Origin of the sequence: Chryseobacterium sp. GVT01B (assembly GCF_019970045.1) — a bacterium.
Taxonomy (GTDB): Bacteria; Bacteroidota; Bacteroidia; order Flavobacteriales; family Weeksellaceae; genus Chryseobacterium.
Map to the genome: position 1 here is coordinate 461,371 of NZ_JAHXYI010000004.1, position 57,671 is coordinate 519,041.

Sequence of the window (57,671 nt, forward strand, 5' to 3'; positions counted from 1 at the left end):
AATTTGTTATTGTAATTAAATCCTGCACCAAGAGAAGAACCTCTGAAACTTTGACTAGAAGCAAGAGCTATCTTATCAAATACAGCTCCATCGTAATCAACATCTATGGAAGATGGTGAGCTGGTTCTTATGTTGAAAGCATTGATCGTGGCATTAACAAAGATTTTTGATTTATCATTCAAAAACATAGAATATCTTATTCCTACTGGAATATTAATAGAAGAATAGCTATCCATTGTAATACTATACAGATTGTCATCTGTTGGGATAGTTGTTCTTTTATTGGTATACTGTGAATACGTAGGCTCAAGAATGACAGACCATTTATTTTTGTTAAATGGTAAAATCAATTCAGCTTCCAGACCTAGTCTGAAATTAGATTTTGAAGAAAAGCCAGAGTTAGGATAAGATTCTTCTAATTTTAGCGGTGCATAAAAATTAATTCCCGGCCTGATATTAAGGTTGAATTTTACCTGTTTTTTATTTTCTGTAAAATTCTGATCATTGGTTTGATTAGTAATTGTACCATCAGAATTTTTACTATTATAAGCCTTAAATATTTTTGTTAAACTAGAGGCTGTATATTGTGTTCTGTTTACTAATGTCTGGATATCACTGTTATCAGAAAAAATATTTTTTAACTGATCAAGATATTGATCATTGGTAGCAACCTGGGAACTATTCCCATTAAAAAAATATTTTTTATAAATTAATGGATGAATGATAGAATCTGATTCAGAATAGAAATATCTTGTAATATGGCCTTTATAAGTATATAGTTTTTTACTTCCGGTAACAAGTTCTTTCAGGAATACTGAACTTTTTACAAACTTAGGCTCATTGGTATGGGAAAAGCTGGAAATATCATCTGATGAGTAGTCGATATCACCAGTATAACTAACGTATTTGGCATCATTGTATATCCCGAATTCTTTAATTGTAGATGGTATTCCCTTATCTTCAGCTGAGTTTTCATCTGTTTTAAAAACAAAATTATCAGGATTGTTTACCCATCCTTTATTTTTAATGAGAACCTCTTTTTTTACGTTATTTTGGTTTATAATATATCCTTTTTCGAATTTGACTTGAGCGTAAAATGAAGCTATACTAAAGAAAGTGACCGCTGAGAGTATTTTTTTCATGGTTAGTTAAAATTAAAATATGGGCGCAAATATAAATAAAATGGAGAGAAGAAGTATCTTTGTAGAATATGACACTCATTATTTTTATAATATTTCTGGCATCTGTTCTTTCTCTGGTTTTATTTAAGGTGAAATCGGGTAGTATGGCCAAGTGGGCGAAGCTGTTTCGTATTGTAACAGTAGTTTTTTCAATTTCTGTTTTTACGTACTGGTTTATTAAGAAAAGTGCTGTGGCATTTGTGGATAATTCTGTAGGACTGCAGGTTGTCAATAAGCTTCCTCAGGCATTAGATTTTTATCTGATTAATGTAAATAAAGCAGACCAAAATACAACTCTTGAGCCCAAACATATCGGGAAAATACGTCCGGAATACTACAGAATAGAATACCTGAAAATGGATAAGTCTGATGAATACTGGATTGTAGGATATCTTGGGAAGAAAAATCTGGTGTACTTTTCCCAGCATTCCGTACCGAATAAAAATATAGATCAGATTGTAGAGGTACAGAATTACATCAATCAAAGTATGAAACTTTCTGAATCGGCAAAAAAGCAGGTAGATGCTTACAATTATGAAAACACAAAACTGGGAATCTGGATTACACTGGATTTTCTTCTTTTGTTTCTCAATCTGGTGTTGCTTCTGAAGAAAAATAAATAGGAATAGAATAAATGGGAAATAAGTACTATAAATAGACTCATTTCCCATTGTTATTTTTGCTAAGGATAATCCAGGATCTGCATAATTTGTTCCTTAAATTCCTCCGGACAGGATCTGACAAGTTTGTCTTTGCTTTGTTTACTGATTTCTTTTTGGGTAACCCATTCCGTTTTATTGGAATTCAAACTGTGATGATCATATACTCTTTTTATGGTGTTGTTTTCATAAAAAATATATTCATCACCAAGCCAGTTATTGGCAATACTGATTTTGCAAATTTCTTTTTCCATGATTTATGTTTTTAAAGTATAATGCACCGTGAAATACATTACACTCTAATTTACGAATTTATTCGTTATGAAAAAGAAGTTTGTATCTATCTTTATCCCGTACCCGATTTATATTATCTAAAATAATGTACCTGTACTTTCCGTGGCCATTTGTGGAATATGAATATCAATTTTCCATTCTTCATTCAGCTTCTTGATAAAATATGCGGATAATAGAGGTGATGCTTTTTCAATATTCTGGTGTACGAAAAAGTAGAGATTCTGAAGACCTTCTTTCTTCCATTTAGTAAGATGTTTCAACCAGTCATCCAATCTTTCATAATCACTTTCTGCATTGGCTCCTACGTAACGGATAAAGGCATTAGGCGTAGTAAGGCGCATATGAAGCATATCTCTTCTTCCGGCAGTATCTACGATGATGTTGGTGATGTTATGAGCTTCAAAGAGTTCACAGGTTGTATTAAGGATTTCCTCATCAGTAAACCATTCTGTATTTCTGAGTTCTATGGCTAAAGGAACTTCTTTTGGCCATTCTTTTACAAATTTTTCCAGTCTGTCATAATCTTTAGGTTTAAAATTATCATGAAGCTGAAGAAAAGCCATTCCCAGTTTTTCATCAAAATTGATCACTGCCGAAGCAAAATGAGTCACCGGATCAGTCACATCAATCAGTCTTCTGAAATGAGAAACCGTATTGGTGATCTTAGGGAAAAATTTAAAATTCTCAGGAGTTTTTTCTTTCCATGTTTTTACCTGATCCGGAGTGGGCATTCCGTAGAAAGTTGCATTCAGTTCAATAGAATTAAACTGAGTCGCATAATAGGTCAGTTCATCTTTAGTTCCTTTAGGATAAAATCCCTTAAGGTCCGTTTTATTCCATTTTGCACATCCGATAGAAATATTTTCCAGTCCTTTTTTATTAAGAGCCAGCATTTCCTTGGTTTTAGGATGATCTTTTGGTAATGTGAAATCTATTTTTGATGGGTCTTCTACTTGTCCGAATTTCATATCTGTAGTTTTGGTATTAAACAATAAACACAAATATAAACCAAAAAAATCATAGAATTTTCTATGATTTTTAATGGAAATAATTGTATTGAAGATACTTATTTTTTAATGATTTTTTTGGTAACCTGAGTTTTATCAGTAGTAATTTTTATTACATAAACAGCAGTAGGATAGCTGTAAAGATCAATGTTTACAATAGTCTGATTAAAGTTTCTGTCAAAAATAATTCTCTCCTGAGAATCAATAAGTTTTATATTTTTTATAGGAGTATCTGAGCTGACCTGTAGAATATCTTTTACCGGATTAGGGAAGACTTTGATCTGTTTTGTTTTGAAGTTTGCGTTGTCACTCTTTAAGAAAGAATTGCTGCAGTTTGTGGTAAATGTAATATCAGGGTATATGGTCTGGAGTTCATTCAGTTGAGAATCATCCACACAAACGGATAAATTAGAGTTGTTATTGGTGAGATCAATCAAATCTTCTGTAGAACCGTTTCTCAGATTAGCAGAAGTAAGATTAGACATATTCCATAAAGTAGCGGATTCCAGATGTGATGATGTGGAAAGATCAAGCTGGGTAATCTGAGGACAGGTATTAAAATGTACATTCTTCAGATTAATATTAGCAGCAGTATTGATTGGGGTAAGCAAAGGTAGATTTGCTAATGTTAATGATTCTAAATTTGTATTATTTGAAGTATTCACTGAAGTAAGAAGATCATTATAGGAAAGGCTCAAAGATTGCAGAGAAGTGCAGTCCTGGGTATTCAGAGTGGATATTTTTGTGTTGCTTACCGCAATATCTTTAAACCCGGTACATTGGCTGAGGTTGATGTTTTCTAAATTAGAGAACATATACCCGATTGACAGATTCTGTAGTCCCGGACAGTTTTCTAAATCAAGTTTTCTTAAATCGTTATTATTGTCGAATGAGAAATTCGTGAGTGCAATACAGTTGTTGGTGAAAATGTTCTGAAGATTGTTTTCGCCTTGTGTACCGTTGCTTATAAAACGATCCGTTTTTAGAGTATGCAGATAAGAAAGGTTACTTGTGTTTACCGTATTCATATATCTGCAAGAATTAGTGAGATCAATGCTTTCCAGTTTTTGAGCGGCGCTGAAGTTTATAGTATTGGTGATCTTTTGATTAAATGCCTTCAGGATTTTCAGTTTTGGAAGTCCTGCAAGGTTTAAAGTATTGACATCCCCGAAATAAACTCCGGAAGTGGTAGAGTATATGTATCTGTTATAGAAAGAGCAATCTAATTCTTCAAGGTTAATCAGTCCTGCTGTACTAAAATCAATTGAGGGTGCATTCAGTCCCATTATTTTCTTTAAAGAAGAACAGCCATTAAGGTTTACATTGGAGAAATAGGATCCTGTTGATTCATAATGATCTGTATCTGCAATGATCTCCTGCAGGTTTGTGCAATTATTAGCGATCAGTTCAATATTCTGTTCTGGATTACCCGAAGAACTGAAACCTCCTGTTACTGAAATTTTGGTTAAAGTATTCAGATTAGGAACAGTAATTTTTTCCAGAAATTTACAGGAATCAAATGTAAGAGTTTGAATATTGGAATTCTCAATGTACAGTTCCTTGAGCTCGGCAGAACTAATCACTGCATTACTGTTGATTTGTTGACAGTTTTTTATTCTTAAGCTGTTTTCATCAGGGGTCCATTGATTACCAGAGATTTGATAGGCGATGATATCGGCGATATTCTGAATTCCTGAACAGTTGTCAAAAGAAAGATTAATAGGAGATGCCATATATTGACCTCCCTGTGATAAGTCATAATAAAAAGGTCTTCCCTGAACTTTTTTGATTTTAGTATTGTTTGTAAAGCTGATGTTGGCAGTCTTGGTATTCCAAAAATAAAGTTCCTCGAGATTGGAGAACAGTAACGCATCTGAAATCCCATCTGGCAGATGGCTGTTGTAGTATGTACTGTTGATGTTATTCGGATCAAATGTATCACCATTAGGATCAATATACATTTGGCCGGAATCTAACCTGATCGTCAGAACTTTAACCTGTTGCGCTTCTGAAGGCTGAATCTCTCCATCTCCGTTATTGTCTATGGCAATAGAATTTCCGTTAAAGTCTTGTGCAATCTGGTTTGTTGTGTTTGAGCTTAGAAGTAAAGCTTTAAATTTTGCATCAGAAAAATTCAGATTCTGGGAGTAAGCGATAGAAAATCCGCTTACCCATAAGGTAAATAAAAGTTTTTTCATATTTGAGTTTTAGTTATCAGATAATGTTACAAATCCCTTTGTGTACAATCGGATGCCGTAAATATAATATCTTTTTTTAAAAAAGATTCCTTTTAGTTGCTTATGTGCTGATTTCTTGATTTTAAATAAAAATGAATAATAAAAATTTATTATGATTTAAATTTATTTTAAATATTTGGGATTTTGGTGTCAATTTTTAATTTTTAAGAAAGGAATGTCTCTTAATTTTTTTGCATAAATGACCTGCAAAAGCTCTGATAAATAAAAAAGCACACTAAAAAGTGTGCTTTTTTAAATATAGTGTGTTTATTACTTGATCCTATGCCTCACAGCTTGAACATGACACGAAGTTAACCATCATTTCTTTTGAAACAGATGAGCTTCTTTGGTAGTAAAGTGTTTTCACTCCTTTTTTCCAAGCTTCAATATAAAGATAGTTAACATCTTTTACAGGCATTGTAGAAGGAATCTGAAGATTCAGTGACTGTGCCTGGTCAATGTATTGCTGTCTCTGTGCCGCCTGAGAGATGATCTCCATCGGAGAGATTTCTTTGAATGTTTTGAATACTGCCTTTTCTTCAGGGGTAAGCTCATTCAAATGCTGTACAGATCCATGGTTAAGCATGATTGTTCTCCATGTTTCCTCGTTATCCAATCCTTTTTCTTTCAATAGTTTTGCAAGGTATTTGTTCTTACGCATAAAGTTTCCTTTTGCAAGACCCGCCTTATAATAGTTAGAAGAGAAAGGCTCAATTCCCGGGGAAGTCTGCCCTAAGATTGCAGAACTTGAAGTGGTAGGAGCAATAGCCATTGTGGTGGTATTTCTTAATCCGTATCCTTTCAATACTTCAGGCTCTCCATAGATGTTGGCAAGCTCTCTTGACGCCTGCTCAGCCTGATCTTTGATATGTCTGAATGCTCTTGCGTTGAACTGAGTCGCCTCAAAGCTTTCAAACGGAATCATATTTTTCTGTAAATAAGAATGGTATCCTAAAACTCCTAATCCAAGAGCTCTGTGACGCATCGCAAAGTTTCTTGCACCCTGTAAGTAATAGTTACCTTCAGTTTTATCAATAAATTCAGATAGAACTGCATCCAGGAAGTATACTGCTAATTTTACAGCATCCGTATCTTTCCACTCATCATACAGTTCAAGGTTCATAGAAGACAGACAGCAGATGAAAGACTCTTCCATAGTAGATGGAAGCATGATTTCAGAACAAAGGTTACTTGCGTTCACCGTCATTCCCAAATCTTTATAAACCTGAGGTTTATTTCTGTTTACGTTGTCTGTGAAGAAAATATACGGAAGACCTTTTTGTTGACGGCTTTCTAATACTCTTGCCCAAACTTTACGTTTCTCCATATCACCGTCTATCATATCCTGCATCCAGTAATCTGGTACACATACTCCGGTAAACAGGTTCTGAATCGGGCTACCGATATCTTTAATGGATAAAAATTCTTCAATATCTCCGTGGTCAATATCTAAGTAAGCAGCAAAAGCACCTCTTCTTACCCCTCCCTGAGAAACCACATCCATAGCCGTATCAAAAAGCTTCATGAATGAAACTGCTCCTGAAGACTTTCCGTTGTCAGTTACAGCTGTTCCTCTGTTTCTTAATTCTCCGAAATATCCTGAAGTACCTCCTCCGATTTTAGTCTGCATGATTACTTCACCCATTTTGTGAGTAATCCCTTCAATGCTGTCCGGAATGTGAGCGTTGAAACATGAGATAGGAAGACCTCTTTCAGTTCCCATATTTGCCCATACAGGAGAAGAGAAACTGATCCATCCTTTTGTGATCATTTCTTTGAATGCCGGTTGAAGTTCAGGTTTGTATAACCTTTTTGCAGCGGCAGTGGTAATTCTGTCGATAGCTCCGTCTACCGTTTCACCTTTCAACAGATATCCTCTGTTCAGCATCTGCTCAGACTCTTCATTGAGCCACCATATATTTGAATTTTGCTCTTCCATAGATGTTATATTTTCGAATTCCGGAATGAGAGAATCACTCCGGAATTTTGTTTTTTATAGTATTGATTGTAAAATTTCTACTTTGTGGGAACCGTTCAGCCCGCTTTCGTCTCTTAATCTCTGAAACTCTTTAAAAGACGGAACATTCAAAACTTCATGCTGAACTTCTTCATTAATGTAGTTTGAATAATGTACAAAAGTAACACCATCTTCCTTTACAAAAACTTTGTATTCAAATGTGGAAGAATCTAAATTCTTGAAATCTTCCAGAAACTTTTGGATATTAGTTTTGTTGTTTGGAACAAATTCCGGGTTTACCGTATAGCTTACTATTACATTGATCATCTCTTCTGTATTTGTGCTTTATTAATGAACTGATTTCCGTTAACTGATCAGAAAGGAATAAATCCTGATACTGACTGCTTTGACGCTCGCTTCGCTCGCGCCTCAATATTAAAACAAATCGTTTGCTGTAATACTCTTATCGTGCTTCGTATAGTCTACAGGTCTTTTTGCAAAGAAATCATCTAATGAATTGGCGAAAACTTCTTCTTCGAACCATACCATTGGTTTGTACTGTTCCGGAGTGATGTTGTATCTTGTTTTCATATTGATTTTTTTCAAGCTGTCATCCACACGGTATTTCATGAAGTTTAAAAGATCTTCTTTAGAAACATTGTCTATTTCTCCCAATTCAAAAATCCAGCTAAGGATATCACCTTCTCTTGCAATAGACTCGTCTACTAAAGTGTAGATGTCTTCGATATCGCTGTCTGTTAATAAATCAGGTTGCTCCTCACGGATTTTATTGATCAGGTAGATTCCTGCATTAGCGTGAATTTGCTCATCTACTGAGGTCCATGCGATGATATTGGAAACATTTTTCATGAATCCTTTGAATCTTGTGAAAGAAAGGATAATAGCAAACTGTGAGAAAAGAGAAACGTTTTCCACTAAAATACTGAATAATAGTAAAGCGGAAACATATTCTTTCGGAGTCGCAGAATTAGCATGCTTTAAAGCATTTCCTAAAAATTCGATTCTTCCTTTTACGGCAGGAATTTCAATAACGTTAAGGAATTCATCATTATATCCTAATACCTCTAATAAACGGGAATATGCTTCAGAATGACGAAACTCGCATTCTGCAAAAGTAGATCCTAATCCATTGAATTCCGGCTTTGGAAGGTGGTTGTATAAATTTCCCCAGAATGTCTTTACAGACACCTCGATCTGTGCAATGGCTAACAGCGCATTTTTCACAGCGTGCTTTTCATGTGGTTCCAACTGCGAATGAAAATCCTGAACATCTGCAGTAAAGTCCACTTCCGAATGCACCCAGAACGATTTGTTGATTGCCTCTACAAATTGAAGAACCTCCGGGTATTCAAATGGCTTATAGCTTACTCTTTTATCAAAAATTCCCATATTAAATATCTTTATAATTAAATAATTTAGATCCTTGTGGATAACGTTCCGGAAATACTTAACTTTTTGTTTGTCTGCGTGTTGTGAAATAAAGTTATTCACTTCCGCAAAATCATATTTCTTGTAAAGAACTAATAGCAAAGTTCGAAAAAAAGAACTGATTTTGAAAGGGGTAAATACTAATCGGCTGACTTTTAGCCGGAAAAGTTTTCCACATTTACATGAAACTGGCTAGAATAATAGGCTAGACCACTATATTGAGGATAAATACATGGAAATCCAGAGTTACAGTTAAACAAAAATATGCAAAGTATTATTAATAAAGGTTTAAGGCGTTAAACAAAAAAATATTTGAATAAATTTTTATTCTTGTAACAATTTGAAAATATCATCTACTTATTGGGTATAAAACATACATCACTTAATGTTAGTAATTCAGGATTTAAATAAGTCATACGATACAGGGAAAAGCAAACTTCATGTTCTCAAAGGAATTAATCTGAATATTTCTGAGGGCGAGTTTGTTTCTATTATGGGAAGTTCCGGTTCCGGAAAATCTACACTTCTTAATATTATTGGGATTCTGGATGAAAAAGATTCAGGAACCTATGAATTGGATGGAGTTCCTATTGAGCATTTATCAGAAGTAAAAGCTGCAGAATACAGAAGTAAATTTTTGGGGTTTATTTTTCAGTCTTTTAATCTTATTAATTATAAAACAGCTTTGGAAAACGTAGCACTTCCTCTGTACTATCAGAATGTACCGAGAAGAGAGCGTAACCAGAAAGCTATGGAATATCTTGAAAAAGTAGGATTAGCACAATGGGCAAACCACCTTCCGAGTGAACTTTCCGGAGGACAGAAACAGAGAGTGGCTATTGCAAGAGCATTGATAACAAATCCAAAAGTGGTATTGGCAGATGAGCCTACCGGAGCATTGGACTCTAAAACTACTCATGATATTATGAAACTTCTTCAGGATATCAACAATGAAGGAAAAACAATCATCGTTGTAACCCACGAACCGGACGTAGCCGCACAAACCAAAAGAAACGTAGTACTGAAGGATGGGGTTATTGAAAGTGATGAATTTATTAAGCAGATTGTACTATAAGTAAATAGTGAATGGTCAATTTTGCTTCGCAAGTGAATTTTATAATGAGGAAGATAAATAATTTATAACACACACAAATGAATATGAAAAAAAATAAAAATGTTTTTAAATCTGAACCATTATAGACTTGACATTTATCAGTCAGCCAGAGAATTAAGAATAGGATGTTATAAAGTTTTATCTAAAATTCCTGATTATGAAAAGTTTAATATAATTGACCAGATACGAAGAGCTTCTACTTCAGTGGTATTAAATATTACCGAAGGGTGTTCAAGAAAATCTGAACTGAAAAGGAAAAGATATTTTGAAATTGCCAGAGGCTCAGTTATTGAGTTGGATTCTTGTTTTGATATCGTTATGGAATGTAATTATATTGAAATAGAAGAATTAACAAAAATTGGAAATTTAATAAAAACAGCATTTATCTTATTAAGTAAAATGTTGAAAAAAGATTAGAAATGTGAAAAGTAATTAGGTCGTAATTAAAGTCTGGTGAAGAATAAATTGACAACAAAGTTAATTGACTTCGAAGAAAATTGAGAGCGCAGCTAATTGACTTTTTTACAAAGTAAAAAAATAAAAACTATGTTTGACCTAGATCGTTGGCAGGAAATATTCAGTTCTATCCGTAGTAATGTACTTCGGACGGTGCTTTCAGGGTTTACTGTAGCTTTGGGACTGTTTATTTTCATTGTGCTTTTTGGAATTGGAAAAGGACTTCAGAATGCATTTTCTGAAGGGTTTTCGGGAGATGCCAAAAATCTTATTATTTTTTCTACAGGAAAAGCTTCTTTAGCTTATAAAGGACTTCAGTCTGATCGGAATATAACAATGAATAATTCAGATTATGACTTTTTAATTAATACAGATAAGGAAAAAGCCGGCCCTTCCAGTCCCAGATATACTGCCAATTTAATGGTGAAATATGGAAAAGAAAGTGGTCTTTATCAGATTAATGGGGCTCAGCCAGGGGAGCAAGTCATTGAAAACAGAAAAATTATTGATGGCAGGTATGTGACAGCGATGGATTTGGAAAGGAAATTAAACGTTGCTGTTATTGGGAGAATGGTTCAGCGGGATTTGATCAAAAATGGGAGCCCGATAGGAAAAGAGCTCGATATTAATGGAACAATGTATAAGGTTATTGGAGTTTTTTCAGATGATGGAGGAGATAGAGATGAAAGACATATTACCGTTCCGATTACTACTTTACAGCAGATGAAGAAAGGATCTGATACTGTAAATATAGCCTATATAACATACAATGATAAACTGACTCCTGATCAGGCTATTAAGTATGGTGATGAGCTTAAAGATAAATTAAAAGCGAGAAAAAGTGTTTCTCCTGATGATGAAAATGGGGTGCGTGTCTGGAATAATGCGAAAAACATGAATGATACATTTGCATTTATGGCAGTTCTTACAGCCATTGTCGGGTTTATTGGGATGGGTACATTGCTTGCGGGAATCATTGGGATCAGTAATATTATGGTGTATATCGTAAAAGAAAGAACCAAGGAAATCGGAGTACGAAAAGCCATTGGTGCAAAACCAAGCGGAATTGTAGGACTGATCGTTCAGGAAAGTGTTGTGATTACAGTGGTTTCCGGACTTGTTGGAGTAGGAATAGGCGTTTTGACTTTAAGTCTTATCGGAAACAGCCTTGAAGAGTTCTTTATTAAAAGCCCGAGTGTAGGATGGGGAGCCATCATTATGGCATTTATCGCTTTGATTTTTTCAGGATTGATCGCAGGATTTGTGCCAGCGTACAGAGCTTCAAGAATTAAACCGATCGAAGCTTTGAGAACAGAGTAATTTGCGGAAAAAGATAAACGGATTAATGAAATTCATAACTCATAATTTATAACTTATAATTCAACAAGGTGAATATCATATTTAAAAAAGATACTTGGCAGGAGATTTATTACTCATTGAGGAATAATAAACTCCGAACATTTCTTACCATGATCGGCGTAGGATGGGGCATGTTTTTGTATGTGAGCCTTCTTGGAGCAGCAAAAGGAATGGAGAATGGTTTTGATAAATTATTTTCAGGTTTTGCCACCAATTCAATCTTCCTGTGGGCACAGAAAACTTCTATTCCCTATGAAGGATTTCCCAAAGGAAGAGAAGTTCATCTGAACTTAAATGATATGGAAATGCTTAAAAGAAAAGTAACTGCCATTGATTATATCTCGCCGCAAAATGCAAGAGGAAGCTTTACCGGAACGCCTGGGGAAGCCATGTCAAGAAACGGGAAAAACGGAACCTATTCGCTTACGGGAGATTACTCTGTAGGAAATAAAATTTCAGAAAAGAAGCTGATCTTCGGACGTTACATCAATGATGCCGATGTTTCAGGGAACAAAAATGTAGTGGTCATTGGAGAAGAGATTTATAAAAACTTCTTTGATGCCAAGAAAAAAGAAAACCCAATTGGGAAATCAATCAATATTAAAGGACTATTCTTTAATGTAATCGGAGTTTTCCGTGTGAAAAAAGGAGGCGGATTTGAAAATGACCAAACAGCTTTCATCCCGCTTTCTACCTATACAAAAATGTATAATGCCGGAGATCAGATTGACATGTTTGCGATTGTAAGTAAACCTAATGCCAATGTGAATTCGGTAGAAGAAGATGTAAAGCAGGTTTTAAAGTCAAAAAATAAAGTATCCCCTGAAGATACCAATGCTTTTGGAAGTTTCAACCTTGGAAAAGAATTTAAAAAGCTGACTGGTTTTCTTACGGGAATGCAGCTGCTAACAATCATTGTAGGTACACTTACAATCCTTGCCGGAGTTATTGCAATTTCAAATATCCTTTTGATTACAGTAAAAGAGAGAACCAAAGAAATCGGGATCAGAAGAGCATTGGGTGCAAAACCGGCAGAAGTAAGAAATCAGATTTTGCTGGAAAGTGTGGTGATTACACTCTCCTCGGGATTATTAGGTTTTATGTTTGGAATTTTTGTATTGATGATTCTGAATGCTGTTACCCAGGGTCAGGATTCATTTCCTTTCTATAATCCAACGGTCAACTACGGAAACGTATTTGCTGCTATGGCTGTCATGGTTATTTTAGGATTAATAATCGGAATGATTCCGGCGCAAAGAGCGGTTAAGATCAGACCTATTGAAGCCTTAAGAACAGAGTAATTAATTTGAAAATGAAACCATTTTAAGATTTAAAAGCAAAAATTAATATAGATAATCAATCTTTGAATTTTAAATCTTTCAATCTATTTAATAAAAAATAAACTATACATATGAAAAAGAAATTCACCTGGAAAAAAGCCATTTATATTGTGTTGGGGCTTTTATTTGCAGTGGCATTGTTCTCAGGGCTTGGCTATCTTATCAAATCTAATTCTCAAGAAGGAGAAGCTTTCCTTACCCGTAAGCCTACAATCCAGAATATGGATGATAAGGTAATGGCTACAGGAAAAATTGTTCCCAAAGAAGAAATTGAAATTAAACCCAATATTGCGGGGATCATAGATAAAATCTTAGTAAAAGAAGGAGATAAGGTAGAGGTAGGACAGCTGATTGCTACCGTGAAGATTGTTCCCAGTATCTCTGAAGTAAACGCTGCTCAGCAGGAAGTTCAGAATGCACAAATTCAGATTAGCAATGCTCAGATGAATGTAGGAAATATGCAGAAGCAATTTGAAATGCAGGATAAACTGTACAAGCAGGGAGTAGCTTCTAAACAGGAGTATTTGAATTCTCAGCAGCAATTGTATTCTCAGCAGCAGACGTTGAAAAATGCTCAACAACAATTAAATACCGCTCAAAAAAGATTACAGATTGCTAAGACAGGAGCAACTCCTGAATTGAAAGGACAAGGTTTAGCTACTACAGAAATCCGTTCAAAAGCTTCAGGAACCGTACTTGAGGTGCCTGTAAAAGCAGGAAGTCAGGTGATTGAAGCCAATAACTTTAACGCTGGAACCACAATCTGTTCAGTGGCAGATTTGAATGTCCTGATCTTTAAAGGTGAAATTGATGAAGCTCAGGCTGGAAAACTAAGCGAGGGTATGGATATGAACATCGTAATCGGTGCACTACAAAACAAAACTTTCCCTGGAAAACTAACGATGATCGCACCTAAAGGAAAAGATAATGCAGGAACCATTAAATTTCCGGTAGAAGGTAACGTAAGTAATCCTAATAATGAGTATATTAGAGCAGGTTTTTCTGCAAACGGTGAAATTGTTTTAAGTTCTCAGAAAAATGCATTATTATTGGATGAGTCTTTAGTTCAGTATGAAAAGAAACAAGGAAAAGATGTACCTTTCGTAGAAGTGAAACAAAAAGACGGGAAATTCAAAAAAGTATATTTGAAACTGGGAGCTAGTGACGGTATCAACGTTCAGGTTCTTCCGGGATCAGAGATTACAAAAGATACTGAGATTAAAGTTTGGAATCCGTCTGATAAAGACAAAGAAGAACTGAAGGAAAAGTCTAAGAAGAAATAATAAACTACACTATACACTTTTAAACTGTAATCCTGGAGGGAATTTTTTTCTCCGGGATTTTTTATATCAAAATCTTTACAAGAGTAAATTCCTATATTTGAGTCAGATAAATCCATGAAAAATGTGTCGATACGCCAGGAAAACTTATAAATCACATTATGTCTGTTTTAAATGCCGGAAATCATTTAAACAGCCGGATGCTTATGACATTATAAAAAGGATCGAAAAAGAAAAGGTATACCACGAACCTGGTGGGAAAACAATTCGTAAAGTAGGATATGTTTTCACGAAAGCAGAAACAAAGGAATTGGAAAAAATTGTTTCAGATCTTGAAAACAGAATTATAAAATGCCCGGAATGCAGCAGTGTGATGGCTGATCTGGGGAAAGACTTCAAAGCTCCTAAAAAAACAGCAGTCAAAGAATGGAAGATTGTAGAAAGCCTTTTTAAAACAGGAAAATGCTTTCATTCCTGCGGTTGTGATGGAATAGGATATATTCCCAAAAATCCTAAAGACTATGAAGTATACCTGAATAATATACTGAAAACGTATCAGGAATATTTGGCCGCCTGTCAGGATACTCCCATAGAAGAATGTCCTGAGAAGACTGAAGAAATTAAGTATTGGTCCGGCAATATTCAGAAGATAAAAACTGAAATCATAGATAATAAATTTGAAATCATGTAACAATAGAAAGAGTTGTACTGTCTTAACTTTAAATTCTAACTATATCCCATGAAAAAAGACTATTGGATTCTGTTTCTTTTTGTCATTGCAAAGTTTGCCCTTCAATACTCGCTGATAAGTCCTGAGTATGAACTCCACCGGGATGAATATCTGCATCTCGATCAGGCGAATCATTTGGCGTGGGGATATCTTTCAGTTCCTCCCGTCAACTCATGGATTGCCTGGGTAATTAAAATGTTAGGAAATTCTATATTTTGGGTTAAATTTTTCCCGGCTTTGTTTGGAGCACTAACGATAGTACTGGTATGGAAAATTGTTGAAGAACTTAATGGGAGTCTCTTTGCTAAAATACTGGCTTCTTTAGGCATTCTGCTCTCAGTACTTCTCCGGGTAAATATGCTGTTTCAGCCTACCTCTTTAGAAATTTTTCTGTGGCTATTCCTTTATTATGCTTTGATTAAATATTTTAATTCAAAAAAAGTAAAATGGATTTACATTGGAGCTGTCATTTTTGGAATAGGAATATTAAATAAATACAATATTGCTTTTTCATTATTGGGGCTTATTCCTGCATTATTGTTAACAGAGCAAAGAAGGATTTTTATGCAGTCTCATGTGTATTGGGCCGCTCTTTTAGCCTTAATTATTGTTTTTCCCAATCTTCTCTGGCAGTATCAGAATCATTTTCCGGTGATCCATCATATGAAAGAACTTTCTGAAAAACAGCTTGTGCATGTGGATAGAATGGGTTTTATGAAATCTCAGATTCTCTTTTTCATAGGAGTTGTTTTTGTTATTATAGCAGGCTGGGGAGCATTACTGTTGTATAAACCTTTTGAGAAATTCAGATTTTTCTTTTGGAGTTATATCATTACAATCACTCTGTTTTTATTTTTTAAAGCAAAAGATTACTATGCAATAGGGCTTTATCCTGTGTATATTGCCTTTGGTTCAGTTTTTCTGGGCCATTTATTTGAAAAAGGATGGATGAGGTTTTTGAAACCTGTCAGCATACTTATCCCTATACTTTTATTTCTTCCCTTATATAATGTAGCCTTCCCCAATAAGAGTCTTAAATATATTGAGTCCCATCAGGATCAATACAAAAAGTTCGGATTGCTTCGCTGGGAAGATGGGAAAGATCATCCGTTACCTCAGGACTTTGCCGATATGCAAGGCTGGAAAGAATTAGCTCAAAAAGTAGATAAAGAATATTCCCGACTGTCAAAATCCGGAAATACCATGGTATTGTGTGATAATTACGGACAGACTGGGGCTATTAATTATTACTCAAAGGCGGGTGTTGTGGCAATGTCTTTTCATGCAGATTATATCAACTGGATAGATTTAAGCAAAAAATATAGAAATGTGATCAGGGTTAAAGATGCCCCTGAAGCAGGAAAGGAACTTAAAGAATCAGGTTCTTTTTTTGAAGTTGCAAAATTATATGATTCCATTACCAATCCGTACGCAAGAGAAAGAGGAACGGCAATCTTCAGTTTACAGGGTGCAAAAATTGATATCAATAAAAGAATTCAGGACGAGATTGATGAAACTAAAAATGAATGGAAATGATAGAATAGAAGAAGGATAATTAGTTTAAGATATAAAGATAATAGATAAAAAACATTATCGCAACAATATTGCATTAGTGGGATTTGTTTTACCTTTGTACTATCAACTATCAACTATCAACTATCAACTATCAACTATCAACTATCAACTATCAACTGAACTATGGAAAACAAAAACTTTGATGTCATCATAATAGGAGGAAGCTATTCGGGATTATCTGCTGGTATGTCATTAGGAAGATCTTTAAGAAATGTCCTGATTATTGACAATGAAAAACCTTGCAACAGACAAACACCACATTCCCATAATTTTGTTACTCACGATGGAAAAACACCGTCAGAAATTACTCAACTTGCCAAAAATGATGTCGAAAAATACAACACCGTTCATTTTTATAATGGAACGGTTGTAAAAACGGTAAAAACAACTGAAGTTTTCGGGATTGAAACTTCATCCGGCGAAAAATTCCAGGCTAAAAAACTCATTTTAGCTTCCGGAGTGAAGGATAAGATGCCGGATATTCCAGGATTTGCAGAATGCTGGGGCGTTTCTGTTATCCATTGCCCATACTGTCATGGCTATGAAGTGAAAAATGAAGTTACCGGGATTCTTTCCAATGGAGATATGGCTTATGAATTTTCAAAACTGATTTTTAATCTGACTAAAAATCTTACCCTGTTTACCAATGGGAAAGCTGTTCTTACTAATGAGCAGCTCGAAAAACTGAAACAGAATAAAATCCTCCTTAACGAAGATGAAATTGAAAGTATAGAGCATACAAAAGGTTCCATTCAAAAAATTGTTTTCAAAAACGGAAAAGAAGTTGCTTTGCAGGCTTTATATGCTAAAATTCCTTTTGAACAAAACCTAAATGTGTCCGATGATCTGGGATGTGAACTGACAGAACAGGGATTTATTAAAGTAGACATGATGCAGAAAACAAATGTTCCCGGAGTTTTTGCCTGTGGAGACAATGTGACTATGATGCGTTCTGTGGCTAATGCTGTTGCACAGGGAAATTTTGCAGGTGCTGTGGTTAATAAAGAACTTGCAGACGAAGAATTTTAAAGAATTTTTGATCAGATTAAAACGATCATAATATTTGATTTATTGATGAGGTTTTTCAATTTTTAGTGTTTAAAATCATTTTTTCAATAGAGAAATCTCAATGAAAAATCCGTACATTTGGGGTGGAAATTTCAAAAACTAAAAGTAAAATGGATATTATTTTCGACCTGATTGAAAAGGAAAGACAAAGACAAACTCACGGATTAGAGCTTATCGCATCAGAAAACTTTGTTTCTGAAAACGTGATGAAAGCAATGGGAAGTGTACTGACAAATAAATATGCTGAAGGATATCCCGGAAAAAGATATTACGGAGGATGTGAAGTTGTAGATGAGGTTGAAACATTGGCTATCAACAGAGCAAAAGAACTTTTCGGAGTAGACTATGTGAATGTTCAGCCACATTCCGGTTCTCAGGCGAATGCAGCCATTTATCTTGCAGTTTTGAAACCTGGTGATAAAATCATGGGGATGGATCTTTCAATGGGAGGACACCTTACTCACGGTTCTGCAGTGAACTTTTCTGGTATTCAATATAATGTAGTTTCTTACGGAGTACAGCAGGAAACAGGTCTTATTGATTATGACCAGATGAGAGAAGTTGCTCTAAGAGAAAAACCAAAAATGCTTATTGCCGGTTTCTCAGCATATTCAAGAGATTTAGATTATGCTAAATTCAGAGAAGTAGCAGACGAAGTGGGAGCAACGCTTTGGGCAGATATCGCTCACCCGGCTGGTTTAGTAGCAAAAGGATTATTAAACTCACCGTTCGAACACTGTCACGTAGTAACTACCACTACTCACAAAACCCTTAGAGGTCCAAGAGGAGGGATGATCATGATGGGGAAAGATTTTGAAAATACCTATGGACACAAAACTCCAAAAGGAGAAATCAAAATGATGAGCCAGGTATTGGACGGAGCTGTATTCCCAGGTATTCAGGGAGGACCGTTAGAGCATGTAATCGCTGGTAAAGCAGTAGCTTTTGGTGAAGCTTTGGACGGACAGTTCGAAACCTATGCAAAACAAGTTAAATCCAATGCTCAGGCGTTATCAAAAGCGATGATCGACAGAGGATTTGATATCGTAAGCGGAGGTACAGATAATCACTTGATGCTGGTAGACCTTAGAAATAAAGGAGTAAACGGTAAAGAAACAGAAAAAGCATTAGTACTTGCTGATATTACCTGCAACAAAAACATGGTTCCTTTTGATGATAAATCTCCATTCACAACATCTGGTATCAGATTAGGAACGGCAGCAATTACAACAAGAGGGCTGAAAGAAAATGATATGGATACGATTGCAGGATTAATTTCTGAAGTGGTAGACAACATCAAAAATGAAGAAGTTCTTATATCCGTAAGAAAGAAAGTTAACGAATTAATGGAAGGAAAAGCTCTGTTCAATTACTAACAGGCATTCCGATATCATATAAAGAATGGGCAGACTGCTCATTCTTTTTTTATTCAATGGAAAAGAAATCTTATACTTTCGAGGAAATCAAGCAGAAGCTGGTTAACTACTGTGTTTACCAGGACCGCTGCCATGCAGAAGTGGAACAGAAGATGAGAGAATTTCTACTTATTGATGAAGCCAAAGAAGAAATCATTTTATTTCTCCTGAAAGAAAACTACCTGAATGAAGAAAGATTTACACGAAGTTATATCAGAGGCAAATTTTACATCAAACACTGGGGGAAGACCAAAATTAAAATGAATCTGAAACAAAAACAGATTTCAGAAAGGTTGATCAGTTCATGTTTTGATGAGATAGATGATTCTGATTATGAGAAGACTATTAGGAAAATTTTTGAAGGGTATTATTCTAAACAAAATGGTTTGAAAGAATATCAAAAAAAAACCAAAACTATAAAATATTTGATGAGTAAAGGTTTTGAATATGAGAAAATAATTGATATTTTTGAATAATATATTAATAAATTACAAAAAACTTGACATATGACTTTTAACAAAAAAACAATCAGTTCAGTGAAAGAGATTGATACATAAATATTTAATAATTATTTTAAAGATAAAACAGCTGAAATAAAGAATTATTATAGATAAATATCGCCTTTATAAGACTTTATATGGTATGATTTTTGTCTGTGAGTTTTAGCTATATCGTAATGAAATTGCGAGATTTCATAAATATAACATCAAATTTATTTTTGATTTCAACATATTGAAATAAATTTATTTTATTTTTGCATGATTGTATCGGAATTATCTTTGATCAGATGATCAGATATTACACATTAATTAAATATGAACACCAATATAGACAATGTACGATTCTCTTAGAAAAACAATATTTGGAGGGGATAATGTTGTCAATCTCTCAGACGTAAGATATCTTCCTAGATGGATAATTCTTGTAATAGACATTATTATTCTGGTTATATCTTTATTTCTTTCTACTTACATTATCGAAAGAATTACCAAGCAGGAATTTATATACCATGAAGATAAAAGCTTAATCTTTGCTTTTATTATTATGGCGAATACTGCTTTTATGTACCTCTTCAAGACGTATGCCGGAATTATCCGCCATTCAACATTTATAGATTTATTTAAGCTTCTGATATCCTGCTTTTGCACAATGCTGACTATCGGAACGATCAATATTCTTTATTTCTGGACCACAGGAGCTAAGTTTATTCTTACTCCTTACCTGATCCTTTATTTTGTAATTTCATTTATGGGATTATTCCTTTTCAGATTATATGTGAAAGAGTTTTTCCATATTGTAAGGGAATACAGAAGAAGTGCACTGAAAAAAAGAATTCTAGTGTTAGGAATTGATGAACAATCAATTGCAATTGCACGTGCTATTCTGGATAATCCAAGCCTGCCTTATCAGGTAGTAGGTTTTTTAACGCAAAGAACAGATTCTAAAAGGGCATCTCTACTAGGAAAACCCATTTACGGAAAACAAAAAATAGAAGAAAACACGAAAGAAGATCTTATTATTGATGGTATTCTCATTGTTAAAGAAATGATGGCCAGAGATGAGATGAACACGTGGGTGAATTTATTTTTAGAGAAGGATCTTAACGTCTTTAAAGCGCCGTCAGTACAAAAGCTGAGAGACAGCGATTTAGGTGGATCTATCAGAAATCTTCAAATTGAAGACTTATTAAATAGAAAGCCTATCAAAATTCAGAATGAAAAAGTAAAGAGCAGACATTTTGATAAAACCGTATTAGTAACTGGTGGAGCAGGATCTATAGGAAGTGAAATTGTAAGACAGGTTGCCAACTTTAATCCTTCTTTAATCGTAATACTGGATCAGGCAGAGACACCGCTTTACGAAATTGAACTTGAAATGAGAGAGAAATATCCTCATATTGCTTTCAAATTTGTTTTAGGAGATGTTTCTAATCATCACAGAATGGAATCCTTATTCCAGACGTATAGATTTTCGATGGTGTACCATGCTGCTGCTTATAAGCATGTACCTTTGGTAGAAGAAAATCCGCATGAAGCAATTTTTGTTAATATATTAGGTTCAAAGATTGTCGCAAAATTATCAAGCAAGTATAAAGTAAACAGATTCGTAATGGTATCTACAGATAAAGCTGTAAATCCTACCAACGTTATGGGAGCTTCAAAACGGGCTGCAGAACTTTTTGTACAATCACTTCAAAATGTAGAGGGTAATGTTACCAAGTTTATTACAACAAGATTTGGAAACGTATTAGGATCCAACGGTTCTGTAATTCCCCATTTTAAAAAACAGATTGAAGCCGGAGGTCCGGTAACCATCACTCACCCGGAAATTGTAAGATATTTCATGACTATTCCTGAGGCTTGTGAATTGGTACTTCAGGCCGGAACAATGGGAGAAGGTGGTGAAATTTTTGTCTTTGATATGGGTGAACCTGTTAAAATTCTTGACCTTGCGAAAAGAATGATCAAATTATCAGGATTCGAGCCTAATATTGATATTAAGATCATTTATACAGGATTAAGGCCCGGGGAAAAGCTTTATGAAGAACTTTTAAGTGATGATGCGAAAACTCTTCCTACGCATAATGATAAGATTATGATTTCTAAAGACCCTTCTACGGGATTTGAAGAAATAGAGGCGCTTACCACACAAATTACTAAAGCTTCCCTTAGAAGAGATAAAGTAGAAGTAGTAAGGATTCTTAAAACAATCGTGCCGGAATTTCGAAGCAATAATTCAATCTATGAGGCCTTAGATAAATAGGAAAAAAATAAATGTATATTTGTACAATTTAACAAGATAATGAAAGGAAAAATATTAGCAGTAATCTTAGTGTCCTCTTTAGTGATTTCCTGTAAAGTTAATCCCAATGCAAAGAATGATTTAAATTATATGCAGAATATAGAACAGGTTGCAATCAATGCTTCTGCTAAAAATTCTGCAAATACAATTCAAGCAGGGGATCAGCTGGTTATTCTGATCACGGCAAAGGATATGGATGTTGTAAAACCTTTTAATCAAAACTATTCTTCATCAGAACTTGTTCAAACCAATGCTGCTGCTGGAGGAAATACTCCTAATCAGGGAGCAACAATACTGTCAGGTCCAACATATATTGTAGATTCGAATGGTGATATTGACTTTCCAATATTGGGAAAACTGAATACTTTAGATAAAAGTTTGACAACATTTAAAGATGAACTAAGGGAAAAAATGACGAAATATGTCATTAACCCAACAGTTAATATGAGACTCTCGAACTTTAAAGTTACGGTATTAGGGGAAGTAAATAGACAAGGCGACTATACTATTGCAAACGGACAGGCAACGATCTGGAATGCATTAGGGATGGCTGGCGATTTGACTCAGTATGGAAAAAGGAATGATATATTGGTGGTAAGAACAGAAAACGGGGTTGTTTCTCACGGCCGCATTAATCTTCACGATGCTAATTTAATTAATTCTCCATATTATAATCTGAAACAAGGGGATGCCATTATTGTTTCTTCAAACAATACAAAAGATGTTATGGCAAAACAAAACCCAAATACAGGTCTTTACCTGACAGCAATTTCTATCGGTATTACAGCCATAGCAGTAGTGGTAAGTTTATTTAATAAGAAATAAAAATTGATGGATAACCAGCGAACTTCACAATTTTCAGAAGACGAAAACGACACAAAGAGAATTAATGTTAGTGAAATTTTAAAACCATATATCCGAAAATGGCCTTGGTTTATTATAAGTGCATTTATTGCTTTGGTAATAGGCTATATTTCATTGAAATTTATGGTTCCTGTATATGGTGTACAGTCTACAATTCTTATCAAAGATGCTAAAAATTCTTCTTCATCAGTAATGGCAAACGATTTGGGGGTCTTACCTGATTTATCAGGTATTGGAGGTCTTAAAACCAATAGTATAGCCAATGAAATAGAAGTTTTGAAGTCAAAAAAAATGATGAGTGAAGTCATCAGCAGTTTAAGTCTTCAAACTAATATTACAGCAAAAGGAAAGATCAGAACCTTAGAGTTATATAAAGAAACTTCCCCTGTAGAAGTGAGGGTAATTGGAGAGAAAAAGGATAAAGGTGCTATAAATACAATTCTACTTGCAATCAATGGAGAGAAGTTAACTTTGAGTGGTGAAAGCCTTAAAAAAGATATTGTAACAACTTATGGTAAGACAATAAGTTTACCATTTGCAAACATTATAATAACAAAAAACCCAAAATTTAACGCTGCAGAAGTTAAAGGCATAAACATAAACAATCTGGTACTTCAGATATCTTCTCTGGAAGCTGCTGTAAATAGCCTTCAAGGGCCGCTTAATGTTGATCTTGTTAATAGAGAAACAACCGTACTAAAACTTGCATATCAATATCCTCAGATAGCAAAAGCAAAAGATATTATCAATAGCCTGGTAATAGCTTATAACAACGATGCTATTGTAGATAAAAATTCAGAATCAAAAAAGACTTTAGATTTTATTGAAGATAGAATAAAAAAATTATCAGGTGAGCTGGGAGAAGTTGAAAATCAGAAAGAAAGTTTTAAATCGAAAAATAACCTTACTGATTTAGAAACGGAAGCTAAAATTAATTTAGAAAGTTCTGCTGCAGCCAGAGCCAAACAACTGGATGTGGATGCTCAGCTGGAACTTACAACAGCACTTATAGGCTATGTTTCTAAACAAGGACAATATCAGGTTCTGCCTGCAAATGTAGGATTGAATAATCCTGAAGCAATATCAGGAATATCAGGATATAACCAACTTGTTTTACAGAGAAACAGATTACTTGAATCTGCTACACCAGAAAACCCTACTGTGGTAGATGTTACAAAACAAATTAATGCAATGCGTAGTTCCATTATGCAGACTCTCCAAAGAAATAAAGTAGGGCTGGAACTTGCAAAAAATGAATATTTAGGAGAGCAAAATAAAGTTTCTGGAAAAATATCCAAACTTCCTTCTATCGAAAAAATGTTCAGAAGTATAGAAAGACAGCAGCAGATTAAAGAAAATCTGTACTTACTTTTACTTCAAAAGAGGGAAGAGACCGCTATTGCACAATCTATCTTAGCTCCAAAAGCAAAAGTTCTGGATGCTGCATATGCTTCACCAGCAGCGATTTCTCCAAAGACTAATGTTATTTTGACGATTTATTTAGTAGCAGGTCTGTTAATTCCATTTATTATTATTTATTTAACAATGCTTTTCAATAATAAAATTGTTACAAAACATGATCTTGAGAAGCTTGTACATGCACCTATTATTGCGGAATTACCAAGTCTTGAAAAAGGAGATTCTGAGATCGTAAAAACGAATGACATTACTCCTATGGCGGAAGCATTTAGAATTCTTATTACCAATATGAATTTCATGCTTTCAAAAGATGGAAAAGGAAAAGTTGTATTTGTTACTTCTACAGTAAAAGGAGAAGGGAAAACCTTTACTTCTGTCAATTTAGCTTTAACATTAGCTAATCCTAAGAAAAAAGCAATTATCATAGGATCTGATATCAGGAATCCTCAGCTTCAAAGATATAACCCTGCCAGAAAAGGGCTTACCGGACTTACGGAATATCTTTATAATGACGATACAAAACTGCAAGATATCATTCATGTATCATCTTTTAATCCTCATCTGGATGTAATTTATTCAGGAATGATTCCTCCGAATCCGACAGAATTATTATCCAACGGTCGCTATGAGACTCTTTTAAGTGAATTGAAAGATAAATATGAGTATATTATCCTGGATACTGCACCATTGCTTCTCGTTACAGACACATTCCTTATTGCTGAACTTTCTGATATTACTATTTATGTATCCAGATCGAAATACACTGAAAAGGCATTGTTAGAATTTGCAAATAGCAATATCGATCAGAAAAAAATCAAAAATGTTGGTTTCGTACTTAATGATGTGAATAGGGAAGATTTAGGATATAGTAACAAATATGGTTATGGGTATAACCAACATACAGAACAATCTTGGTTTCAAAAAATAAAAAATAAACTTAGTTAATGATAACAACATATAAAATAGCGGTTATAGGCCAGGGTTATGTAGGTCTACCTTTATCTCTTGAATTTGCAGATCACTATCCTGTCTTTGGATTTGATATCAATACACAGCGTGTTGAGCAACTTAACAACGGAAAAGATATAACGCTTGAAGCAGATGTTGATAAATTAAATAACGGACTGAAAAAATATAATGAATCTAATGGTTCTTTAGGATACAAAGCAACAAGTCTGTTGTCTGATATTTCTGAAGCTAATGTATTCATTGTGACAGTTCCTACCCCTATTGATAAATATAATGCTCCGGATCTGAATCCATTGATTTCTGCCTCAAAAATGTTGGGAGAAATTATCAAAAAAGGAGATATTGTTATTTATGAATCTACAGTCTTTCCAGGATGTACAGAAGAAGAATGCGTACCGGTTCTTGAAAAATATTCAGGACTTCAGTTTAACGAAGACTTTTTTGTAGGATATTCGCCGGAAAGAATTAATCCGGGAGATAAGGTAAATACGCTTACAAGTGTTAAAAAAGTAACTTCAGGTTCTACGGAAAAGATTGCCGAAGAAGTTGATAATCTATATAAGAAAATCATTACTGCTGGAACTCACAAGGCACCCAGCATTAAAGTAGCAGAAGCTTCTAAAGCTATTGAAAATGCACAAAGAGACGTTAATATTTCTTTTGTGAACGAATTGGCTTTAATTTTTGATAGAGTAGGAATCGATACCAATGATGTATTGGAAGCTGCAGGTACAAAATATAATTTCCTTAAATATAAACCTGGATTAGTAGGAGGACATTGTATCTCCGTAGATCCTTATTATCTTGCACACAAGGCAGAGCAGTTAGGATACCACCCTGATGTTATCTTATCCGGAAGACGTGTAAACGATTCTATTGCTAAGTTTGTTGCTGCTAAAGTAGTGAAACTTCTTATTGCAAAAGGTGGAGTGATCAAAAATTCTAATGCCTTGATTTTAGGAGTTACATTCAAAGAAAACTGTCCGGATGTCAGAAATACCAAAGTTGTTGATATTTACAGAGAACTTGCTGATTATGGAGTAAATGTAGACATTTATGATCCGTGGGCAAGCAAAGAGGAAGTAAAACACGAATATGGAATTGATATTCTGGATACTTTACAGGAAGGGAAAAAGTATGATTCTTTAGTTATTGCAGTATCTCATAACGAGTTTCTGGAAATGGATATGGATCAGCTTAAAAAAGAAAATGCTGTGGTTTTTGATACCAAAGCATGTTTAGACAGAAATCTGGTGGATGCAAGACTGTAACAGATAATGAACTATGATATTATAATCATTGGTGCGGGTTTGGTAGGTTTGGCTACAGCCTATCAGACTAAGCTGAAAAATCCTGATTCTAAGATTTTAATTTTAGAAAAAGAAAACGATGTTGCATTGCACCAATCGGGACACAACAGCGGCGTAATCCATAGTGGGATTTATTATAAACCAGGCAGCCTTAAAGCAAAAAACTGTATCGAAGGATATAATTCAGTCATTAATTTTGCCGAGAAACACGGGATTAAATACGATCTCTGCGGAAAAATAATTGTAGCTACCTCACAGGAAGAATTACCCCTTTTAGATAATATTTATAAAAGAGGTATTGAAAACGGTCTGCAAAACTTAAAATACCTTTCAAGAGAAGAATTCCGTGAAATTGAACCTCACTGTGAAGGTATAAGAGCAATAAAAGTGCCACAAACCGGAATTATTGATTATCCGGGAATAGCAAAAAAAATAAAAGAGCTTTTTGAAGAATTAGGAGGCGAAGTAAGATTCAGCAATGAAGTAAAAAACATCATTGATAAAGGATCTGAAATTATTGTAAACACCAATATTTCCGAATTTAAAACCAAAAAGCTGATTTCCTGTGCAGGACTCTATTCTGATAAGATCACCAAAATGACCAACGAAAAAAACGATGTGGTCATTATTCCGTTCAGAGGAGAATATTATAAAATTAAGGATGAAAAAAAATATTTGGTAAAACATCTTATTTACCCGGTTCCTGACCCTAGTTTTCCGTTCCTTGGAGTACACTTTACCAGAATGATTGATGGTAATATCGAAGCTGGTCCTAATGCAGTGCTGGCTTTCAAAAAGGAAGGATATCATTTTTTCGATTTCAATTTCAACGAAACAATGCAGACCATGCTATGGCCTGGATTTAGAAAAATTGTTGCGAAATATGGGAAAACTGGAATGGGAGAAATGCACCGTTCACTTTCCAAATCCGCATTTACAAAAGCTTTACAGAAACTTTTACCGGAAATCCAGGAAAATGACCTCGTAGCAGGAGGCTCAGGTGTAAGAGCACAGGCTTGTGACAGAAATGGAGGACTAATTGATGATTTTGATATCGTAAAAAACGGAAACATCATTCACGTTAGAAATGCACCCTCTCCGGCAGCCACTTCCTGTCTTTCTATAGGAAATAAGATCAGTGAGCTTATCGTGAATTAAAATGCACCTCTACGTGCACTCAAAAAACTAAAGATATGAAAATTCAAATGGTTGACCTTAAAGGTCAATACCTGAAAATAAAAGAAGACGTAGATGCCGGTATCCAGGAATGTATAAACAATACAGCATTTATTAACGGTCCTGCTGTAAAAGAATTTCAACAGGATTTTGAAAAATATTTGGGCGTAAAACATGTTATTCCATGTGCTAACGGAACAGACGCCCTTCAAATTGCCATGATGGCACTTGATCTGCAACCCGGTGACGAAATTATCTGCCCGGCTTTCACTTACGTAGCTACAGCTGAAGTTATTGGTCTTTTAGGATTAAAACCGGTAATGGTGGATGTAAACGAAGATACTTTTGATATTGAGCTGGAAGATTTACAAAAATATCTGACACCCAATACCAAAGCAATTGTTCCCGTTCATTTATATGGCCAAAGTGCCAACATGCAAAAGATTCTTGAATTTGCAGAAAAACACAATCTTTTTGTTATAGAAGATAATGCTCAGGCAATTGGTTCTGATTATACTTTTTCTGATGGAACTGTCAAAAAGACAGGAACTATCGGCCATATAGGATGTACCTCATTTTTTCCGTCAAAAAACCTTGGTTGCTATGGTGATGGGGGTGCGTTAATGACGAATGATGATGATCTGGCTTTAAAAATAAGAATGATTGCCAACCATGGTCAGGAAAAGAAATATTATCATAAAGTTTTAGGTTGTAATTCCAGATTGGATACAATTCAGGCAGCTGTTTTAAAAGTTAAGTTAAAACATTTGGACAAATATTCAGCAGCCAGAAACAGGATGGCTGATTATTATGATAAAAATCTTGCAGATATTGCCGAAATTCAAACTCCCAAAAGAGCTGAAAACTCTACTCATGTATTCCATCAGTATACCCTTAGAGTAAAAAATGGGAAAAGAGATGAACTACAAAAATACTTGGCAGAAAAGAATATTCCAAGTATGATATATTATCCTTTGCCCCTTTATAAGCAAGAAGCTTTTCTTCAATATGTAGAAGAAGGCTTTAGCCTTCCTGTTACGGAACAACTTTGCACCGAAGTGATTTCCCTTCCCGTACATACAGAATTTGATCAGGAAGTATTAGATGTTATTGTTACAGAAATTAAGAATTATTTTAATTAATATAAAGCAGATATGTCAGATTTTTTTGCACACGAAACAGCTGTTATTGATGAAGGTTGCCAGATAGGGACCGGAACGAAAGTTTGGCATTTTTCACACCTTATGACCGGCTGTGTTTTAGGAGAAAAATGTAATATAGGACAAAACGTTGTTATTTCTCCAAAAGTAGTGTTAGGAAAGAATGTAAAAGTTCAGAATAATGTTTCTATTTATGAAGGAGTAACATGTGACGATGATGTCTTTTTAGGCCCTTCAATGGTTTTTACCAACGTAATAAATCCTAGAAGTGCTGTAAACAGAAAGAATGAATATCTGAAAACACATGTTGGAAAAGGTGCATCTATAGGAGCGAATGCAACTATTGTCTGTGGACATAATATAGGTCAGTATGCTTTTATTGGAGCAGGAGCAGTAGTCACAAAAGAAGTGCCGGATTATGCTTTGGTGGTAGGAAACCCGGCCAGACAAATGGGGTGGATGAGTGAATTTGGGCAAAGACTTCATTTTGATGTAGAAAATATTGCCGTTTGTGAAGAAAGTGGAGAAAAATACAAATTAGAAAATAACAAAGTTTCTAAAATTTAAAAACAAACAAATGAGTGAAAAAATCAAATTTGCAGTAGTTGGCTGCGGGCATATCGGAAAAAGACATGCCGAAATGATCTCAAGAAATGAGGAATGTGAATTGGTTGGATTAATCGATATTAAAGATAAATCTGTACTGGGCATTGAAAATTATGAAGTTCCCTTTTTTGCTTCATTGGATGAATTTCTGGCTTCCGGGATTGAAGTGGATGTTATTAACATTGCATCACCAAACGGATTCCATTTTGAACAGTCTTATAAAGTGATAGATTCAGGAAAGCACGTTGTGGTAGAAAAACCAATGGCTCTGAAAAAACAGCATGCCGAAAAACTTATTTTTCAGGCATTGCACAAGCATAAGCAAGTTTTTGCAGTAATGCAAAACAGATACTCTCCACCTTCGGCGTGGGTAAAAGAAATGGTAGAGAGCGGAAAACTTGGTAAAATATATATGGTTCAGCTTAATTGCTACTGGAATCGTGATGACCGATATTATAAACCGGAATCATGGCATGGAAAGAAAGAACTGGATGGGGGAACCTTATTTACACAGTTTTCTCACTTTATAGATATTATGTATTGGTTATTCGGTGATATTACCAATATTCAGGCAAAATTTGCAGATTTTAATCATGAGACTCTTACTGATTTTGAAGACTCAGGTTTCGTTAGCTTTGATTTCGTAGACGGAGGAATGGGATCATTAAATTATTCTACTTCAGTGTGGAATCAGAATCTTGAAAGTTCTATGACAATCATTGCAGAGCATGGAGCCGTGAAAATCGGAGGACAATACATGGATAAGGTAGAAGTTTGTAATATAAAAGACTATGTAATGCCGGAATTAGCTCCAACGAATCCTGGAAATGATTATGGTGCTTACAAAGGATCTGCGGCTAATCATCACTACATCATTGAAAATGTTGTGGATGTACTGAAAGGAAGAAATACCATTACAACCAATGCTCTGGAAGGATTGAAAGTGGTGGATATTATTGAGAGAATATATGATAAAAAGTAGACAATTTTCATAATAGCTTAAATTTTGGTAACAAGTAATTATTTCCTGGAAATACTTTCAGATAATCTGTTGCAGGATTGGGTAGGTAACATTTTTAGAGAGAGATTTGATGTAGATGTCCAGGTTGAATTTTCAGAGGGTCATTTTTGTTTGATTTTTTCTCAAAACAGCCATTTTGTAACTATTAACTTTACAGATAATGGAAGACAAGCATTTTTCAATAAAGAAAAAGTCTTCAGTTATGTGTCTGGAGAATCTATTTCAAAAACAACAGGGCTGGGAATCCCAAATGAAAATTTAGTTTTATTTGGAGTTTCGGAAATAGACTGGTTTATCAGGAAAGAAAACAATGTTTTTACAATAAATTATGACTTCGTATCATATATGATATGGTCCCTCAATAGATTAGAGGAATATGGAGTGAATTCTGAAGATAAACATTCCAGATTTGAGTTGAAAAATTCTCATTTATTTAAGGATGAATTATACCTGCGCCCAATAGTTGATGAGTGGATCTATTTTATTGGAAGTATTCTTTTAGCCTCTGATATTGACTGCAAACAAAATATGTTTTCTTATGAAGTGAGCCACGATGTAGATAAAATATCAAGATATATTAGTGTCCCAAAAACTAAACTTATCACACTTTTTCTGATAGATTTGGTAAAAAGACCCCAAATGGTTGTTTCTTATTTTACAAATAGGAAATTTTTTTTTGATAAGGAGGCTTCCAATACATTTGACTGGATTATGGATGTTTCAGATAAACATGGTATAACCAGTAAATTTTATTTTATTCCCGACAATACCTCTTTTAAATTTGATTTCAGATATAATTATACCAATTTTGTAAAACGTCTTATTACTAAAATTGACAATAGAGGTCACGAAGTAGGTATTCATTATAGTTACAGTGCTTCATCAAAATTCAATATTAAGACTGAATGGATGAAGCTTAGAACAATTTTGTCTGAATTGAACATTCCTACAGAAATGGGGGGAAGAATGCATTATTTGAGAATTAATTTTCTCGAAACGCTAAGACAAATTTCTACGGTTGGACAGAAGTATGACAATACCTTAACCTTCCATGAAACAGGTGGTTTTAGATGTGGAACATGTTTTCCTTATAAACCATTTGACATCTATAACAAATCAATTCTAAATGTAGAAATAAGACCTTTAATTATAATGGAAGGAAGTGTTCTGGATTATTCTAAAATAAGAATAGAAGATGATAAAGCTCTTAATTATGTCAAAAAAATAGTTCTTCAGTGTTATAAAGTAGGAGGTAGATTCTCATTACTTTGGCATAATGATGAATTTGAAAATGAAAAAAAGAAAGAACTATACTGTCAGATCCTCGAATTTTGTTCAACCCTGAATAACACAAAGCAAGTATGAGAATTTTGATAACGGATGCAAATTACAAAAACTCTATAGCAATACAGCGGGAATTGTACAGAGACAATATGCATGAGGTTTTTGCTACAGATAAAGAAGCTGTTTTTTTTACTAAAAGGTTGGGATATTGTAAAGATTATATTGTAGGGGATTTGGAAGAATCAGTCAGACAGATTAGTCCCGAATTTATAATTCCTGTAGGGAGTGAAGCCGTAAAGATATGCTCTGAAAAATATAGAGAATTATGTTTAATACCTACAAAAGAGAGTCTTGAAATAGCATTAAATAAAGATAAAATGGTAATTTTGAACTCTCTTAGAGATGTAAATTATCCTGAATGCAGGTTATTTTCAAATCTGGAAGAGTTAAAGCTATATAGTAGAGATAAGAATTGTGTTGTTAAATCAAGCAATGAAAGCCTAGCTAAATTTGATCCGTTATATGTAAAATTAGGTTCTGAATCCGAATTCGAAAAAATAGAAAAATACTTGTCAGGGGGAGTAAAACTATTAATGCAGGAGCAGGTATCAGGAGTAGGCAGAGGCTTTTTTTGTATTGCCAAAGAAGGTAAAATTATTAGCTATTACATGCACCAACGTATTAGAGAAATACCAATTACCGGGGGATCTAGTACAGCTGCCAAGTCTATTTTTTGTGAAAAAATGTTTAATATATCTAAACAAATTATAGAATATTTAAATTGGTCTGGCCCATTAATGATTGAGTATAAATATGATGAGACGAAACAGCAATATTATTTAATAGAGTTGAATCCCAAATTTTGGGGTTCATTAGATTTATCTTATGCAGTAGGACTCAATTTTGGAAAAACCTTGATTGAAGCTTATTCAAATAAGGTGGAAGAACAAATTGAGAAAAAATATGAAGTGGGAAAAAAGTTCTTCTGGGTTTTAGACGGAGATCTTTTGGTTTTGCTTAAAACAGGAAAACTACATAAAATAAAAGAATATTTTTATAAAGACTCTTATACGAACTTGTTTGAAAACTTTTTCGTTGATTCAATCAAATTAATATGGACCATAAAGAAAATTTTCTCAAAGTAAATAAAATGAAAAAGGGAATTTTTCATTTTCACAGTACCTATTCCTATGATGGAATAAATACGATTGAAAAAATAGTTAAAACAATAAAAGATAAAAAACTTGATTTTGTTGTTTTAACTGATCATGAGACCATAAAAGGAAGCTTAGAGCTTCAAAGAAAAATAAAAGAACAAAATCTGAATGTAGAGATACCTACTGCTGCAGAATATAAAACGGATCGGGGAGATGTAATTGCATTAAATGTAAAGAATGAAATTACAGATATGAAATGGGAAGAGTTTTATAAAAATGCAAAAGAACAAAATGCAATACTAATTTTACCTCATCCATATGACGGGCACACCCAAATAGAAGAACTGGCACAAGCAGTTGATGTTATAGAAGTATTTAACGCCAGATCATCAGTTATTAATAACTACAAGTCTTATCTATTGGCTCTAAAATATAAAAAATCTGTAATTTGGAGCTCTGATTCTCATATTCCTCAATCTCTCTTAAATGTCGTGGTAGGATATGAAAAAAATGATTTAATGTTTCATGAAGCATTAACAAACGGCGAAATTGCTCCATTATTTCTTAAAAAAAGTTCAGTGTTAGATATTTTTTTATCACAACTCAAAAAAGCATATGTAAACAAAAATTTTAAATTGTTTATATATATTGTATATAAAACTCTTTTTAAGAGAACTAAAGAAGATTATTTAAATTTATGAAAAGAAAAATAATATCTTTTTTAGGGAGCAATATATTATCTCAATTAATATTACTGATTGCAGTTCCATTAACCGGAAGAATTTATTCTGATTACGAAATTGGAGTTCTGTCCTTTATTTTATCAATTTCTGCTCCATTAGCATATTTTTATACTTTGTCTTACAACAAAGCAATTATGCTACCAGCAAAGAGCGAGGAATATAGTATGCTGTATGCTGTTTCCATTTTTTTAAGTATAACCATCTCATTAATTTCCTTTTTCGTTATACTTATTTCAATGCTATTTTTTGATATAGATTACTATTTTTTAATTGTACCATTGGTTGCATTTAGCCAATCTTTATATAGTGCATCAAAAGATATTCTTATAAAAAAAGGGTTGTTGAATGTTGTAAGTAAATCAATGATATTAAACTCTGTGTTTGCAGTTATCATTATACTTTCTGGTTATTATATAAAACTATCATACTGGGTTTTGATATTATCTTATGTGATACCGAATTTTTTAGCAACTATATTTATCTTGTTTTATCTCAAAATACAAAGAAGAAATTTTGTTTACAGAGAGTTTTATAACATTATAATAAAATATAAATCCTTTCCATTGCATCAGATGCCAGCTTATTTTATTAATACTTTTAATGCAGAGCTGCCTAGTTTTTTTATAAAGCATTATTTTGGAGAAGCTATTTTGGGGAATTATTTCATGGCTTCTAAAATTGTAAATAAACCATTAAGTTTAATATCTGAAAGTTTAAATGGGTTAATCTACAAGGATTTATCAGAAACCAATAAAGCTAAACTTAATAAGAAAATGAATACTTATGTTGGATTATTATTTTTGGTTTCCCTGTTATTTGCTATAGTATATTTAATTTTTGGTGAATATTTTTTCTCTTTAATTTTTGACATCAATAAATGGAGGAAAGCTTTTGATATGAGTAAAATAATAATTTTCACCACTATTATTTCTGCATCTTTTTCTCATTACTCAAGCGGTGTATTGGTTAAGCGGAAAAATAAAATTTTTCTCGTTTGGGAGGTAATTACTACTTTAGTTTTGCTTGTTTCATTTTTTTTAGGAAAGAGTTCCACAATAGATTTATTTATTTGGATTTATGTAGGAGTAATTCTATTTAGATATTTATTACTTTCTTTACTATTTAATAAGTCTTGATTTTTTGTTGCTATGAAGTATTTTACACTACTAATATTTTTTATTATATATAAATTATCTTTAGATTATCTCTATGTTAATTCAATATCTGTGCATTACGGATATCTTGGTTATGAAAGAGAATTTAGTCATACAATTAATAATCTTTCTTACGTTGCTATATTATTTTATACTTATTTTTTTAAAAAGATTTTAGAGAAAGATACTCCTGCAAGTTTAATTCTTATGGTGATATATCTCTTATACTTTTTACCGAATTTAACTTTTTGCGTATATACCAATAATTTGGAGTTCTTCTTATATAGTGTTATATATTGTGCTATGCTCTTTTTGTTTTATATAAGATATGGAAAGGTAGCATATTATAAAATTTTTGACAATTCTCAATCGATGATTTTATTTAAAATTTTGCTATATACGGTGGTGCTGATGATGATCGTTTTCTCCGTTATATATAATGGTTTTAGTATTAAATTTGATTTTGAAGAAGTATATGAAATACGAGCGAAAGTCAGTGAATTAAATATGCCGTCGTTTATCAATTATCTCCGCCCAATAGCAAGTATGTTCATTACCATTTCTTTTATGTATTATCTGATACAAAAAAATGTTTTTTTGAGCTGTGTATTTTTCTTCTTTGGCTTAATGATGTATTCTTTTGGTGCACATAAAACGGATTTTGTATTATTGATATTGACCATACTTATTTATTTTTTTTATAAGAAAGAATATAATAAGTATCTTCTGCATGCATTTATTGGCTTCAACCTTATTTTGATATTTTTTGTCGAATTTGGAAGTGAGAGTGTTCAGATCAGTATTGCCGGCCTTTATTCAAGAACCTATTTTACACCTACACTATTAGCCTATTTTCATTATGATTACTTTTCAACTCATGAATTACTTTATCTCAGAGAGCATTTCGGACATTGGTTTGAAAGCACTGTAAATCATAAGAATAATTCTCCTTATATAATAGCAGCAACCTATTTTAATGACCCGGATATGTCTTCCAATACAGGTTTGATTGGAAGTGATTATGCACAATTTGGATGGATTTCCCTATTGGTATTTCCATTTTTGAGAGCTTTTTTCTTTAGAGTATTTGATATGTCAAGCTTTAAATTAGATGCAAGAATATATTTGATTTCTAGTTTTTCTTTCGGAGCCCTATTTATCAATGGAGCTTTTTTTACAGCACTTATTTCAGGTGGGTTTTTAGCCGTTTGCTTTTTACTTTATTTAATGCCTAGATATAAAAAAAATGAATAAAAAAATACTTCATCTTTCACCTACAGATATCCGATATGACAGTAGGATATTAAAAGAGCTGAAGGCTGTCCAGAAAATTGAAAATACAACCTTGGTTGCTTATGGTATTGATGATTCTGAGGGACATAAATATGAAACAGAACATATGCCTTTTATTAAGGTGTTCAATATCGCTACAAAAAACCTGAAATTTTTACCAAGGCCTGTCAGATATTTTCTTAATCTTATAGAGGCATTTATTAGAATGGTTTTTCCTGGGATCAAATATAAACCGGATGTCATTCATTGTCATGATACCCTGTATTTGCCCATAGCTAAAATGATCAAATTATTTTGTGGATCAAAACTGATCTATGATGCCCATGAACTTGAATCAGATAAGGCAGGGCAATCAAAAATACTTTCAAAGTATACTCTTTTCATTGAAAAAATGTTGTGGAAAGATATTGATATCCTGATTAGTGTGAGCCCCTCAATTATTGATTGGTATGATAAGCATCTTGGGAAAAAGGAAAGTGTATTAATATTAAATTCTCCTTTGCTTGATCCTTCTCAGAAAGAAAATGTTAAAAATAATTATCTCAGAGAAAAATTTAATATTCCTGAAGGGAAAAAAATATTTTTATACCTGGGAATAATAAGTGAAGTAGGAAGAGGCGTAAATTTGTATCTGGATGTTTTCCAAAGAAAAGAAGTAGATTCTCATATTGTTTTTATTGGTTATGGTGAATATGTTGATGAAATTAAAAAAATAGCACTCAATAATGATAATATTCATTACCATCCGGCGGTTCCGCATCATCAGGTAGTAGAAGTGTCTACATCCGCTGATGTAGGGCTTTGTCTGGTGGAAGCAGTCTCTTTAAGTGATTATTATTGCTTACCGAATAAATTATTTGAATATGCCTTTTCAGAATTATATATTTTAGCATCAGATTTTCCTGATATCAAAAAAATTGTTGCTGAATATAATTTAGGAAAATGTAGTAGCTTGGATGCTGAAAATTTATTTGAAATCGTAAAAGATGTTGAGCATTTAGATTTGAATAATAGGGTGAAAAAAGACCTTTACCCGCTTAGTTGGAACTTTCAGGAAAGTGAGTTACTAAAAATGTATAATAATATTTTAAAAAATAAAGAATAAATAATAAAGACAAATGTGTGGAATTTTTGGAGTCGTATCAAAGACTCATATCAACAAACAGAAGTTTCAAACTCTGGTAAAACATTCTGAACAAAGAGGAGTGGACTCCAGTGGTTTGATCTATTATCAAAATAATCACTATAAGGTAAACAGAGCAGATTATAGTATTGAAAAACTACTGAACAAAGTACAGCCGTATAATAATAATATTGTACTGGGGCATAGTAGATTAATTACCAATGGTCTCGGGGACAATCAGCCAGTGGTGAGAGGAAATATATGTGCTATACACAACGGTATCATTGTAAATGAAGATGAAGTTTGGAGTAAATTATCGGTAAGCAGACAACTGAAGATTGATTCTGAGGCTATTGTAGCCATTGCAGAAGAATTTCTTAGCAACAAGGAGAACAAAATTGAAGACCTTTCTAAAGAAATACTTTCTCTATGTAGGGGAGTTATTGCATGTGCTCTTGTGTTACCGGAAATAGGAAAGTTGGTTCTTTTCTCCAATAACGGAAGTTTATACGTGGGGTACAATGAAGATAAAACTTATTTTGCTTCAGAAAATTATGGGCTTAAAATCATTGGCTGTGAGAATATCAGTCAGATAAAAGATGAAGCTATGATTATTGACATCCCTGTTTCAGTGGAAAATCTGAATATTGTAGATGAGAAAAGCAGAGTAGAAAATTTGATTCCTGAATTTAAATTTAATACAATTGAAGAAGGCTTACTGGAATACAAAAAGATAGACATCAAGAGATGTACAAAATGTATACTGCCGGAAACAATGCCTTTTATAAAATTTGATGAAGCAGGAGTATGCAATTACTGTAAAAATTATAAGCCGAGAAATAATCCCAAACCGAAAGAAGAATTATTTAAACTGGTTGAACCTTACAGAAGAAAAGGAAAAGAATTAGACTGTATCGTTCCTTTCTCAGGAGGTAGAGACAGCTGTTACGGATTACACCTTATTGTAAAAGAACTGGAAATGAAACCCGTTACATATACCTATGATTGGGGAATGGTAACAGATCTTGGCCGAAGAAATATCAGCCGTATGTGTGCAGATCTTGGGGTAGAAAATATTATTGTAGCTGCCGATATTTCACTCAAAAGAAAAAATATCAGAATGAACCTTGAAGCATGGCTTAAAGCTCCGCATTTAGGGATGATGGCAATGCTTACAGCAGGAGATAAACATTTCTTCAGATATGTAGAAGATATCAAGAAACAAACAGGAATCAACCTAAATCTTTGGGGGGTGAATCCATTGGAAGTAACCCACTTTAAAACAGGATTTTTAGATATTGAACCTGATTTTGAAGAAAAAAGAGTATACAGCCATGGTGCTATGAAACAGTTGAGATACCATTCTAAAAGATTCAGAGCGATGATGCAGAGTCCGGGGTATTTCAACAGCTCACTTTGGGATACTCTTTCAGGAGAATATTATCGTAGCTTTACTGATAAGCAGGATTATTACCATATTTTTGATTACTGGAGATGGGATGAAGAACAGGTAGATGATACCCTTTTAAATCATTATGATTGGGAAAAAGCAATAGACACCACTACTACCTGGAGAATTGGAGATGGTACAGCAGCTTTTTATAATTATGTATATTATACCGTGGCCGGCTTTACAGAACATGATACATTCAGAAGTAATCAGATCAGAGAAGGACAAATGACAAGAGAAAGAGCTTTAGAGCTTGTTGAAATAGAGAACGCTCCACGTTATCAGAACATCAGATGGTATCTTGATACTTTAGGACTGGATTTTGAACGTGTGATAAAAATCGTTAACAATATTCCAAAATTGTATAAGCAATAATTGATACTAATTATTAAATGCCTATTTATAGATGAAAAATTTATTAATTTATAAACTGAGGTTTATTTTTATTTATTTGTTTTGTACCATCAGCATTTGTCCGGTGGTACAAGCATCTGTAAATAAAACTTCATTAATATCGGTTGAGCCCGTATTCAGACAGCAAAATCTGAAAACGACAGAAATAGTTAATCTGATCAACCATTACAATGATATTTTTGCTTCCGAAACAAAAATGGCAAATTGGCCCAATGCAGCTTATGATTGTGCCGCTTTTTTATATATTCCTATACAATATGGTTATGATACGAAAAATCAGGAAATTATAAAAAGACTGCAGGTGCTTTTTACTTATGAAAGACTGCTTACCATAAAGAATAGAGCAGATATAGATGATTTAAGTAAAAGAACGTTCTATTTTACAGTTTCCGAATATCTTAGAAAAAGTGGAATACGTGGCGATGCCGAAAAGACCAAAATGTTTAATTTCATCAAAAAAGAGATATTAAACTATTGGAACAATACCTATGCAAATATTTGGGAAGCAGAATCCAGGAAATTCTATGGAGTAAAACAGAGAGTAGAGTTTTTGCTGACAGGTGAGTATAATGGAGATATGAGCTATTATAGTGCATTTACTGATCTTGAGCTTTATATTATGGGAACAGGAGTTAGTCTTTCACTTATAGAAAAAGATGCCTCGCTTACCGCTACAAGGGATTTGATAAACATTAGAAACTCTTTTTATCAGGTAATGCAGAAAAAAGTAGTATTCCAGGATAATGTATGGTATCTGCAGCCCAATGTCTGGAAAGATCACCCCAATTTTCAGGATGTGGTCTTAAAAAAGAACCAAAATGTTAATTGGGATGCATCTCATTTTTCAAGAATGCCGGCTTATCTCCATATTCTGAAATTATCATTTCAGTCTGATACTACAAAATTTCAATATTTAGATAAACTCAATACACTGCTTTCAAAACAATTACTGAATAATATTGCAATGTATAACACTAAAGACGGGATTTACACCTTCAATAATTTTGTCGATGGGAATAACAGTAATTTTAGAAGTAATCTTAAAAAAGGAGATAAGGGATTATCACCTTCTGAGGATTATACACATATTTTTTATGGATGGTGGAAGATGCTCAATACAAATGAGGTAAATATGATGTATGATAAAATTTCACTTAAATATTCATACTATTCTAATCAAAATCCTTTTATCAACGATAATAAAGGGTACTTTCAAGAAATTGTAAACTTAAAATAAACACATACATACTGATGAATATCTGGCTGATTTCCAAATATGCCTCACCACCACAATACGCAAAAGTTCCGTCACGTTTGTTTTATTTGGCAAGAGAATTTAAAAGACAGGGGAATAATACCCTCATGATAACTTCAGATTCTAATCATTTTACCAACTGTCCTGAAACTGACAAAATCTATAATGATGAAGAGCAGGATGGGGTAGCCATAAGATGGATCAAAACAAAAAAATATACTAAAACAGCATCTATAGACAGGATTTTATCATGGTTTGATTTTGAAAGAAAGCTATTTTCTATGAAACTTTCCGGGATGACAAAGCCAGATGTGGTGATTGTTTCGTCACTTTCTATTTTTACTATTATTTATGGTTATTATCTGAAAAAGAAATTTGGCAGTTTTCTGGTTTTTGAAATCCGAGATATCTGGCCTTTAACGATGACAGAAGAAGCCGGTTTTTCCAAATCACATCCTCTTGTTTTACTGATAGGATTTATAGAAAAGTTTGGATACAAGAAAGCTGATCTGGTTGCGGGCACAATGCCAAGGCTGGATTTACATGTGGAACAATTACTGGGATATAAGAAACCTTTCCATTGTTCACCATTAGGATTTGATCCTGAAAATTATTCTGAAGAATTCCTGAAAGAGAAAAATCCGTTTTTAGAGATAATACCATCAGGTAAAGTAATTGTTGGCTATGCCGGAAGTATGGGGGTTACCAATGCGTTGGAACCTTTTATTGAAACCATACAGATGATGAAGGAAGATCATAATATCCATTTTGTACTTGTTGGAAGTGGTGATCTCAGAGAATCTTACGAAGAACAGTTAAAAGATTGTTCCAATGTTACATTTTTACAAAGAATCCAGCAAAGTGAAGTTAAATATTTTCTTGAGGCTTGCGATATTCTGTACCTATCTACTAAAGATTCAAAAGTGTGGGACTATGGGCAATCTATGAATAAAGTGGTAGAATATATGTTGGCTGCAAAACCGATTATTGCTTCCTACACCGGTTATCCTTCTATGATAAATGAGGCGGATTGTGGTAAATTTATCAATAGCACATCTGCAGAAGATATCAAAAATGCAATCTTATATTATGCCAATATGAGCTCAGAAGAAAGAATTGCGATAGGTGATAAAGGGAGAAAATGGATTTTTGAAAACAGAACGTATCCGGTATTAGGGAAACAATATATGGATGCTATTTTATTTCATTCCCTAAAGCAAAAGAAGTAGCTTTGCACTGGCTGAAATAAATAATAGGCTATTTTGAAAATTACTATTAATAATAATTTCATTGATAAACTATTCCTGTTGTCTGTTATGGTGGGAAATACTATCGCCATTTCTTTTGCAAAACCTTTGGGAATGGACCCCAGGAATTTTTCTATCCCCTATAGAATATTAATCATTCTATTTTCCTTATTGATCATCTATAGAGAAAGAAGAAATATTAACCTTAAAAATATTTCAATAATAAGCCTTGTAGGATTCTGGATTTTTTACATCATCAAGCTTATCTATTCGTTTAATAATTATTCTTTTCATCAGGATGTATTATTATCAAAGAATGAAGATATTTTCAGAATTTTATTTATGATACTTTTGCCAAGTTTTGCGTTATTATGCATTAATTACAACAAAGTAGACTTCAAGAGCATCACAAATTATTGTATCACTATTTTATGTGGTCTTCTCGTTGTCAACTATATATATGGTTTTATAACATTAGATCATATTTTTAGTACATATTATATTATGTACGGGCATATAGGAGCCTCATTGTTTATCATATCGTTATTTTTGCTTCTGTTTTGTAAAAAAGACTATAACTCATTTTTTTTATTTTTCTGTCTTTTTTTAGGTCTCTTCAATGTGATTCAGTCTATGGCAAGAAGTCCGTTATTAGCTGTTTTTGTGTGTTCTTTTTACATGGTTCTTTTAAAAGGAAATAAAAAATATCTGTTATATATAATTACATTGGTTTTGTTATTCATAGGCTTGGTTATTTTACATGAATATTATGGAAATGAGCAAATAACAAGCTTTAACAGAATATATAAATGGGTTGCACATGGAGATACATCAGGAAGAGGACCTTTATACAGCAGAGCTATTGAAATCTTTAATTCAAATCGCTTTTTAGGTGGAAGGATTTTATATGAAGATGGAGTTCATCCGCATAATATCTTTTTAGAACTTTTAATGGCTACGGGTATTTTAGGGTTAATTATTTATTTCCTAAAGTTTTTACCTGTTTTAAAAAATGCTGCCTTATTTTGGGAAATTCAAAAGGGAAATATATACTATAAACTGATTTTTGCGTTATTTTTGCAATACTTTACCTTAGTACAGACTTCCTGTAATCTTTTCAATATACCGGAATTTTTGTACTTTAGCTCAATAATTATAGGTATTGGTTATACAGTAAAAACACAGGAAATTTAAAAAAATATTTACAAAAAGTATATGATGATTGATACACTTAATTTCTAAAAATGTACAAAAATTATTTAAAGAGGATTTTCGACTTTGTAGTTGCTCTCATAGGAATTACCTTTCTGCTTCCAATTTTTCTTATCGTAATGATTGGATTGTTTATTTCCAACAATGGTAAACCCTTTTTCTTTCAAAAGAGGCCTGGTAAAAACGGTAAGATTTTTAAAATTATAAAGTTTAAAACAATGAATGATAAAAAGGATTCTAACGGAAACCTTTTATCAGATGCAGAAAGATTAACGGCAATAGGCTCTTTCGTCCGTAAAACATCTTTGGATGAAATTCCACAATTAATCAATGTCTTGAAGGGAGATATGTCACTTATTGGACCAAGACCTCTTTTGGTTCAGTATTTACCTCTATATAATGAACATCAGGCCAGAAGACATGACGTGAGACCCGGAATCACAGGTTGGGCACAGGTGAATGGTAGAAATGCAATATCATGGAATCAAAAATTTGATTACGATGTATGGTATGTAGAAAATATATCATTGATGTTAGATGTGAAAATCTTCTTTTTAACAGCTAAGAAAGTTTTTATAAGAGAAGGAGTTTCTGCTGATGGACATGTAACCATAGAACCCTTTCAGGGAAATTAATTGATCGTTATGTATTTATTTGGAGCAAGTGGACACGGAAAAGTAATTGCAGATATTGCAATGGCTAATGACATAAAGATTAAGGCATTCATAGATCAGGATATCACTAAAAATGAATGCTATGGCTTTCCTGTATTAAATAATTTACCTGACGATAAGGAAAAACTGATTATTTCAATCGGAAATAATTCTACTCGTAAAAAAATATCAGAACAAATTAAAAATGAGATAGGCATCTTAATACACCCAAAATCTATAATTTCGGGGTCTGTAAAGATTGAACCGGGAACAGTAGTAATGGGTGGCGTAGTGATTAATGCTGATACCACTGTTGGTAAACACTGTATTATCAATACCAATGCCTCTGTAGATCATGATTGTGTGGTTGAAGACTTTGTTCATATCTCACCCAATTCGGCACTTGCAGGAGGAGTGAAAATTGGAGAAGGTTCTCAGATCGGAATCGGTGCTTCGGTAATACAAGGAATTAAAATAGGAAAATGGTGTGTAATAGGTGCCGGAGCGGTAATTATTAATGACATCCCTGACTATTCAGTTGTAGTGGGAAATCCCGGTAGAATTATTAAGAAGAATATTATATAAACAAATTACAAATCAAAAATATGAATACTAAAATCTGGTTGTCCTCACCCCATATGGGAGGTAACGAACAAAAATATATCAACGAAGCATTTGAAGAAAACTGGGTAGCACCATTGGGACCTAATGTTGACGGACTTGAAAAAGATCTGGAGCAGTTTTTGGGTGAAAATGCAAAAGTTGCCGTTCTTTCTGCTGGTACTGCAGCACTGCACCTTGCACTTATTGAATGCGGAGTACAGCATGGTGATGAGGTTATTTGCCAGTCAATGACTTTCTCAGCATCAGCTAATCCTATCGCTTACTGTGGAGGAACACCTGTTTTTGTAGACAGCGAACCGGATACCTGGAATATGTGTCCGAAAGCTTTAAGAGAAGCTGTTGAAGACAGAATTCAAAAAGGAACAAAACCCAAAGCTATTATTGTAGTTCATTTGTATGGTATGCCTGCAAAAATGGACGAAATTACAGCTATTGCTCAGGAATTCCAGATTCCTGTTATAGAAGATGCTGCAGAAGCTCTTGGTTCAACTTACAAAGGACAGGCTTGTGGAACATTCGGACGTTTTGGAGTATTAAGTTTTAACGGAAACAAAATTATTACCACATCAGGAGGAGGAGCTTTGGTTTGCCACACTCAGGAAGATAAAGATAAAACGGTTTTCCTTTCTACCCAGGCAAGAGATAATGCACCTCACTATCAGCATTCACATATTGGTTTCAACTATAGAATGAGCAATATTGTTGCAGGAATAGGAAGAGGGCAGATGGAAGTGCTTAAAGACAGAGTGGAAGCCCGTAGAGCAATGCATGATTTCTATTTTGATATCTTCAAAAATATTGAAGGAGTGACAGTATTCTCTGAGCCTGGAAGTGATTTTTATTCAAACCACTGGTTATCTGCCATTATTGTTGATCCGCAGGTTACAGGAAAAAACAGAGAAGGCTTAAGACTTGCATTTTTAGAAGATAATATAGAATCAAGACCGCTTTGGAAGCCGATGCACCTACAGCCGGTTTTTGAATCTTCTCCTTATTACGGAGGAAAAATTTCCGAGAATCTTTTTGATAACGGACTGTGCCTTCCGTCAGGATCAAATTTGTCAGATGATGACAGAGAAAGAATAGCAACTGTAATCCGTAACTACTTCGGAGTTTAATATCATTGGATTTAATGAATCAGTATAAATATTGGAAAGTGGTTTTTGATTTTATCTTAGCGGTAATATTGACCCTCTTTCTTATGCCGGTACTGATTATTTTATTTGTGGTTGCAAGTCTCGATACCTCATCAAATGGTATTTTTTTTCAGACCCGGATAGGACAGTATGGAAAGCCATTTACCATATATAAATTTAAAACAATTCATGATAACAAGAGAGTATGCTCCAAAATAGGGCAGACCCTCAGGAAATTTAAATTTGATGAATTTCCCCAGTTGTTTAATATTTTAAAAGGTGATATGAGTTTTGTGGGACCCAGACCAGATATCGAAGGGTATTACGATAAACTTGCCGGAGCAGATAGAAAAGTTCTGGAATTAAAACCAGGATTAACCTGTGAAGCAAGTATTAAATACAGAGACGAAGAAAATCTCCTGAACAACCAGGAGAATCCGTTGGAGTATAATGATGAAATATTATTTCCGAACAAAGTAAAAATGAATCTTGATTATTATGAAAATATGTCTTTCAAAAATGATACAAAGATTTTATTTAAAACAATAATAACTATATTGAAATAGAGTTTTTTTACTATTATGAAAATTAAAGAAACCCCGCTTAAAGATTGTTATATCATAGAGCCTACCATATTTGAAGATGAAAGAGGCTACTTCTTTGAAAAGTTCAACGAAAAAAAATTCGAAGAACTGACAGGAATGAACGGTCACTTTGTACAGGATAATATTTCCAGATCATCTTATGGCGTACTAAGAGGACTACATCTCCAGAAAGGCGAGCACGCACAGGCAAAACTGGTATCATGTTTAGAAGGCAGTGTATGGGACGTTGCCGTAGATCTTAGAGAAGATTCTCCTACCTTCGGAAAATGGTTCGGAATAGAACTTACCGCAGAAAATAAATTACAGCTTTATGTACCGAGAGGTTTTGGACACGGGTTTGCTGTATTAAGTACCCACGCCGTATTTTCCTATAAATGTGATAACTTTTATAACAAAGAATCAGAAGGCAGCGTAAAGTTCAATGATCCGGATCTTGATATCGATTGGAAAGTTGATGAAAAAGATGCCATACTTTCGGAAAAAGACCAGAACGCCCCTGGATTTAAAGACAAAAACTTTTAAAATATATCCCTGAAAACCACTTTTATAAAGTGGTTTTTATTTTTTAATTCTTAACTCTTCAATATTTTGTATCTTTGCAGACTCAAAATCAAAACGATGCGTACAAAATCTGTAGGGAAGAAGAAAATCAATGTAGTCACTCTTGGGTGTTCCAAGAATGTATATGATTCTGAAGTATTAATGAGCCAGCTGAAAGCTAATGGCAAAGAAGTGGTTCATGAAGACCGTGGTGACATTGTTGTAATCAATACCTGCGGATTTATTGATAATGCTAAAGAAGAATCTATTAATACTATCCTTGATTATGTTGAGGCTAAAAATAGAGGAGAGGTTGAAAAAGTATTCGTTACAGGATGTTTATCAGAAAGATACAAACCGGATTTGGTAAAAGAAATTCCGGATGTAGACCAGTATTTCGGAACAAGAGACCTTCCGATGCTTCTGAAACATCTTGGAGCAGATTATAAACACGAACTGGTAGGAGAAAGACTTACAACAACTCCAAAGCATTATGCTTACCTTAAAATTTCAGAAGGTTGTGACAGACCATGTTCTTTCTGTGCGATCCCATTGATGAGAGGAGGGCATATGTCAACCCCTATTGAAAAACTGGTTTTAGAAGCTCAGAAACTGGCGAAAAAAGGAACAAAAGAATTAATTCTTATTGCACAGGATCTTACTTACTATGGTCTTGATCTTTACAAAAAAAGAGCGTTAGGAGATCTTTTAAAAGAATTGGTGAAAGTAGAAGGAGTAGAATGGATCCGTCTTCATTATGCTTTCCCAAGCGGTTTCCCTGAAGATGTTCTTGATATTATCCGTGAAGAACCTAAAGTTTGTAATTATATAGATATTCCTCTTCAGCATATCAACTCAGATTTGTTGAAATCAATGAAAAGAGGAACTACCCATGAGAAAACAGATGCTCTTTTAGGAAAGTTCAGAGAAAAAGTCCCGGATATGGCGATCAGAACAACGCTTATCGTTGGATATCCTGGTGAAACAGAAGAAAGATTCCAGGAACTTAAAGACTGGGTAAGAGAACAGAAATTTGACAGGTTGGGATGCTTTACTTATTCTCATGAAGAGAATACTACAGCTTACGTACTAGAAGATGATATTCCACAGGAAGTAAAAGAGGCAAGAGTAGAGGAAATCATGGAACTGCAGTCTCAGATTTCGTGGGAAAAGAACCAAGAAAAAGTAGGTAAAATATTCAGATGTATTTTTGACCGTAAAGAAGGGAATTATTTTATCGGAAGAACAGAGTATGATTCACCAGATGTGGACAATACAGTTTTAGTTTCTGCCGAAGATACTTATATCTCTATAGGTGAATTTGCAGAGGTTAAAATTACTTCAGCCGAGGAGTTTGACTTATATGGAGAATTAGTCTAGCTAAATGCTTACTAATCAGTTTAAAATAAGATTTGTAAAATGGAGTTATTAACGAAAATTAACATAGAATTTTCTCGGTAGCTTGTTTTTATTTTATTGATAATCAATTTGTTAATATTTTGCGTAATTAAGATTTTTCAAATTTCTATTATAAAGTATATAAATTCAAAAATTATGTCTTAAATTTGCGCAATAAGCAATATTTTTAAATAATATGCTTTCAATGAGTTAATTATTAAAATGAAGCTAAAATAGTTATTTTAACAGGGCAGCTTCAATATGATATTCACAGGTTGGGATGCATCTTCCTTTTGGAAATATTGATGAAAAAAAATGTAATTAAAAATCTTTAAAAACTTATGAAAAAATTTTTATTAACAGCAATTATGCTTGTTGGCCTTTCGGCCCTTTCTAAGGCTCAGCAGGGGCGAGTGGGGATTAACACAACCACACCTGCCGCAACGCTAGATGTAGTAGCAAATACTACTGATAACACTAGACCTGACGCCTTATTAGTCCCTCGTATGACAAGAGCTCAATTATTAGCTAAAGATGCGGCTTATACTGCAGCTCAAAATGGAGCGCTTGCTTTCGTTACAACAATTGACGGTACCGCAACTCCTAAAACAACAAACGTTACAGCAGTAGGTTTTTACTACTATGATGGCCAGACTACAAATACCTGGATTACTGTAGGTGGCGGCGGTGGTGCTGTAGCAGCTCCTTCTGTGAGAATCTCTACAACTGGATCAGATTTATCTGCAGCAGACCTAAATGGTTATGTATTTATAGATACAGCAGGTTCAGTAAACTTGGCAACTATTCCTGTAAGTGCTGCTACTAAAGGTAAAACAGTTACTATCGTAAGGATAGGAACCACCAATGTTAGTATAACGGGAATGAATGCTAGCTCTGTTAACTCTATTACTGTTCAAGGTAGAGGTATTGCTTTTGTTTATGATGGTACTGCATGGCAGTCTTACTCTGTAAACTAATCTTAAATTTACACACATTTAGTTATGAATAAAAAAATTTTATTAGCTTTTGCCTCTGTAGTGGCAATGCTTCAATATACAAATGCGCAGGTTAGAACAAATGGTTTCGCCAGCGGAAATATACAAGGACAAGGAGTTTTCTTAGATGCTTCTGGTAGTACAGGTGGTTTCACAGATAGTGTAAACAATGGAAAAGGACTTGTTTTCCCAAGAACAGACTTAACTACCTTTACATTTGCAACTCCTGTTACTGACGAAGATAACTTTCCAACTGCATATGATGGCATGATTGTTTTTAATAGCGCTTCAGGAACTACTGTTTCTGGTATTGCTACAAGTGTAACTCCGGGATATTATTATTTCTCTAATCCAACTGGTGGATCAGCAAATGGTTTTGCAACTTCTACTGGTAGATGGGTTTCACTTTCAACTTCACCTAAAGTAACTGTTGGAACAGCAGAAACAACTACAAATACTATTATAAATGTAAGTCCTGGTGTTGATAAGCAGCTTTATGCTATCAAAGGAACTTTCACTGCAAGTGGTACTTCTACAGCAGTTAATATCCCAGCTCCTACAGGAATGACTACTATGTATGGTATTACAATCTATAAAGCAGGTACAAACACTGTTTATGATAGAAGTTTATATTCTTTTAATCCGGTAACAACTCCAGGAAATGCAATTACAGGATCTCCTAGTATGTCTGTAGTGTATCCTAATGGTACATACGATTATGTATTAGAATATTTAAAATAAAACATTAATTTAATTACATATAAAAACCAATGATTTCTCATTGGTTTTTTACTTTTAAGAGATTTCGTTCATTTATTTTTTCGGGTTATACATCATCACTTATTCATTTTTTTGGATGGCTAAAGTGGATTTGGGGTTAATAATAGATCAGTCTATAAATTTTAACAAAATAAAAGGTGTTAAAAAATAGTTCTGGTGTCTCTCTTTATATAAGCAGATGTTGTCTGTCAGAAAGTTTTTCCGGAGTGCGGTTCTTAAGACTTTAAATTTTTTAAGATTGATTTTCTGATTTTATTTTAACTTTATTAATTTGTAATTTATTGATTATCAGTTGTTTTTAAAAGTGTGAAATTTAAATTATGCACGAATTAGTTAATTATGTTAACTTTTCGCATATTTTTTTAACACTTTTTAACACTATGCTCTAAAACCCCTGTTCATAGGAGGTTACAGCGGTATTTAACATTTGATTAATCTTTTGTTAACAGTTTTTAACATGTTGAATAGGGTTTTCTAAAGATTCCTGATACTTTTGTCCCGTCAAAACCAATAAAAGTTCAAAATGATGAAAAGATTCATTCTCGTAATCATAATGATGATTTCAACCTTAGGTGTTTATTCTTTTACGAGTAATGCCTTAGATGCGAAAAAAACAAGTTATGCATCGTACTACCACGATAAATTTAACGGTAGAAAAACTGCTAGCGGAGAAATCTTTGATAACTCAAAGTTTACTGCAGCAAACAGAACGCTTCCATTTGGAACAAACGTTAAGGTTACTAACCTTAAAAATGGTAAAGAGGTAATAGTGAGAATTAATGACAGAGGGCCTTACCATTCATCAAGATCTTTAGATATGTCTAAAGCTGCGTTCGATGAGATTGGAGATATCAGTCATGGTACAATTCCGGTCGAATATGAAATTGTCGATTAATTTTATGATTTAAATTAAAAAAAAGCCAGCTGATTCAGCTGGCTTTTTGTATGCGGTAATATCCTGTTGATTATACATCCAATTCCAATAAGGCAGGACAATGGTCAGAATGTACGGCTTCCTTTAAAATAACAGCTCTTGAGAGCTTATCCTTTAAACTGTAAGAAGTAAAGTTATAATCCAGTCTCCATCCTTTGTTTCTGGCTCTTGAATTTTGTCTGTAGCTCCACCACGTATAATTGTCCGGATCTTGATTGAAAAACCTGAAACTGTCTATCAGCTCACATTCATTAATGAAATTCGTCATCCACTCTCTTTCCATTGGAAGGAAACCAGAAACATTTTTTAAACCGATTGGATTGTGAATATCGATTGCTTCATGACAAATATTAAAATCACCGGAGATAATCAGGTTGGGAATTTCTTTCTTTAAATTTTTGATATATTCCAGGAAGTCATGGCAGAACTGCATTTTAAAATCAAGCCTCTCGATATTAGATGCAGAAGGAACATACACGGAAATAGCTGAATATCCGTCAAAATCTGCACGGATGATTCTCCCTTCATTATCATAGCTTTCGATACCGCAGCCATACTCTACATGATTGGGTTTGATTTTTGAGGCGATTCCGACCCCGCTATAGCCTTTTCTTACTGCTGAGTGCCAATAACTGTGATAACCTAATTTTTCGAGGCTTTCGATGTCTATCTGATCGTTTCCGGCCTTACTCTCCTGAATACAGATAATATCCGGATCAGCAATCTTTAGCCAGCCCAGGAAATCTTTCGTAAAAGCTGCTCTGATTCCATTGACGTTGTATGTAATTAATCTCATTAGTCTTCTATAAAAAGTTTAAAATTTTCATTGTATTTCGAAGGGATAAATTCAGTGATATCATAATCCGCTACCTGATGAATATAAAAAGGATCTTCAGAAATAATCTGCTCAACTTCATTTTTAGATTCTGCATTGGCTATGATGATCCCTCCCGTTCTGGGTTCTTTTCTACCTGAAGCAATAAACTGTCCGGATTCATAATGCTTATTAAGGAAAATATTATGCTGAGGAATAAGAAGCTCTACATTTTCAATAGAACTCTTATAGGTAAGCGAAATAATAAACATGATTTATTTTTTACGAAGATATGAACTATAAAAAAGAAGCGGAAAAAATCATTCGATTTTTTCCGCTTTAAACCCAAAATTAAATAAACTATGAAAAAAACTACTTGGGTTCTAAAATGCTGATAGGAATGATACACTCTTCCAGTGAAATTCCTCCATGCTGGTAGGTTTCTTTATAGTAATTAACGAAATGATTGTAATTCTTAGGATAAGCCAGGAATATATTGTTTTTAGCAAAAATATATTTCGAGCTTAAGTTTCCTTTTGGAAGGAAAAGTTTTTCAGGATTGGTAATCGCCCATACATCACTGTCATCATACGTTAAGCTTTTACCTGTTTTATATCTGATATTAGTAGAAGTTTCTCTGTCTCCCACCACTTTACTTGGCTTTTTAACATATACCGTTCCGTGGTCTGTGGTGATAACCAGTTTATAGCCGTTTTCTGCTGCTGTTTTTATAATCTTCAGTAAAGAAGAGTTTTCAAACCAGTTGAAGGTAAGAGAACGGAAGGTTTTATCATCACGGATCAGTTGATCTACAATATGGTTGTCTGTTTTCGCGTGGGAAAGAATATCAATAAAGTTGTATACGATGACCAACAGATCATTGTTTTTATGCTGATTGAAATCATCATAGATTTTTCTTTCAAAATCTGCATTCAGTACCTTCAGATATTTCATAGACTTTGAGCCCAAACCTATTCTCTTCATTTGATCTTCCAGGAAATCACGCTCAAATTCATTTTTGTTTCCCTCTTCATTATCATTAAACCATTTATCAGGGAAACGTTTTTCAATTTCAGACGGCATTAATCCAGCAAAGAAAGAGTTTCTCGCATACTGTGTAGCCGTAGGAAGGATACTGTAGTAATAATCTTCCGAAATCTTATTGTAATATTTTGTAAACAAAGGTTCAATCACTTTCCACTGGTCGTAACGAAGATTGTCTACCATCAGCAAAAGAACTTTTTCTTTTTCAACCTCAGGTTTTACTTTCTCCTTGAAAAGGGTGTGGCTCATAAGAGGTTTGTCTGAGTCAACAAGCCAGTCTGTGTAGTTTTTTTCAATAAACTTGGCAAACTGAATATTAGCCTCTTCTTTCTGAGACTGCAGAAGGTCTGCAAATTCATTATCCGCTACCTTGTCAAATTTGATCTCCCAGCTAAGGATTTTTTTATAATATTCCGCCCATTCCTGATAGGTTCTAAGGTATGACAATTCCATAGAAAGGTTTCTGAATTCCTGCTGGTACTGCAAAATAGTTTTCTGCTCAACAAGATTATCTTCCTGAAGGTTCTTCTTTAGGGAAAGTAATATCTGGTTAGGATTTACAGGCTTCAATATATAATCGGCAATCTGAGATCCGATAGCCTCTTCCATAATGTGTTCTTCTTCGCTTTTGGTAACCATCACAATCTTTAAGGAGTTATCTTTTTCCTTAATCATAGGAATAGCTTCCAGTCCGGAGATACCCGGCATATTTTCATCAATTAATGTTAAAGCAAATTTCTCTGAATCCATAAGTTCCAAAGCCTCATTCACATTATTAACAGGGGTTACCTGGTAGCCCTTCTTTTCTAAAAATACAATATGAGGTTTAAGTAAATCTATTTCATCATCGATCCATAATATCTTTTCTGACATAATTTATTTTTTACATGGTTATTCTATCAAAATGTTGACCAAATCCTTCTAAATTCTCACAAAATAGAAAGATTAAAAGTTAAATATTAGTTAAATGAAAATACCGTTTGATATTTCACATTTTTGTTTCATTCAATCCGTGGTTTCTATATATTCCAAAGCCCTTTCCAGAATTTCATCTTTTCCCTTTTTAAGCCCTTCCACACTCGGTTTTACAAGAATATCGGGAGTGATTCCTATTCTCTGCGTTTCTCTTCCGTCAGGATAATAAGCACCAAGTCCAGTAAACCGGGTATCAAGACCGGCAATTTTAAACATAATCACATCTCCGTTGGCTCCTGAAGTATTGCTTCCGATAATTTTGGCGTTCGGATGCTGCTTGAACATCATTGTGGTGGTCTCTGCCTGGCTTTGGGTATTCTCATCTACTAAAACGATTACATTCCCTTTATAGTATTCAGGGTTTTTCCTGCCGATAACATTTTTTCTGCTGTAAAATTTACCGGGATAATTAGGATCAGGAAAAGTAAACTGATAATAAACGGACGGTACAGGAAGCAAAAGATAGCTTAAAGGGATGATCGTTTGCTTTGGATAATTTCTAAGATCAAAGATAATAGATTTTGAAGATTTTAAACTGTTGTACATTTCATTCAGATCATCTTTTTCTATAATCTCCATATCAACATACCCGATTTTCTTTTCCTTATCCATGAATTTCCACTTCCGGGGAGCTTTATTTTTTTCATGAATAATATCTTTGGCAAAATACGTTCTGGTTTTGATTTCCAGATTTTGTCCTTCTCTCTCAATTTTTACAGAAATAGAATCGGTATTGCTAAAGAGAAGTTTGCTTTTTGCTTTGTTGAATTTCCCCCAGGAATTGGAGGCTGGAATATATTTTCCAAAGCTGTTGACGATTTGCGGTATCGTTTTCCCTTCAATATCATAAATGACATCTCCTACATGAAGCGGGTTTTTCTCCCTGAATTTTGTCGCATTGATTTTTGTAATCACAAGTTTTCCTTCTGCATAAGAATAATCTACAGGCACACTTCGGATTCCGTATTGATGAAGCTGAATTTCCTTTGACGAAAGATAGGCATGGGAATCATCTGTTTTGGTAACCAGTTCCGCCAGTGTTAAATGATAACTTTTATCAGTATCAATCATAAGAAATTTGGGAATCATTTCTGTAAGAACATCATTCCAGTTCTGATCAGTTTCATACTTATAAGGAAAAAAATACTCTACATAATTCCAGTATCTGAATAGCTCCAGTAAGCTGATCTTTACTGAGGTGAATTTTGAACCGTAAGATTTTTCATTTCTGAAATATATTTTCCTTCCGCCTTTCCCAAAATAATGATTGTTTGCCAGATTTCTGTTGTTTTCTATATAATGAAGCTTTTGAGAAAGATCTCTGGAGAAAATTTGACGGTTATCTATCCAGCTCAGGTCAAAATTTTTAAGAAAATATACTTTATCATCCTTTACTGAGCATTCTTTGCAGGGTGCAACTTCTCCAAGACTTTTGATCCAGTCAACATAAAAATTATTCAACACCTCTTTGTCATTAATAGATTCAAGCTCATCAATCTTTTGAAAAAGCTGTTGATCCCAGTTCAGATTTCCTTTTGCTACATGAGGATGGTAATATTTTAAAAATCCCCATATTCTGCAAAGGGATTCCAACTTTTGTGTTTCAGTTATAATTTGTGCGGAAAAATTTAAACTTAAAAGTAATAAAAGGAAAAGAGAATACTTTCTCATTAAGGGTTATCGTGTTTTCTCTCAAAGGTAGTCCTTTGCCATAACAACTGCAAAAGGTTTTCAAAAAATATTGAATTAAAAATAAAAATGAGCCGGAGAGATTTTTAATGATATTAAGAAGATGTTATTTGTGAAAAATATGAATGATATCAGTTTTTAAACTCTATTTTTTTAATAGTAATTTAATAAAAGCCTAAACTTTAAAATGCCTAACTTTGTTTACTAATATTGACGTTTCAATGCAGAATAAGCTAAAAATCATCAACGATCCTGTTCATGGATTTATCAAAATTCCCCACGAAATTTTATTTGATATCATTGAGCATCCTTACTTTCAGAGATTAAGAAGAATTGGGCAGACCGGGCTTTTAAACCTGATATTTCCAGGTGCTACTCATACAAGATTTCACCATGCTCTGGGAGCAATGCACCTGATGTTTACTGCATTGGAAACATTAAAGCAGAAAGGGGTTAAGATTTCTGAAGAAGAGGAAAAAGGAGCGATGCTGGCTATTCTGATGCATGATATTGGTCATGGTCCGTTTTCTCATGCGCTGGAAAGTATGCTGATGGATGACTGGCATCATGAAAACCTTTCTTTGCTCCTGATGAACAAGCTGAATGAGGAATTTGACGGTCAGTTATCAATGGCTATCGAAATGTTTCAGGGGAAATATCATAGGAAATTTTTCAACCAACTGATCTCTTCTCAGCTGGATGTAGACCGTTTGGATTACCTTAAAAGGGACAGTTTTTTTACCGGTGTATCGGAAGGGAATATTAATACCCAGAGAATTATTTCCATGATGAATGTTTGTGAGGAAGGTGAACTGGTAATTGATGCAAAAGGAATTTATTCTATTGAAAATTTTCTTACAGCCAGAATGTTTATGTACTGGCAAGTATATTATCATAAAACGTCAGCTTTAGCAGAATTTCTCTTGGTTAAGATTCTTGAAAGAGCTAAATATCTTATTTCTCAGGGAGCAGAGCTTCCCGCAACGGATAATCTGAAGTATTTTCTATACCGCGAAAAGAGTGCTGCAACGGATGAAGATATAGAGCGATTTACCAGCCTTGATGATAATGATGTGATCCAGGCGATGAAAGAATGGCAGAATGCAGACGATTTTGTACTGTCCTATTGGTGTAAATGCGTAATTCAGAGAAATTTACCTAAAACAATTATTTCATCACATCCATTCAGTCAGGAAATAATTGATGAAAAAGTAAGAAATACCAATGAATTTTTCAAAATTGACAATGGAAAAGAATTGGTTCATGAAATAAAAAGAAAACTTTTGCCCTATCATGCGGAGAAGCAGCCCATCTATTTACTGCATAAAAATGGTAAGAGAACAAGGCTTCATGAGTCGGAAGATCAGCTTTTATCAGGGTTAATTGTAAATAAGACAACCCGCTATATCCTTATGTTTCCAAGAGATATCTCAAAGGTAGACTCTTAAATAATATTAAAATTTACGATCTGAAACCAAAAAATGTTTGCAAATTCTAGAATTTCTTATCTTTGCAGAATATGGAATTTACAGCTTCGCAAATTGCAAGTTTTATTGACGGAAAAATAATAGGTGACGAGAATGCACTTATTACAGGGGTTTCACCAATTGAAAATGGGGAATCAGGACATCTTTCTTTTATAGCACAAGATAGATTTTCTCATTTCTTGGATACCTCACGATGCTCTGTTATCATCATTTCGGAAAAACTTCTGGAGAAAAATAGTTATAACCCTACCTTAATCGTTGTAAAAGATGCTTATCTTTCTTTTCAGATCCTGATGAATTTATATCAGGAAATGCAGGGAAGAAAAGAAGGTATTGAAAATGGTTCTTCCATTCACGATACGGCTGTCATAGGAGATAAAGCCTATATCGGAGCATTTACTTATGTTTCCGAGAAAGCTAAAATTGGGGAAGGGGCACAGATCTATCCACATGTATATATAGGAAAGGGAGTGAAAATTGGTAAAAACTGCAAAATAGACAGTGGTGCCAGGATTTATGACTATTGTATTATTGGGGATAACTGTGTAATTCATTCCAATACGGTAATTGGAGGTGACGGTTTTGGTTTCCAGCCAACTGCCGAAGGTTTCAAAAAAATACCACAGCTTGGAAATGTAATTATTGAAGACGATGTTGAGATCGGCTCCAACTGTAGTATAGACAGAGCGACAATAGGCTCTACCATTATAGGAAAAGGAACTAAAATTGATAACCTGATTCAGATTGCCCACAATGTGAAAATAGGTCAGAACAATGTAATTGCAGCACAAGCAGGAATTGCAGGTTCTACTACAATTGGTGACTGGAACCAGATTGGGGGACAGGTAGGTGTTGTAGGACATATCAAAATAGGAAATCAGGTGAAGATTCAGGCTCAGAGTGGTGTGAATTCCAGCGTTAATGATAGAGAAACCCTGTATGGCTCACCAGCCATCAGTTATAATGACTATTTGAGGAGTTATGTTCATTTCAGGAATCTTCCTGGAATAGTAAATAGAATAAATAATCTTGAGAATAACTCAAAAGATAATACTAATGAGTGATATGCAAAAAACACTTCAGCAAGAGGTAACTCTTTCTGGAATTGGCCTTCATACGGGTAGAGAAGTAAAACTTACCATTAAACCTGCTAAAGAAAATACAGGTTTTGTATTTGTAAGAACCGACTTAGAGGGACATCCTCAGGTAGAAGCAGA

General features: G+C 33.9%; 52 protein-coding genes (2 of these 52 only partly in view). 41 read left to right on the forward strand and 11 right to left on the reverse strand.

Features of this window, described 5'->3' with window-relative positions; all coding sequences use genetic code 11:
* Positions 1-1,142 carry the 5' portion of an outer membrane beta-barrel protein gene (locus LC457_RS12015; RefSeq protein WP_223600035.1) on the reverse strand. Its footprint begins 106 nt before the window's first position, so only the first 1,142 of its 1,248 coding nucleotides appear in the window; the start codon lies at positions 1,140-1,142; the stop codon falls past the left edge of the window.
* Between the two features lie 143 nt (positions 1,143-1,285).
* Here LC457_RS12015 and LC457_RS12020 point away from each other — a divergent pair, with 143 nt between their 5' ends.
* Positions 1,286-1,804, forward strand: a complete 519-nt coding sequence (locus LC457_RS12020) for a hypothetical protein (protein WP_223600036.1) — start codon at positions 1,286-1,288, stop codon at positions 1,802-1,804.
* A gap of 59 nt (positions 1,805-1,863) precedes the next feature.
* Here the strand turns inward: LC457_RS12020 and LC457_RS12025 are convergent, their stop codons facing one another.
* From LC457_RS12025 to LC457_RS12050, 6 genes are all read right to left on the reverse strand, one after another.
* Entirely contained in the window at positions 1,864-2,094 is a 231-nt protein-coding gene (locus LC457_RS12025) for a hypothetical protein (RefSeq protein ID WP_223600037.1), read from the reverse strand.
* Positions 2,095-2,211: 117 nt separating this feature from the next.
* Positions 2,212-3,102 (reverse strand): DUF72 domain-containing protein, encoded by an 891-nt coding sequence (locus tag LC457_RS12030; protein ID WP_223600038.1) that lies wholly within the window; start codon positions 3,100-3,102, stop codon positions 2,212-2,214.
* Positions 3,103-3,200: 98 nt separating this feature from the next.
* Complete coding sequence (locus LC457_RS12035) at positions 3,201-5,339, reverse strand: T9SS type A sorting domain-containing protein (RefSeq protein WP_223600039.1); 2,139 nt, start codon at positions 5,337-5,339, stop codon at positions 3,201-3,203.
* A 319-nt stretch (positions 5,340-5,658) separates the two neighbouring features.
* A complete protein-coding gene (locus tag LC457_RS12040) occupies positions 5,659-7,317 on the reverse strand; it encodes a ribonucleoside-diphosphate reductase subunit alpha (RefSeq protein ID WP_047386822.1) in 1,659 nt (552 codons plus the stop codon).
* Positions 7,318-7,371: 54 nt separating this feature from the next.
* Positions 7,372-7,662 (reverse strand): hypothetical protein, encoded by a 291-nt coding sequence (locus LC457_RS12045; protein WP_223600040.1) that lies wholly within the window; start codon positions 7,660-7,662, stop codon positions 7,372-7,374.
* Positions 7,663-7,770: 108 nt separating this feature from the next.
* Positions 7,771-8,745, reverse strand: a complete 975-nt coding sequence (locus tag LC457_RS12050) for a ribonucleotide-diphosphate reductase subunit beta (RefSeq protein ID WP_047378790.1) — start codon at positions 8,743-8,745, stop codon at positions 7,771-7,773.
* Positions 8,746-9,169: 424 nt separating this feature from the next.
* On the opposite strand from LC457_RS12050, the gene LC457_RS12055 reads away from it, so the two are divergent.
* The 37 genes from LC457_RS12055 to LC457_RS12235 all read left to right on the forward strand — a co-directional run bounded on the left by LC457_RS12055 (position 9,170) and on the right by LC457_RS12235 (position 50,406).
* Positions 9,170-9,859 carry an ABC transporter ATP-binding protein gene (locus tag LC457_RS12055; RefSeq protein ID WP_047420805.1) on the forward strand — a complete coding sequence of 230 codons (690 nt, stop codon included), beginning with the start codon at positions 9,170-9,172 and terminating at the stop codon, positions 9,857-9,859.
* Positions 9,860-9,958: 99 nt separating this feature from the next.
* Entirely contained in the window at positions 9,959-10,315 is a 357-nt protein-coding gene (locus LC457_RS12060; protein ID WP_223600041.1) for a four helix bundle protein, read from the forward strand.
* A gap of 129 nt (positions 10,316-10,444) precedes the next feature.
* Complete coding sequence (locus LC457_RS12065; protein ID WP_223600042.1) at positions 10,445-11,674, forward strand: ABC transporter permease; 1,230 nt, start codon at positions 10,445-10,447, stop codon at positions 11,672-11,674.
* Positions 11,675-11,742: 68 nt separating this feature from the next.
* A complete protein-coding gene (locus tag LC457_RS12070; protein ID WP_047420807.1) occupies positions 11,743-13,014 on the forward strand; it encodes an ABC transporter permease in 1,272 nt (423 codons plus the stop codon).
* A gap of 110 nt (positions 13,015-13,124) precedes the next feature.
* Positions 13,125-14,336: an efflux RND transporter periplasmic adaptor subunit gene (locus LC457_RS12075; protein WP_223600043.1), complete on the forward strand. Its 1,212-nt coding sequence runs from the start codon at positions 13,125-13,127 to the stop codon at positions 14,334-14,336.
* 121 nt (positions 14,337-14,457) lie between these two features.
* A complete protein-coding gene (locus LC457_RS12080; RefSeq protein ID WP_223600044.1) occupies positions 14,458-15,024 on the forward strand; it encodes a hypothetical protein in 567 nt (188 codons plus the stop codon).
* Positions 15,025-15,072: 48 nt separating this feature from the next.
* The gene (locus LC457_RS12085) at positions 15,073-16,599 is read left to right on the forward strand and encodes a glycosyltransferase family 39 protein (RefSeq protein ID WP_223600045.1); all 1,527 of its coding nucleotides are present in this window, start codon (positions 15,073-15,075) and stop codon (positions 16,597-16,599) included.
* Between the two features lie 162 nt (positions 16,600-16,761).
* Positions 16,762-17,667, forward strand: coding sequence for an NAD(P)/FAD-dependent oxidoreductase (locus tag LC457_RS12090; protein WP_223600046.1), 906 nt, complete (start codon positions 16,762-16,764; stop codon positions 17,665-17,667).
* Positions 17,668-17,816: 149 nt separating this feature from the next.
* Positions 17,817-19,082: a serine hydroxymethyltransferase gene (gene glyA, locus LC457_RS12095; protein WP_223600047.1), complete on the forward strand. Its 1,266-nt coding sequence runs from the start codon at positions 17,817-17,819 to the stop codon at positions 19,080-19,082.
* A gap of 56 nt (positions 19,083-19,138) precedes the next feature.
* Complete coding sequence (locus LC457_RS12100; protein ID WP_223600048.1) at positions 19,139-19,597, forward strand: regulatory protein RecX; 459 nt, start codon at positions 19,139-19,141, stop codon at positions 19,595-19,597.
* Positions 19,598-19,955: 358 nt separating this feature from the next.
* Complete coding sequence (locus tag LC457_RS12105; protein WP_223600049.1) at positions 19,956-21,884, forward strand: nucleoside-diphosphate sugar epimerase/dehydratase; 1,929 nt, start codon at positions 19,956-19,958, stop codon at positions 21,882-21,884.
* A 39-nt stretch (positions 21,885-21,923) separates the two neighbouring features.
* Positions 21,924-22,748 carry a polysaccharide biosynthesis/export family protein gene (locus tag LC457_RS12110; protein WP_223600050.1) on the forward strand — a complete coding sequence of 275 codons (825 nt, stop codon included), beginning with the start codon at positions 21,924-21,926 and terminating at the stop codon, positions 22,746-22,748.
* A 6-nt stretch (positions 22,749-22,754) separates the two neighbouring features.
* Positions 22,755-25,151 carry a tyrosine-protein kinase gene (locus tag LC457_RS12115; protein WP_223600051.1) on the forward strand — a complete coding sequence of 799 codons (2,397 nt, stop codon included), beginning with the start codon at positions 22,755-22,757 and terminating at the stop codon, positions 25,149-25,151.
* Positions 25,151-26,446, forward strand: a complete 1,296-nt coding sequence (locus LC457_RS12120; protein WP_223600052.1) for a nucleotide sugar dehydrogenase — start codon at positions 25,151-25,153, stop codon at positions 26,444-26,446. The genes LC457_RS12115 and LC457_RS12120 overlap by 1 nt, the downstream gene beginning before the upstream one ends.
* Before the next feature lie 6 nt (positions 26,447-26,452).
* Complete coding sequence (gene lhgO / locus LC457_RS12125) at positions 26,453-27,643, forward strand: L-2-hydroxyglutarate oxidase (protein ID WP_223600053.1); 1,191 nt, start codon at positions 26,453-26,455, stop codon at positions 27,641-27,643.
* Positions 27,644-27,678: 35 nt separating this feature from the next.
* On the forward strand, positions 27,679-28,803 hold the full coding sequence (locus LC457_RS12130; protein ID WP_223600054.1) for a DegT/DnrJ/EryC1/StrS aminotransferase family protein: 1,125 nt from the start codon (positions 27,679-27,681) through the stop codon (positions 28,801-28,803).
* 12 nt (positions 28,804-28,815) lie between these two features.
* A complete protein-coding gene (locus tag LC457_RS12135; protein ID WP_223600056.1) occupies positions 28,816-29,388 on the forward strand; it encodes an acyltransferase in 573 nt (190 codons plus the stop codon).
* Between the two features lie 10 nt (positions 29,389-29,398).
* The gene (locus LC457_RS12140; RefSeq protein ID WP_223600057.1) at positions 29,399-30,409 is read left to right on the forward strand and encodes a Gfo/Idh/MocA family protein; all 1,011 of its coding nucleotides are present in this window, start codon (positions 29,399-29,401) and stop codon (positions 30,407-30,409) included.
* Positions 30,410-30,433: 24 nt separating this feature from the next.
* On the forward strand, positions 30,434-31,813 hold the full coding sequence (locus LC457_RS12145; RefSeq protein ID WP_223600058.1) for a polysaccharide deacetylase family protein: 1,380 nt from the start codon (positions 30,434-30,436) through the stop codon (positions 31,811-31,813).
* On the forward strand, positions 31,810-32,877 hold the full coding sequence (locus LC457_RS12150) for an ATP-grasp domain-containing protein (protein WP_223600059.1): 1,068 nt from the start codon (positions 31,810-31,812) through the stop codon (positions 32,875-32,877). Before LC457_RS12145 ends, LC457_RS12150 begins: the two co-directional genes overlap by 4 nt.
* Complete coding sequence (locus tag LC457_RS12155; protein WP_223600060.1) at positions 32,847-33,590, forward strand: PHP domain-containing protein; 744 nt, start codon at positions 32,847-32,849, stop codon at positions 33,588-33,590. The genes LC457_RS12150 and LC457_RS12155 overlap by 31 nt, the downstream gene beginning before the upstream one ends.
* Entirely contained in the window at positions 33,587-34,768 is a 1,182-nt protein-coding gene (locus tag LC457_RS12160) for a lipopolysaccharide biosynthesis protein (RefSeq protein WP_223600061.1), read from the forward strand. The genes LC457_RS12155 and LC457_RS12160 overlap by 4 nt, the downstream gene beginning before the upstream one ends.
* Before the next feature lie 12 nt (positions 34,769-34,780).
* Positions 34,781-36,040 carry an O-antigen polymerase gene (locus tag LC457_RS12165; protein WP_223600062.1) on the forward strand — a complete coding sequence of 420 codons (1,260 nt, stop codon included), beginning with the start codon at positions 34,781-34,783 and terminating at the stop codon, positions 36,038-36,040.
* A complete protein-coding gene (locus tag LC457_RS12170; protein WP_223600064.1) occupies positions 36,033-37,184 on the forward strand; it encodes a glycosyltransferase in 1,152 nt (383 codons plus the stop codon). The genes LC457_RS12165 and LC457_RS12170 overlap by 8 nt, the downstream gene beginning before the upstream one ends.
* A gap of 13 nt (positions 37,185-37,197) precedes the next feature.
* Complete coding sequence (locus LC457_RS12175; RefSeq protein ID WP_223600065.1) at positions 37,198-39,027, forward strand: hypothetical protein; 1,830 nt, start codon at positions 37,198-37,200, stop codon at positions 39,025-39,027.
* Between the two features lie 31 nt (positions 39,028-39,058).
* Entirely contained in the window at positions 39,059-40,303 is a 1,245-nt protein-coding gene (locus LC457_RS12180; protein WP_223600066.1) for a hypothetical protein, read from the forward strand.
* Positions 40,304-40,317: 14 nt separating this feature from the next.
* Positions 40,318-41,550, forward strand: coding sequence for a glycosyltransferase family 4 protein (locus LC457_RS12185; RefSeq protein ID WP_223600067.1), 1,233 nt, complete (start codon positions 40,318-40,320; stop codon positions 41,548-41,550).
* Positions 41,551-41,583: 33 nt separating this feature from the next.
* Positions 41,584-42,762 (forward strand): O-antigen ligase, encoded by a 1,179-nt coding sequence (locus LC457_RS12190; protein ID WP_223600068.1) that lies wholly within the window; start codon positions 41,584-41,586, stop codon positions 42,760-42,762.
* A 50-nt stretch (positions 42,763-42,812) separates the two neighbouring features.
* Positions 42,813-43,415 carry a sugar transferase gene (locus LC457_RS12195; protein WP_223600069.1) on the forward strand — a complete coding sequence of 201 codons (603 nt, stop codon included), beginning with the start codon at positions 42,813-42,815 and terminating at the stop codon, positions 43,413-43,415.
* A 9-nt stretch (positions 43,416-43,424) separates the two neighbouring features.
* Positions 43,425-44,018, forward strand: coding sequence for an acetyltransferase (locus LC457_RS12200; RefSeq protein ID WP_223600070.1), 594 nt, complete (start codon positions 43,425-43,427; stop codon positions 44,016-44,018).
* A 20-nt stretch (positions 44,019-44,038) separates the two neighbouring features.
* On the forward strand, positions 44,039-45,175 hold the full coding sequence (locus LC457_RS12205; protein ID WP_223600072.1) for an aminotransferase class I/II-fold pyridoxal phosphate-dependent enzyme: 1,137 nt from the start codon (positions 44,039-44,041) through the stop codon (positions 45,173-45,175).
* Between the two features lie 14 nt (positions 45,176-45,189).
* Entirely contained in the window at positions 45,190-45,759 is a 570-nt protein-coding gene (locus LC457_RS12210) for a sugar transferase (protein ID WP_223600073.1), read from the forward strand.
* Positions 45,760-45,774: 15 nt separating this feature from the next.
* Positions 45,775-46,320: a dTDP-4-dehydrorhamnose 3,5-epimerase gene (rfbC, locus tag LC457_RS12215; protein WP_047420836.1), complete on the forward strand. Its 546-nt coding sequence runs from the start codon at positions 45,775-45,777 to the stop codon at positions 46,318-46,320.
* A 96-nt stretch (positions 46,321-46,416) separates the two neighbouring features.
* Entirely contained in the window at positions 46,417-47,718 is a 1,302-nt protein-coding gene (gene rimO / locus LC457_RS12220) for a 30S ribosomal protein S12 methylthiotransferase RimO (protein WP_213280408.1), read from the forward strand.
* Between the two features lie 524 nt (positions 47,719-48,242).
* The gene (locus tag LC457_RS12225; protein ID WP_223600075.1) at positions 48,243-48,713 is read left to right on the forward strand and encodes a hypothetical protein; all 471 of its coding nucleotides are present in this window, start codon (positions 48,243-48,245) and stop codon (positions 48,711-48,713) included.
* 24 nt (positions 48,714-48,737) lie between these two features.
* A complete protein-coding gene (locus LC457_RS12230; protein ID WP_223600076.1) occupies positions 48,738-49,472 on the forward strand; it encodes a hypothetical protein in 735 nt (244 codons plus the stop codon).
* A gap of 562 nt (positions 49,473-50,034) precedes the next feature.
* Positions 50,035-50,406, forward strand: coding sequence for a septal ring lytic transglycosylase RlpA family protein (locus LC457_RS12235; protein ID WP_034699143.1), 372 nt, complete (start codon positions 50,035-50,037; stop codon positions 50,404-50,406).
* Positions 50,407-50,476: 70 nt separating this feature from the next.
* Here the strand turns inward: LC457_RS12235 and LC457_RS12240 are convergent, their stop codons facing one another.
* The 4 genes from LC457_RS12240 to LC457_RS12255 all read right to left on the reverse strand — a co-directional run bounded on the left by LC457_RS12240 (position 50,477) and on the right by LC457_RS12255 (position 54,871).
* Entirely contained in the window at positions 50,477-51,241 is a 765-nt protein-coding gene (locus tag LC457_RS12240; protein WP_223600077.1) for an exodeoxyribonuclease III, read from the reverse strand.
* Positions 51,241-51,531: a YciI family protein gene (locus LC457_RS12245; protein WP_223600078.1), complete on the reverse strand. Its 291-nt coding sequence runs from the start codon at positions 51,529-51,531 to the stop codon at positions 51,241-51,243. Before LC457_RS12245 ends, LC457_RS12240 begins: the two co-directional genes overlap by 1 nt.
* Before the next feature lie 100 nt (positions 51,532-51,631).
* Positions 51,632-53,176 (reverse strand): bifunctional response regulator/alkaline phosphatase family protein, encoded by a 1,545-nt coding sequence (locus LC457_RS12250; RefSeq protein WP_047378748.1) that lies wholly within the window; start codon positions 53,174-53,176, stop codon positions 51,632-51,634.
* Positions 53,177-53,308: 132 nt separating this feature from the next.
* Positions 53,309-54,871, reverse strand: a complete 1,563-nt coding sequence (locus LC457_RS12255; RefSeq protein WP_223600079.1) for a S41 family peptidase — start codon at positions 54,869-54,871, stop codon at positions 53,309-53,311.
* Between the two features lie 317 nt (positions 54,872-55,188).
* Here LC457_RS12255 and LC457_RS12260 point away from each other — a divergent pair, with 317 nt between their 5' ends.
* From LC457_RS12260 to LC457_RS12270, 3 genes are all read left to right on the forward strand, one after another.
* The gene (locus LC457_RS12260; protein ID WP_223600111.1) at positions 55,189-56,415 is read left to right on the forward strand and encodes an HD domain-containing protein; all 1,227 of its coding nucleotides are present in this window, start codon (positions 55,189-55,191) and stop codon (positions 56,413-56,415) included.
* A gap of 71 nt (positions 56,416-56,486) precedes the next feature.
* Complete coding sequence (gene lpxD, locus LC457_RS12265; protein ID WP_047420847.1) at positions 56,487-57,518, forward strand: UDP-3-O-(3-hydroxymyristoyl)glucosamine N-acyltransferase; 1,032 nt, start codon at positions 56,487-56,489, stop codon at positions 57,516-57,518.
* Positions 57,511-57,671, forward strand: the 5' portion of a protein-coding gene (locus LC457_RS12270; RefSeq protein ID WP_223600080.1) for a bifunctional UDP-3-O-[3-hydroxymyristoyl] N-acetylglucosamine deacetylase/3-hydroxyacyl-ACP dehydratase. Its footprint extends 1,237 nt past the window's final position; 161 of the gene's 1,398 nt are visible here — the first part of the coding sequence; its start codon is at positions 57,511-57,513; its stop codon lies beyond the right edge, outside the window. The genes lpxD and LC457_RS12270 overlap by 8 nt, the downstream gene beginning before the upstream one ends.

What these genes read in the sequence shown, in the direction of transcription:
- LC457_RS12250 (WP_047378748.1), bottom strand. Translation starts at nt 53,176, where the DNA reads ATGTCAGAAAAGATATTATGGATCGATGATGAAATAGATTTACTTAAA.
- LC457_RS12225 (WP_223600075.1), top strand. Translation starts at nt 48,243, where the DNA reads ATGACAAGAGCTCAATTATTAGCTAAAGATGCGGCTTATACTGCAGCT.
- LC457_RS12090 (WP_223600046.1), top strand. Translation starts at nt 16,762, where the DNA reads ATGGAAAACAAAAACTTTGATGTCATCATAATAGGAGGAAGCTATTCG.
- LC457_RS12035 (WP_223600039.1), bottom strand. Translation starts at nt 5,339, where the DNA reads ATGAAAAAACTTTTATTTACCTTATGGGTAAGCGGATTTTCTATCGCT.
- LC457_RS12050 (WP_047378790.1), bottom strand. Translation starts at nt 8,745, where the DNA reads ATGGGAATTTTTGATAAAAGAGTAAGCTATAAGCCATTTGAATACCCG.
- LC457_RS12210 (WP_223600073.1), top strand. Translation starts at nt 45,190, where the DNA reads ATGAATCAGTATAAATATTGGAAAGTGGTTTTTGATTTTATCTTAGCG.
- LC457_RS12105 (WP_223600049.1), top strand. Translation starts at nt 19,956, where the DNA reads ATGTACGATTCTCTTAGAAAAACAATATTTGGAGGGGATAATGTTGTC.
- LC457_RS12200 (WP_223600070.1), top strand. Translation starts at nt 43,425, where the DNA reads ATGTATTTATTTGGAGCAAGTGGACACGGAAAAGTAATTGCAGATATT.
- LC457_RS12080 (WP_223600044.1), top strand. Translation starts at nt 14,458, where the DNA reads ATGTGTCGATACGCCAGGAAAACTTATAAATCACATTATGTCTGTTTT.
- LC457_RS12135 (WP_223600056.1), top strand. Translation starts at nt 28,816, where the DNA reads ATGTCAGATTTTTTTGCACACGAAACAGCTGTTATTGATGAAGGTTGC.
- LC457_RS12030 (WP_223600038.1), bottom strand. Translation starts at nt 3,102, where the DNA reads ATGAAATTCGGACAAGTAGAAGACCCATCAAAAATAGATTTCACATTA.
- LC457_RS12160 (WP_223600061.1), top strand. Translation starts at nt 33,587, where the DNA reads ATGAAAAGAAAAATAATATCTTTTTTAGGGAGCAATATATTATCTCAA.
- LC457_RS12045 (WP_223600040.1), bottom strand. Translation starts at nt 7,662, where the DNA reads ATGATCAATGTAATAGTAAGCTATACGGTAAACCCGGAATTTGTTCCA.
- LC457_RS12170 (WP_223600064.1), top strand. Translation starts at nt 36,033, where the DNA reads ATGAATAAAAAAATACTTCATCTTTCACCTACAGATATCCGATATGAC.
- glyA (WP_223600047.1), top strand. Translation starts at nt 17,817, where the DNA reads ATGGATATTATTTTCGACCTGATTGAAAAGGAAAGACAAAGACAAACT.
- LC457_RS12140 (WP_223600057.1), top strand. Translation starts at nt 29,399, where the DNA reads ATGAGTGAAAAAATCAAATTTGCAGTAGTTGGCTGCGGGCATATCGGA.
- LC457_RS12085 (WP_223600045.1), top strand. Translation starts at nt 15,073, where the DNA reads ATGAAAAAAGACTATTGGATTCTGTTTCTTTTTGTCATTGCAAAGTTT.
- LC457_RS12115 (WP_223600051.1), top strand. Translation starts at nt 22,755, where the DNA reads ATGGATAACCAGCGAACTTCACAATTTTCAGAAGACGAAAACGACACA.
- LC457_RS12110 (WP_223600050.1), top strand. Translation starts at nt 21,924, where the DNA reads ATGAAAGGAAAAATATTAGCAGTAATCTTAGTGTCCTCTTTAGTGATT.
- LC457_RS12060 (WP_223600041.1), top strand. Translation starts at nt 9,959, where the DNA reads ATGTTTTTAAATCTGAACCATTATAGACTTGACATTTATCAGTCAGCC.
- lhgO (WP_223600053.1), top strand. Translation starts at nt 26,453, where the DNA reads ATGAACTATGATATTATAATCATTGGTGCGGGTTTGGTAGGTTTGGCT.
- LC457_RS12150 (WP_223600059.1), top strand. Translation starts at nt 31,810, where the DNA reads ATGAGAATTTTGATAACGGATGCAAATTACAAAAACTCTATAGCAATA.
- LC457_RS12205 (WP_223600072.1), top strand. Translation starts at nt 44,039, where the DNA reads ATGAATACTAAAATCTGGTTGTCCTCACCCCATATGGGAGGTAACGAA.
- LC457_RS12040 (WP_047386822.1), bottom strand. Translation starts at nt 7,317, where the DNA reads ATGGAAGAGCAAAATTCAAATATATGGTGGCTCAATGAAGAGTCTGAG.
- LC457_RS12230 (WP_223600076.1), top strand. Translation starts at nt 48,738, where the DNA reads ATGAATAAAAAAATTTTATTAGCTTTTGCCTCTGTAGTGGCAATGCTT.
- LC457_RS12120 (WP_223600052.1), top strand. Translation starts at nt 25,151, where the DNA reads ATGATAACAACATATAAAATAGCGGTTATAGGCCAGGGTTATGTAGGT.
- LC457_RS12180 (WP_223600066.1), top strand. Translation starts at nt 39,059, where the DNA reads ATGAAAAATTTATTAATTTATAAACTGAGGTTTATTTTTATTTATTTG.
- LC457_RS12165 (WP_223600062.1), top strand. Translation starts at nt 34,781, where the DNA reads ATGAAGTATTTTACACTACTAATATTTTTTATTATATATAAATTATCT.
- LC457_RS12130 (WP_223600054.1), top strand. Translation starts at nt 27,679, where the DNA reads ATGAAAATTCAAATGGTTGACCTTAAAGGTCAATACCTGAAAATAAAA.
- LC457_RS12025 (WP_223600037.1), bottom strand. Translation starts at nt 2,094, where the DNA reads ATGGAAAAAGAAATTTGCAAAATCAGTATTGCCAATAACTGGCTTGGT.
- LC457_RS12245 (WP_223600078.1), bottom strand. Translation starts at nt 51,531, where the DNA reads ATGTTTATTATTTCGCTTACCTATAAGAGTTCTATTGAAAATGTAGAG.
- LC457_RS12055 (WP_047420805.1), top strand. Translation starts at nt 9,170, where the DNA reads ATGTTAGTAATTCAGGATTTAAATAAGTCATACGATACAGGGAAAAGC.
- LC457_RS12235 (WP_034699143.1), top strand. Translation starts at nt 50,035, where the DNA reads ATGATGAAAAGATTCATTCTCGTAATCATAATGATGATTTCAACCTTA.
- rfbC (WP_047420836.1), top strand. Translation starts at nt 45,775, where the DNA reads ATGAAAATTAAAGAAACCCCGCTTAAAGATTGTTATATCATAGAGCCT.
- LC457_RS12020 (WP_223600036.1), top strand. Translation starts at nt 1,286, where the DNA reads ATGGCCAAGTGGGCGAAGCTGTTTCGTATTGTAACAGTAGTTTTTTCA.
- LC457_RS12155 (WP_223600060.1), top strand. Translation starts at nt 32,847, where the DNA reads ATGGACCATAAAGAAAATTTTCTCAAAGTAAATAAAATGAAAAAGGGA.
- LC457_RS12075 (WP_223600043.1), top strand. Translation starts at nt 13,125, where the DNA reads ATGAAAAAGAAATTCACCTGGAAAAAAGCCATTTATATTGTGTTGGGG.
- LC457_RS12175 (WP_223600065.1), top strand. Translation starts at nt 37,198, where the DNA reads ATGTGTGGAATTTTTGGAGTCGTATCAAAGACTCATATCAACAAACAG.
- lpxD (WP_047420847.1), top strand. Translation starts at nt 56,487, where the DNA reads ATGGAATTTACAGCTTCGCAAATTGCAAGTTTTATTGACGGAAAAATA.
- LC457_RS12240 (WP_223600077.1), bottom strand. Translation starts at nt 51,241, where the DNA reads ATGAGATTAATTACATACAACGTCAATGGAATCAGAGCAGCTTTTACG.
- LC457_RS12195 (WP_223600069.1), top strand. Translation starts at nt 42,813, where the DNA reads ATGTACAAAAATTATTTAAAGAGGATTTTCGACTTTGTAGTTGCTCTC.
- LC457_RS12185 (WP_223600067.1), top strand. Translation starts at nt 40,318, where the DNA reads ATGAATATCTGGCTGATTTCCAAATATGCCTCACCACCACAATACGCA.
- LC457_RS12065 (WP_223600042.1), top strand. Translation starts at nt 10,445, where the DNA reads ATGTTTGACCTAGATCGTTGGCAGGAAATATTCAGTTCTATCCGTAGT.
- rimO (WP_213280408.1), top strand. Translation starts at nt 46,417, where the DNA reads ATGCGTACAAAATCTGTAGGGAAGAAGAAAATCAATGTAGTCACTCTT.
- LC457_RS12100 (WP_223600048.1), top strand. Translation starts at nt 19,139, where the DNA reads ATGGAAAAGAAATCTTATACTTTCGAGGAAATCAAGCAGAAGCTGGTT.
- LC457_RS12260 (WP_223600111.1), top strand. Translation starts at nt 55,189, where the DNA reads ATGCAGAATAAGCTAAAAATCATCAACGATCCTGTTCATGGATTTATC.